Origin of the sequence: Pseudomonas sp. 34 E 7, from assembly GCF_900005715.1 — a bacterium.
GTDB classification, from domain to species: Bacteria; Pseudomonadota; Gammaproteobacteria; order Pseudomonadales; family Pseudomonadaceae; genus Aquipseudomonas; species Aquipseudomonas orientalis_A.
In genome coordinates this window covers 59,567-117,237 of the sequence record NZ_CVTX01000188.1, presented here as the reverse complement: position 1 = coordinate 117,237, position 57,671 = coordinate 59,567, and the positions used below count along the sequence as shown (strand labels likewise).

The window sequence follows — 57,671 nt, the reverse complement described above, 5'->3', positions numbered from 1 at the left end:
CTGTCGGTGGTAGCGGTAGAGTGCCGGTTTGTGTTGTTTGACCCACTCCAGCAGCACCCGCGCGTATTCCGCCGCCAGTACGGCGGCGGCCGGAGTCAATGCCATCAAATAGACGGTGCGTTTGCTCGAGGCCAGGGTCAGCAGGGTGAACTGCGCCACCAGCCACACGCTGAAAAACAGGCGGTAGCGGTTGCGCACCAGGCTTTTGCGAAAGTGCCACAGGCCCAGGTACACCAGGATGTTCCATGGCAGGAAGGCCTCAGGCAGTTTAACGAGGTAGTAATAGAACGGCTCGTAATGCCCGGCTTCCACAAACGAGCCGCTGAAGCGCCCGACACTGTTGGTCCACAGCACGTCACCGACAGCCTGCATACCGCCGCGCTGAAACAGAAACCCCAGCCAGATCAGCAGCGGCACCAACGCCAACAGCGTGAACAGCGCCGGCTTGAGCCAGTCGCCGATACGCAGGCGCTTATCCATCAGGCTGGTGCACGCCAGGTAGACAAAAATCACAATCCCCGGCATCGCCAGGCCCAGCACACCTTTGCTCAGCGTGGCGATGACCATCCCCGCCGTGAACAGTGCCCACGCCCAGGCGCTGGAACCCTGGCGCTCGGACTCGGGGCGCATTGCCTGATAGAACCCCAACAACGCTGCAGTCACGCCCAGGGCGAGCAACGAATCCTCACCCACTCCTCGCACATTGCCCCAATAGCTGGCCATGGTCGCCAGGATCAACGCGGCGCTGAATGCCAGCGTTTTGGGCCGCCCGAACCGGCGCAACATCCCGTAAAGCAGCATCACGCTGAACAACCCGGCAAACGCCGACGCCAGGCGCACGGCCCCAGTGCTCGCGCCAAACAGACGAATCGCCCCGGCGTCCAGCCAAAGACTCAGTGGCGGTTTCTCCAGGAAAGGCTCACGAAACAGACGCGGCACCACCCAGTCATTGTCCAGGTGCATGGCCATGGCAATCCCAGAGACGCGCGCCTCGGTGGAGCCTTGCAGTTCATGGTTGCCAAGGGCGAAGAAAAACAGCAAGCCAACGAGCAGGAGCAGCAGGGGAACGGGACGCGTCATTGAGTGGCTACCGGGCAGGGGACCGCTCGGGGGAGCGGGCATGGCTGCCGGCTAGTATAGGGAAGGGTTTCTTAACGGTTCGTGAACGAGTGTAGGGTTTTTGTGTGGTCAGGTGAGAGGCTTTGGGGAGGAAGGTTATGATCCAACAGGAAGTTCAAGCCGCATTCCTTTGCTCGAACTCCACAGCTGCCTTTACCGCAACGGTCGGGATCTCATAGAGCATGGCGACGCGCCTGGTATCACGTCCTTCTGCCTCATAGGCACTGAAGATGGCGGCGGTATCGACGCCGGTCGCTGCCAGTACGGGCTTACCAAAATTTCTGGCAGGGTCCAGCACTACCGCTTTGCTATGTTTGACCGGGTACCAGCGTTGCGCCGAACCCTTGCCGGAGTAATCGATCCCTTCATACAGCGAAGGTTTAATGATTTGTTTGAACGCGTATTGTTTTTTGAGCAGGTCCAGCAGTGTCTCGTCACCCGTTTCATCCAGAACAGTGGCGAAAATGCTACGACCGTCTGTTTGGAACCGTTTGCAGGTGAACGGATAGGGCTGACCGAACAGCTCGCTAGCCTGGCGTGACGCATTGCGGATGGCCTGCAAGCTCAGCCCGTGCTGGCGAAATGCATGTACGAAGCGAATTTCGAGCAGGTCATGGAAACCAAGAATGCAATCGTCCAAGTTTGACAGTTCCGATTGCCAGAGCCCGGCATGCTGAACGCCATTAGAGCTGTAGCCGAACAGCCAACGACGTATATCTGCGGTAGGGATGCCGGTGTATAGCGACGCCTCGCCAGGCGTGTAGAGGCCCACCCCTACAAGGGGGCTTGGCGAAACAGTCGTTTGCATGGATGGCCTCCTTGTCGTTGAGTTGAGTGGTGAAGTCTGGGGGCTCAGGTGTTCTCGTTCAACCTTGGGCAGACGAGCTGTGATCTGAAGCGTATCCGTACAATTCATTCCACGCCAGTTCACCTGATGCACGCCAACTTGTAGGAGCTTTCCGGTGCTTACTCAAAGGCAAGTCGGCTTGATCGGCGTTCTGTTCCTACGCGCTAATCCGCGCCGTTAGCAGCAAATAATCTCTTGGCCTGCGCAAAGCACTTCTCTGCAATGGCCGAGCGCGGTTCGGTCTTGCGCATCACCATGCCCAGTGGCGCGAGCACGCTGGCGTCCGGCAGGTTGATGAAGGCTAGGTTTTCGATCGGGCTTTCCAGGCCGCTGTCCAGCGGCATGATTGCGCAGCAGAAGCCTTCGTGGATCGCCTGGAACAGTTGATAGGTTGAGTCGCTTTCGAGCATGGGCTGGGGGGCGAGGCCGCGGCTGCGGAAGCTCAGGTCAATGGACTTTCGATAGTGCATGCCCGTGCTGATCATCCCCAGGGGCAATTGCGCGGCGTCCTCCCAGCTCATTTCGCTGCCTTCGAAGTGGAAGTGACGGGTGTCGTACAGCAGGCCGACACGGGTCTCGCCCAGCTCGAAAAAATCCAGGTAGTTGGCGTTAACGTGGTCCAGGTAACACACACCCAGATCCAGTTGATTGGTGCCCAGCGCTTCGATGATGTTGTCCGAACTCATCGACGTCAGGCTGAACTTGAGCTCGGGAAAGGTGTGGGACAGGCTCTGGATATAGCTGATCGGGTTGAACCCGCTGAGCGGCACCAGGCCCAGGCGCAAGTTACCCACCAACTGACCGCGACACGCGGCCGCCTCGGCGAACAACCCGTCATGGGCGGCGAGCAAGGTCCTGGCCCACGCCAGCACACGCTCACCGGCCTCGGTAAAACCTTCGAAACGCTGGCCCCGGGTGACCAACTCCAGGCCCAACTCCTCCTCCAGATTGCGCAGGCGCATCGACAACGTCGGCTGGGTGATATGGCAGCGCGCAGCCGCCTGGCCGAAGTGACGGGTCTGCTCCAGCGCAATCAGGAATTTGAGTTGTTTTATGTCCATCAAGGTGCCTGCCAGGGAAGAAGTGAAAGGTCTGTCAGAGTGGAATCACCGATTCCTCAGAACTGGCCAACGCACTCGATAACCGGCCGCCAGACAATGCTGGATAGCCCGATCAGCCTTGACGATTAGACAGGCATTTTTCAGTTCAGTACACAGTCGATGGCTTGAAGGACGGGCAGCAGCCCTGCCGTGCGCAGGATGGCATGGGGTTGAAACCGGGTCGATCAGCCGCCCGTCATGTTCATGAAGCGCACCACCTGCACCTCATCGTCGAGGGTGAAGTTGTGTCGATACGGCTTGAGTTTCATCGACTCGACAATCGCACGCTCCAGGCGTTTCGGTTCGCCCGGATAGCGCCGCAGCACCGCCTTGAGGTCGACCGAATGCTCGTTGCCCAGGCACAGCAGCAGCCGGCCTTCCACCGTCAGGCGCACACGGTTGCAGGTCGCGCAGAAGTTGTGACTGTGGGGCGAAATAAAGCCCAGGCGAATATGCGGCGCCTCGGCCAGACGCCAGTAACGCGAAGGCCCCTGGGTCGATTCCGCAGAGTCGATCAGCGTGTAACGTTCGGCGATACGCTCGCGCACCTGCGCACTGGAATAAAACGCCTCGGCACGGCTGTGTTCGCTGATCACCCCCAGTGGCATTTCTTCGATAAAGGATATATCCAGACCACGGTCAATGGCGAAGGCCACCAGGTCGTTGACCTCATGGTCGTTGCGACCTTTCATCACCACGCAATTGAGCTTGGTGTGCTCAAACCCCGCAGCATTCGCGGCATCGATACCGGCGATCACCTTGGCCAAGTCACCGGTGCGCGTCAGTTCACGAAAGCGCGTGGGGTCCAGGCTGTCGAGGCTGATATTCAAGCGCTTGAGCCCCGCATCGAACAACGGAGCGGCCAGCTTGCCCAGTTGCGAACCGTTGGTGGTCATGCACAACTCGCGCAGACCGGGGAGCGCGGCGATGCGTCGGCACAGCTCCACCACGCCCTGACGAACCAAGGGCTCGCCGCCGGTCAGACGGATCTTGCGCGTGCCCAGCGCGACGAAACTGTGTGCCAGTTGATACAGCTCTTCCAGCGACAGAATCTGCTGGCGCGGCAGGAACTCCATGTCCTCGGCCATGCAATACACACAGCGGAAATCGCAACGGTCAGTGACGGACATCCTGAGGTAGTCGACCCGGCGCGAAAAGCTATCCATCAGGATTTGATCGGTCATGAGAAACCTCGGCGGCGGCGTCGGGCGCATAACCCTGGCGCTTTAATGGGCGCGTTATCTACGCGAGGCTAAAGTTGTTTTGAGCGTACGTCTAATCAGTATTAGCAACTGGGTGATCGACGGGGTCTATGGGTTGTGGCTGATGGTTTTGTAGGGGGGCGCGGTAGTGGGTGATGAAGGGCTTGGTCAGTCAAGGTTCGATTCCGTCCTGCGACGAGGGCGCCTCGCTCGCCGCAGGTACGGAGTGATCGTGCGGTCGGTTTCTATGGGGTCTCGCCAGGTGTCTGCTTAGTGAATACCTGAGTTTCCAGCATCCGCTCCAGCAACAACTCACTCAGCACGACCAGTTGCTGAGCCGCCAGCAGCTTGTGGCGGTGTGAGCCTTCCAGTTCAAAGGCCAGATCGGTGGTCATGACGTTCAGGGAGGCGAGGGTTTCACTGGCTTGGACCAGCAGGGTTTCGGCGGGGATGCCGGGGGAGAGGGTGAACAGGGTTGTTGGGGGATTGGGGGTGATCTTTTTCATGACTGAAACTCCTTGATTAGTGGAGTCGCCAGACATCGCTGCTAAACGAAAAGGGTGGCGACTGTACGCGGGTTAGCAGACCAGGAATCAAGGAACCCAGCGCACCCGAAGGTGCCCCACGCACAGCCGCCATAACGCAATCCAGCGGATGCTGAAAGCATCGCTTGAATGGAGGGTGGCATTGCAGGCCTTGATATTAACCGAGCTGCTAAACCCGGTCGCTGATTTTGCAGCGACTGGGGGAGGTTAGCGGGGTGGGGGATGAAGGGGGAGTTCATGGATGGCGCGAGTTTTTGTGGGAGAATTCTGAAGGTTTGCCAGTTGAGCTTTTGAGCCCCAGAAGCAACAAAACCCGTATTAGGCGGGTTTTGTTGATGCTTCGAATTGGTGGGCCGGGGTAATTTGAAACCGGTCGGTATCTATCTGTTTTTACTGGTAAATAATTTTTTGCTCAACTTGCTTGGAATACCAGTTGGAACGCTGCGTGGCCTGGATTCCGATGGACGGTGATCTTTGAGCTCAGCCAAGCGACTCATCAAAGTAGTCGCTGTCGAGCCTTGGCACCTTGTAAAGCTGCGAGCTGACTCCGACCTCGTGATCCAACATTAGATTGACCAAGCGTTTACCGTCGACCAGTACAAGCCCTTCGACCGAGCGCGCGAAGTCAACGGCCTGGGCGGTGAAGCCGGAAGTGGTGATGAATACACCGCGTTTAGCTTTCTGCCCTGCCAGGGCGCCATAAAACGCTTGCAGGTCGGGGCGGCCGACGGTGCTCTGCCAGCGTTTGGCCTGCACGTAGACCTTTTCCAGGCCCAGTGCGTCCAGCGAGATCACGCCGTCAATGCCGCCGTCGCCACTACCACCGACTTGCTGCAGCGCCTGACGGTTCGCGCCGTAGCCGAGGCTGTGCAGGACGTCGAGCACGATGTGCTCGAAGCGCGTCGGGCTCGCTTGCAGCAGGCTGTCCAGTAGGTCGCCCGCAACGCTGGTACGCAGTTCGAGTATGGCTTGGTTCAGCCGTTCCTGCGGGCTGCTAGTGGCGAGGTCGGTCTGGGCAATCGGCGTTGACGTGTCGTTGCTTTCATCCAGCGAGGCGGCGTCCGGCGCTGTCTTCAGCTTCACGCTCATGAAGTTCACAGCTAGATGCTCGACCTGTTCTGGGCTCAACGGGGCCGGGTTGGCCTTGGCGAAGGCGCGGCCGGTGTCGGTCAGCTGCCAGTAGCCACGCTTGGCGCTGCTGGAATAGCCGGCGCGCTTGAGCCGATCATGTGCCCAGCCTGAACGGTTCTTGTAGGTGGCCTGGCCACTGGCGATGGTCTCCTGCCGCTGTGCCTCGCTTAGGCCTAGCGTGACGGCGGCCGCTTCGTGAGCCTCGCCCGCCGTGGCACCATCCGGATGGAAGGCGAGAAAACGTAGGATGGGCTCGATGAACTGGTCATAGGTTGGGACGGACATGGTTCGTTTTCTTCTGATGTGAGGCTTAGCTCAATTTGGCAGCCTGGCGACCGCGTTTGGCCTTGGGCATGGCGGCGCGTTGAGCCTTGATGCGCTCAAGCAGCACACTGGCCGGTTCGTCGTTCGGGTCTTGCGGCACCAGTTCGCCGCGGAAGGCTTTAGCCAGAATGCTCTGGGCCAAATGGTCGACGCGGCTTTTAGCCAAGACAACTTTCGCTTCCACTTGCTCGGCAAAGGCGAAGAGTTGTGCAGTCCGGTAGACTATTTCAGCCTGCTCTTCAATTGGGGGGCTTGGGATAAGACACTTTTTGATGTGCTCTGAGCCGACGTTGCCCTGACTCACTTGACCAGTTTCACCAGAGAAAAATTGCTCGCGAAACCCTGCAGTTTGCAGGCACAGCAACAAAAAACGGCCATCTACCTTGTCCCTCTGCGGCCGTAATTTACCTACCCTTTGATTTACAAGAATCCCGGCAGGAGCACTGCATGCATTGCCATAGTCTCTTTTGTATTTTGTGCCTGTCATCGATAGCAGGATGTCACCCTCTAAGGTCATAAAACGCTGGTATTCAGAGCCGACCTCATAGGAAACAAATGCTGGGGAGTTATCCAAGTCTACTTTTCCGTTTCTGACATTTCCAATCTTGGCGACCTGAATATCCCCAGTTTTTGAAAACCAATCACTTTTGAAGGCGAATCCGTTTTGAAAGTCAGCGAGCGAATCTAGGGGGACCTCGGGATAGGCGCTATGATCTAGCTGATCAGCAGAAGCTATCTTCAAGCGCCATTCTTCTGTTAATTGCCCGGAAACTGCAGCGGCGAGGACGGATTGGCGGAAGCGTTTGAGCAGCGCGGGGATGCCGTCGATACGGGCTTTCAGGGTATCGACCTGGGCCAGTAGTTCTTCGAGCTTGGCGGCGATGCGGGTTTGTTCTGCGAGCGGTGGAAGACCGATTTCATGTGCTTTTATGACCGCTTGCGAAATATTCGGCTGAGCTCCACCTTTACCTTTCTCAATGAAAGCCGCCTTTTCATTTTGAAGAAGCCTATACAGGTATTCTTTTCCAATAAGACCGTCGACTGGCACGCCAACGGCACAAGCTTGGTTGGTAGACGCATCGATGCCGAGGATGGCCGTTTTACCGATAGTTGCCCCATACATGGCGATGGCCACGGAACCTGCGGGGAAAATCTTCGCACTTGAGGATTTGATAGCTTCTTCTGTAATGCTTTCCTCAGTCGTCTTTATGTAACGGCTATTGAGTTCTCCGCTTTTTATCCATGGAATCTTTCCGCCGTAAAATTTTGGCTCGCTGCGAGACGGAGTTCCTCCTGCTCCCCAATCGGCAACGGTTCCTAAAGTTGTGCGTGCCCATCCACTTGGCAGCTCACTCATTGCCATTCTCCTCAACTATAGCCAAGCCCATCACCTCAGCCATCAACTGCTTCTGCGCCACCACTTCATCCCCCGCCCCCAGCGCCTTCATCAGCTCTTCCAGCTCACGCAGCGCCTCGGTCAATTCAGCCATCGCCTCACCGGCCAGTATTTCTGGAGCGGGCAGGTTGGCGGCATCCAGGCTGCTGTCGTCCTTTAGCCAACTGATATCCAGCGAGTCACTACGCTCGTTGCGGATGTAATCGCGGGTAAAGCTGCGGAAGCGGCTGGCTTCACCAATACCCTCGACGTTCTCCGCGCGAAGGCTTCCGCCGTTGAGATCATCGCCATAGGCCTCCTCAAACGGCTTGAGGTGGGCAGGGCCGAAGGGTGTACGCTTGCCAAAACTAGGCATATTGCTGCGCAGGTCATAGATCCACACGCGCTTAGTGCAACCTTCCTCCTGCCGCGGGTTTTCCACGGTGCCCTTCTGAAAGAACAGTACGTTGGTCTTCACCCCCTGTGCGTAGAAGATGCCAGTAGGCAGGCGCAGGATGGTGTGCAGGTTGCACTTGTCCATCAGGTCGCGGCGCACGTCAGTGCCGACCCCGGCCTCGAACAGCACGTTGTCCGGCAGCACCACGGCGGCGCGGCCGCCCGGCTTGAGGCCACGGTAGATGTGTTGGAGAAAGGCCAACTGCTTGTTACTGGTGCGGTAGGTGAGGTCATCACGAGTCGGGCCACCGCCACCCTTGGCCGTGCCGAATGGTGGGTTGGAGAGGATGACGTCGACCTTGGGTAAGTTGGCCCCGGTCTGACCTAGGGCGTTGCCCAAGTGCACCACGCCTTCTTCGTCGCCTTCCATGCCATGCAGCAGCGTGTTCATTAGCGCCAGACGGCGAGTGCCGGGCACCAGTTCTACGCCAACAAAGGCGCGATTGCGCTGGAATGCCTGGGCTTTGGCGTCGAGGTCGTAGTAATCGTCGGTTTGACTTTTGATATAGGCGTCAGCAGCGATCAAAAAGCCCGCAGTACCGGCGGCCGGGTCTTGTATGGTCTCGCCCGGCTGCGGCTTGATGCAGCGGATGATACTGTCGATCAGCGGCCGAGGGGTGAAGTACTGGCCGGCCCCGGATTTGGTCTCGCTGGCGTTTTTTTCCAACAGGCCTTCATAAAGATCACCGAGGCCGTCTTGGCGGGCGCTGAACCAGTCGATGCCGTCGAGGCTTTTGATCAACTGCTCGAGGTGGCGCGGTTCCTTGAGGCGAGTCTGAGCGTCGGCGTAGATGGCGGCGATCAGAGGGTCAGGGTTTTTGCCAAGGTCCAGCAGCATCTGCCGGTAGTGATCGAGCAGGTTAACGCCGGACTTGCCAGCCAGGTCTGGCCAGCGCGCGCCTTCGGGCAGCTTGTGGCCGAAGCTGTCGTTGTTCTGCACCTGTTCGTATTCCATCTTGATGAACAGCAGAAGCACGAGTTCGGTGACGTAGTCGCTGTAGTTGATGCCATCGTCGCGCAGGACGTCGCAGAGGTTCCAGAGTTTCTGGACGATATCGGAGTTGGTCATGGGGTACCTGTGGCGAAGTGTGTAAAGCGCCAGATTGCGCTGGCGCAAAGAAGTGGTTGTCTGGGCTCAGTCGTCTGAGGAATATTGTTCGGCTTTTAGCGCTCGGCCGGCCGCAGTCAGGCGATAGCGTTGCTTGCTGCTGTTGGGCTTGTCTGGAATGGTCATCTCGACCACGCCAAGCGCCAGCAGCGGAGCCAAAACCTGCTCGCGGAACTTGCTGCGGTTGCTGCGCCCGACGAAGGTCATTAGCTCTGGCGCAGTGTGATCGCCTGTCATCTTGCACAGCAGCGTTATCTGCTCTTGCTGCAAAGACAGGCGAGTTTCGGCTTGTTCTTCTTCGACAGCGGACTCAGTCCCTACTTGGTCCCTACTTGGTCCCGACTTAGTCCCGACTTGGTCCCCACTTGGGCCCGAAAGAGGCCCTTTTTCAACGGCGCGCTGAATCACCACCTTGAACTGATTACTCTGCCGGTCGTCCTCCAGCCGGATCATTGGCCAAGCATCGATAGCGCGCGGGATGCCGGTGCCCAAACCGCGATAGGGGAGAATGTGCACAGCATGTGAGGTGAGCGTCGGGTTACGACGGTTGGACAGGCCGAATCGAATTTTTTCGGTATCGAGCACGTCAGGCAGGTGCCCGGGGCTGATCAGTTCGATGCGATCGGCGAAGATCATGATCCGGATGGAGGCGCTGACAAAGTAGTCGCGGTGGATCAGGGCATTGACCAGCAGTTCTTCAAACACCTCCTCCGGCACTTCCAGCTGGCCGAGGGTATTGAAGCCCTGCTGGCGCTGCACGTGGTGTAGGTTGCGCTTTATGAAGGCAAGGCTGCGTCGGTACTGCTCCTGCAGATTGCCGTCGATATCTTCGCTGTCTAGATAGTGGCGGTCATGCAGAACCGTGCCCGGAAACGCCACGGCCTTGATATCGAACGCCGGGCACAGACGTTGTGGCGCCTGGCCGAAGAGCAGCAAACCGGCCAAATTGGGTGTGTCGCCACTGGCGAGGCCAAGATTTTCCAGGATGCGGGTGGTTTCCAAACCTGTCTGTTCGGGGCTCTGCCGAAAGCGTCTTTGGAAGTACTCGCCAAGCGCTTTGGCGTCGATATCCGCCACGCTGCTGCCCGCGACCGGTACCGCATCGGCGCACACCAGCCCGGCCTGCTGGAACAAACGCTGCAGTTCTTCACGGGCCGTGACCCGACGCTTGTCGGCGCCGTTCTTTACCCAGATGCGACCCTGGTTGTCGACATAGGGTTTATTCAGCCCTTGTTCGACTGTCACCACCATGACCAGCCCGTGCTCGGTCTGAAGGTTGCTGGACAGTGGGTTGATGGCTGGGCGGACATTCTGCGAGGCCGCATTGGAGAGCAACTGATTGAGCCGCGCAACGTCGGCGCTGCTCAACCCGCTAACCGTGCCGGAGTCGTCTACGCCAATCAGCAGATATCCACCGGATGTATTGGCGAACGCCACCAACTCGGCTGCCAAGGCATCGATATTGCTGAAATCGCGCTTGAATTGATGGCGACTGTCTTCACCACGGGCTAGGATCTGATGAAGCTCAGCAGGGGTCATGAGGCGTCTCTAGGTATCGCGGCCGATAAGTCGTATAGCAGGGGCATTATCCCTTATGAACGAGCACGCTGGCCAATCCGACGTTCCAGATCGGTTTCATCCCGTTTGTGCCCAAAGGTTGTCATTCAGGGCATCCAGCACCACGCCCAGGTTGCCGCCGAGCATTTTGTCCAGCCGAGTGCTGCCGCCATCGCTCTTGAACGCTTCACCAATCTGCTTCTTGTCAATAACGACCTCGTGAACCAGCTGCTTAGCCAGGCGGTCCAGCCACTTACGCTGAACTTGAGTCCAAGGCTGCAGGGTGTAAATCGTCTCCATCGCCTTGGTTACGCGCTGCTCGAATGGCAGCAAAGCCTCTCCGAGGGCAGCGCGGCGGATGAAGCCGACGATACTGGCAGCGATTTCCTGGTTCGTCTGGTTGCGCCAAGCGCTTTGCAGGTTCACCTCGCTGTAGCCATGCCCGTCGAGCAGTAGGCGCACTTCGCGCAGTTGTTCACGAGTCAGGTCTTGCGGGCGGTTGACCACTACACCGAGGGCCACCGACTGGTTCAACTGATTTTTGATGAAGTCGTTGAAGCTTTCCAGATAGTCCGCGGGCTTTTGGTAATCGCCGTAGTTCTGCTCACGCACCATCAGTTCGTCCGTGTGAGTGGAGATCACCGGGTAGTTCAGCGATCCCAGCAGGGCATTAACTGTGGCGAGCTGATTGAGCAGTTGGGCATGCTGTTGGATGAACTGGGCAGCTTGCTGTGGGCCGAGCTGGTGCAGGTGCTGATGCAGTTTGTCCGGGGCTACGCCCCAGGTGTTCTCCAGTTCGGCGAGCTTGGCCTTTAGGGTTGGCTTTTGCTCGGCCTTATGGCTGGCCTTGCGCAGAATACGCATGATCCGCTGGCTGAGCTGGTCCAGGACGTCGTGGGCATGGCTAGTGTCTGGCTGGTTACCAGGAGCATCGAGGCTGGCTGGGTTGGTTAGCTCGCTGACCAGCTGTTCGAGGCTGATGCTTGGGTCTTTCACTAGCGGCTTCATTGTATCTACTGGTTCGAGGGCAGCGTACAGGTCAACTGGGTCGTAGATCTTGAATACCGTCTTGCCGATTTCATCGCAGCGGCGAGTCGCGCGGCCCTTCATCTGTTCGTAGAGGATACGCGAACGCACCCGGCGCATGAACACCAAGTGGCAAATGCGCGGTACGTCGATACCGGTGGTCAACAGGTCGACCGTGATGGCAATGCTCGGGTAGCGCTCGTTCTTGTACTGGCGGATCAGTTGTTTGACCTTGTCACTTTGCCCGGTGATGATCTGTACAGCCGCCTGGTTGTAATCCTCGCCGTGAACGTCCTTGAAGGTTTCGTCGAGGAGGTTTTTGACCCGCTCGGCATGGGCCTGGTTAACGCAGAAGATCATCGTTTTTTCGTCGCCCGACGGGTCGAGTTCTTGTGCAAGTTGTTCGCAGATGACCTTGTCGAAGCCGGGCGTAATCACGCGGCGATTGAAGGACTCGATTTCGAAGTCGAGTTCGTCCTCAAGCTCGGCGACATCCACTTCGCCGGTGCTCGTATCGATGACGCTGACGCTCTCGCCCTTGGCAAAGTGGATGCCGTTTTGGCTCAGCAGGGTCTGGTAGCGGATGGGGGGTTCGTGATCGATCAGCCAGTCGTCAGCCACGGCCTCACGGTAGCTGTAGGTGTATATCGGAGCACCGAAGACTTCGCTGGTGTGCTTGGCTGGCGTAGCGGTGAGCCCGATGCGGCAGGCGTCGAAGTAGTCGAGCACGCGACGATACTGCGACAGATACTGGTTGAAGTCGCGCACTGCCAGCTCGCCTTCAGTCATTTCCTGATCGAGGGTGTAACCGCGGTGGGCTTCGTCGACGATGATGCAGTCGAAGGCATCGATGGGCGGCGGAGTGTCCGACTGGAAGATGCGCTTGACCATGGCCTGCACAGTGGCGACCTGGACCCGTGTTTCAGCTTCGGCAGCCATGTCGCCTAGTTCTTTGACGTCGTATATCTGCGCCAGCGTGTGGTTCTGTTCCAGCGTCGCCTCGTTGAAGGCTTCGATGGCCTGTTCCCCCAAGGCGCTGCGATCGACCAGGAAAAGAATACGGCGAAAGCGCTCGGCCTTCAGCAGGCGGTACATCAAGCCAATGATAGTGCGCGTTTTTCCGGTTCCTGTCGCCATGGCCAGCAGACAGTTGCGGCGATTGGCGGCTAGCGCCTGCTCGACGGCGCGGATGGCGTTTTCCTGATAGTCACGCAGTTTGAGATAGGCGAAGCCTTCCTGATGTAGCTTCGCCTCGGCGTCTTCACGGCTGCGCTTGAGCAGGTCGAGTAGGCCGCCCGGCGTGTGAAAGTCCTGCAGCGGCCGGCGCAGGTTGGCCGGGCTGCGCAAGTCGCGAAACCAAGTGCCGGACAGCTCGGCGAGCTGCTTAATGAAGGGACGGCCATTGCAGGCGAAGGAAAACGGGACCTTGAAGTAGCCCCCCTGGCCATCCGCCCAGCCCACGCTCTGCCCGGCCGGTTGCAGATCGCCGGTAACGATCAACTGGCGTGAATAGCGCTCTGCTTGGGGGATACGGTCCGCTATGTTGACGCGCTTGCGCTTGGCTTCGACGATAGCGACTGGGATTAGGCCGGCGAACAGCACGTAATCAGCGTTTTCTTTCGGCTTGCTGGTTGGCCATTCGGCAATGGCCTTGTTCTTGCCCTTCTCGGGCCGAGCGCCCTTGCTGTAGGTAAGATCGAGCGAATCGGCTTCCCAGCCGGCATCGTTTAACTGTTGATCGATGAGAATACGGGTGAGGTCTTCGTTGAGGTCAAACTGGCTGCTTGCCTGTTGAGTTTTGCGTGTGACCTGCTGGACGGCTTGGGGCTGATCTTCAAGCTGTTGCTGCAGTACTTTCAGTCGCGCCTCAAAATCGACTCGGGCCTTCGATAGTTCTGCCTCGCGTTCAAGGGCAATCTGCTCGTAGATGCGGGCTTCCTCGTTCATCTGCCCAACAAGACTGGCTTGCTCTTGCTTTTCTTGCACCAGTAACTCGGCTAATTGGTGGTTGCTCTCCAATTGCTGGCGACTGTCGCCCAGTTCTGCGCGAAGTTTTTCGATCTGCCCGTGCAGCTCACGCAGAGGCTCACTCGGATCGGCCGGAACCATGAAAGGCCCAGGCTTGAAGGTGCTACCGCCCGTGCCAAATGACTGGTGATACCAGATCGCCAAGGCGCGAGCGACCCTCAGCCCGTCCAACGCCTCACGATGCTGGGTGCGGAATTCGTGGGTAGCCTTATTGCCTTCGATGCGCAGCGTATGGAATAGGTTACGGATGTTGCCGTCGAGCTGGATTTCACGGCTCAGGCGGAACAGCAGGTCAGATTGGGACGTGGTGGCGTCGAACTCAATGCCCGCTCTTACCGCCAGATCCTGGGCGAGCGCTTCGCCCAACTGGCGCAGTTTGATCAGCGTCGTGTTGGGGTCACTGGAAAATACTCGCTCGGCCGCATTGGCAAGTTGGAAAAAAACCGGATCGTGTTCTTTGAAAAAGGCGAAGTTGCTGTTCTCTGCCATGTTCCATCCCTTGAGTTCGTCACCAGCCATCCCGAGAGTGGTGGCGCTATAAAGGCATAATGCCAGACGAAGCGGGGTGCGTGTATCACTGTGTGTCGTCGATCCAGCGTTATCAGCTATCGGTCCACCGAGTGGTGGCCGCTTCGGCGGGGCGGGGCGCCTGGTTTCATTTGGCATATTGCGCTGCACTTTGGGTCGATACCTTGCGCGAGCAGTGCGGGAGCTTCGACACCCTCTTTCGTGCATTCGCTAGTGACGGCTAGGCGAGGTCTCGAAGCCCATGTTTATGCGCTTTTTGAGCAATGGTTCGCGGCAGTTGAAAGTCGACAGCGCCGAGCCGTTGCTGCGTGCGCGGTGCTGCAAACCGTCGCCGTTGGTGAGGGCGTAATCCTTGGACTCCGGTTTGACTCCTTTGAATTGTCGGCCAGAGCGGCGGACGGCTGGAGCAGGCATGAGATCTATCTCAGGGCCGGTCTTGGTATTTCGAGATTAGTCACGGAGGGGATTGGATACTCGAATGGTCAGGATTCGGAGTATGCCAAAAAGCTCAGAAGTGCCGAAATTCTCGTATTTGCTGGGTCGCAGGCACAAAAAAAGACGTCCGTGGACGTCTTTAGATGTTGAAGTGGTGGAGCCGGGGGGATTAAATAGTCGTATATAACTATCTGTTTTAACTCACTTTATTAATTGGCGTCTGCGAAGGTGCTCCCATAAGTGCCCCCGCTAACGCATTTCCGATGAGCGGCTATTTAAGGAGTTGAACTGGCGTCCTTAATTTATCGGTTTTCGGCAAGACGAGAGCCCGTCAACCACCGAGGGAATGGTCTTAGTCGTGGGCTGCATGATATCGGGTATCTGGCGATCTGGTCGCCAGGTAGCTGTTAGGTGATCCTGTTGGGTTATTTAAGCGGTAACGCACCATGGGCTCATTTAGGGCGATCTGAGCTGAGGTGCGGTATGAGACACTCAATGGTTACCTGTCACAACTGTGGCAAAGCGATGGTTCCGAGAACGATATACAGCCGTAGTTTCTGGGGCTATTCGCCTTCGTCAAATCATTGTCCGTTTTGTCTGAGTGAAAACTGGCATGGCGGAGACCTAAGGTTAGGTGCTCGTCTATTTGCGTTGGCTGGCCTGGCGTCGGGTGTTCTGGCATGTATCCTGATGGGCGCTTTACTGTTCAAAGTTCAGTGGTGGCTTGGCGTTGAGGGGCGGTGGCCTCTATTGACCCTCGGAACCTGCGCTGTGTCGGTTGGTGGGGGATATCGTTTTTACAACTGGTTCGTGGATTGCTGAAAGCAGGATTTTATCTTACATGGTAGGCAGCGGACGGCTACAACCAGCCACCCCGCGTCTTGGCAGCATTTACGTTGACAGGTTGAGTCCACAGCCAACAGGCGTCATACGATAACCTACCCGGAGATTCGATCGAAGGTAAGCGCGCTCGCTGTGTCGTTACTCAGCAAGCTAGAATGCCCGTGTGATGATGCTTTGGAGAAATGGCTTTGTTGATATTCGTACGAATGGCCGATGGTGACCCGACTTCGGTTCAGCTCATAGAGAGCAAAGTCAGGCTACGGGGGCGGCGTGAGTGGTTGTCCGTGCATCCCAAGATCCGCGTTTGCCGATTTTCTGATGGGCGTGTGGATATCAATATCGCTGATGATATCGACTCCACAACTGAAGAAATAGTTGAGCAGTTTCTGGCACATCTGGCCGATGAGGAAATTCAACAGAGTGGCGGCATCGAGTATACAGATGATGAAGCCGTTCAGTCTGATGAGTTTGTTTACCCCTATGACCCCGAAAGTATTCGTATTGATACCAAACCGTTCAATATAAGTTTGGTTCATGAGATGATAGAAGAAGGCGACATAAACTTGTCGCCAGACTTTCAACGAAAGTTTGTCTGGACAGATATTGGAGCACGATCTCGCTTGATCGAGTCGATAATGTTACGAATTCCGTTGCCGGTTTTTTATATGGCCCAAGATCGTAATGGGGTTTTGCAGGTGGTTGATGGGCTGCAAAGATTGACTGTTATTCAGCAGTTTTTAAATAATGAGCTGCGACTTAAAGATCTTGAGTATCTAAAAAACGAAGAGGGTAAGTATTTCAGGCACGAAGATCCCAATATGTGTATTGATCAGCGTTATCGTAAGCGAGTAATGCAGACTCAGATTTTAGTTAATATCATCGATCCGCAGACACCTGTGGATGTTAAATTTGATATATTCAAACGTATCAATCAGGGGGGGAGGCCTTTAAATGCGCAGGAAATCAGAAATTGCATGTCTTCTCCTGGAACGCGAAATTTAATCCAGGAACTTTGTGGTTCTGATGAGTTTTTAGAGGCGACTTGCCATAGTATAGGAAGCGTGAGAATGCAAGACCAAGAATTGGTTCTGCGCTTTCTTGCATTTCGCTTAACAGAATATAACTATCTTGAAGAATATTCTGGAAGTATGGATCGATTTCTCGATAAAGCAATTGACACCTTGAATGAAGCTTCCGAGGATACTCTTGAAGCTCTCAGGGAGAGCTTTATAAGCGCAATGATTAACGCAACTCATTTGTTTGGTAGCTATGCATTCAGGAAGTGCCTGCCAGAGCATTTAGAACCTGATGCCAGGCGGCGATTAATTAATAGCTCTCTGTTTACGACATGGTCACTAACTCTTGCAAATTATAGTACGGATGAGGTGCTGAATGTTCCGGACGGAATGTTTGCGTATTATCTTGCCGAGGAGCTTGAAAGTGACTCAGATCTTTTTGATTCTGTGACATCGGGTACAAATGATCGCAGGAGAATTTTTTACGCGCTCAGCGTTTTTGAAACCATGTGTAAGGAGCACATATGATCGGTAGCTTGGGAGTAAAAAACTTTAAATGCTTTAAATCTGTCGAAATACCTTTCAAGCCTATCACGGTAGTTTGCGGCGGCAATGGCGTTGGTAAATCCAGCATGATTCAGACGCTTCTCTTGATGAGGCAAGCCGCCGATCAACTGCGCAAGCTAGACGACGCTGGCGTCTTAGCAGAAGAGTCAGACGTAGAGTTTCCGATAAAGCTAAATGGTCCGTATCATTTGGCGCTTGGGAATAGCCTACGACTTACTAACGACGAATTAGAGTCTGCCGAGCTTGAAATTAAGATCAGCCCGGAAGTAAATGAGGCACCAGCAGTAGCGCTAAGATTTGTCTCGGATATAGTTAACGCAAAGGTCACAATTCAAGCACATTACCAAGGTGGTCGCTCTACCGAGATTTTCAACAAGACGGGGCTTTTGCCTATTTTTTCTGATCAGTTTCATTATCTCATTGCGGAGCGCAACGGTCCTCGTGATTTAAGTGATGTCTCGGATGAAAGTTATATTACTACCGGTCTAACTGGGGAACATACTGCTGATGCTATTGCTCGCGCAGAAGCGCAAAATCACGTAGTAGATGAAAAGTTGTGTGTTGTTAGCGGTTCAAATCTATTTAAGGTGCAACTGGAAGGTTGGATGAGGTTGCTGGTTCCAAATATTCAACTTGTCACTCACCCCTATCCAGAGATTAATCGTGTCCGGTTGAGCATTGAGAAGACAGGTACACCTGTGAACTCTCTTTCTCCAACCAGCACTGGATTTGGGATAAGTTATGTATTGCCGATAATAGTTAGCGGTCTGTTGTGTCCACCAGGCGCAATGCTCATCGTAGAAAACCCGGAGGCGCACCTGCATCCAGCCGCACAGTCTGCAGTAGGCCAGTTTTTGGCGGTAGTGGCAAGTACAGGAGTGCAGGTTGTCATCGAGACGCACTCCGAAAATGTGATCAATGGTGTTCGCCTTGCTGCCATAAACGATTTGATAAACTCCAATGATGTTGGCTTGATATTTTTTTCTTCCTTGGATGGTGATACGCAGCCGAAGATTGAGTCGATTCTGGTGGATGCGTTAGCGGAATTAAGCGCTTGGCCCCGCGGTTTCTTTGATCAGCAAGGAACTGACCTTGCAGCGCTAATGGCTGCACGGAGAGCTAAAAGAGCTTCTATGGAAGCAAATAAATGACTCGGCTTGTACACCACCAAACAGATAGATATCTCAGACTGGAAACACTCCAACAAGAAAAATTTGAAGAGCTTTCCGAGCGACTGATAAAGCTATACACAGATATAGTGGAGTCTGGAGAGGTTGTACGAAAGGAAGAGTCGCTTTACGAAGTGGAAATATTTCCAGGTGTTGCCCTTTGTGATTTGATTTACGGTGCCGCTGAAAGCCATCTCTCTCGTGACTGCCTCTTCGCATTCAGATCGATGATTGACCAATCTCCGATTCTTAATCATCAGAACCTTGCTGACGCGTCAATAATTGGAACAATTGGGCTAATTTCCAGTCGAGCGGAATGTGAACTAGAAAAAAAAGAGGATTGGGTGAATTTTGTTCGTCTGGATTTGACACGAAACGAAAAAGTAGTTGAAGATTTTTATGCGGATTTTTCAATAGCTTTTCCAAGGCTAAAATTCAGCAATAAGTTTCCTGGATGCATGAATACTTTTGACGGTGGGCATAGCGCTTACTCTGGAATTATCACACGCTGCCTTGCCTCTTTAAATGATAACTGGGGTGATGCGATAGGTGGTGATTTGCCTGCATTACTGAGAACATTCTCAACTCAAAGTCGATGCCCTACCACCTTGGAAGGTGATGGCGACCGTAAAGCTATTCTTACTTTTTCCTTCCCGTTGGGTTCAGAGCGTTTTGAGTCTGTATTGTGCGAGCCTCATATGAAGCTCGAAAGCTCCGACGCGCCGGGTGATACCGAATATTATTACCATAGGATTTACTTTTGCCCGCGTGGCCATAACAGTTTTGCTGACAAAGTTCTGGTCGGTCACGCAGGTAGACACCTTTGAACCGAGCCATAATGGTGCTGGAGCGTTCGCCCTCATTTAGATGATTTAGTTGTAAAAGGCGTCTTTTATTGTATGTACTTAAGTCGTTTTTCGGCATTTTGCTCTGGTGATTACATCTTATCAGTCGATATGTTTGGCAGTCCGTTGATGCTCACTATTAGCCGCTTTCCGCCCGTCAGAACGACGAAAGCCGGCCAATAGCTGCCATTTGTCTCCGGCAGCAATCGGCCCAGAGTGTGTAAAAACGCTTCGCCAAAATTGAAGTGTCCGCGTCTACGTTAAATCTGAAATTTATCGGCACGTCTGCAGATGTGGATTTCGCGTAGAAACGCGATTTCCAGTCCAGTTTTGAGCACCTGACGTGCTCAAAAACGTTTTTACACAGCCTCGGCCAAAAGCGGACGTAGGCAAGCGAAAGCTACCGACCAGGAGCTACTAACAATGATGGAGGCTTTTTGCCTAGAAAACCGAGGGTGCATACTCGCTTTCCGCTATATCGATGTTCATAGTTGAACCCGGAACCCACAACTGAAGTCCCGCTATTTCTAGGGCATCTCGACCTCGTCCTCCAGGTATCCGGCGGCGCTTTCAAACTATGTATGACCAGGCAAGAGTTAGACAGCTCTCAGATTCTTCGTCCGCTAGATTAACGATGTCTTAGTTCTTCGTAGCGTGTGTGTGTACCGCGCAAGGTTGGGCAAGCCCAACGCCTGTTAATCGCGCGTGAATCGTATTGCTTGGTAGAGCGCAGGTCCGAGGCATGCTGCCACACCCCAGCGGTCGGCACTGCCACCTTCAGGCGTCTCGAAAGCTTTTCGGGGGCGTTGCGTCGATCCCGATCACTCGAATAATGTGACTGCGATCCAGTGTTTCCAATTCGAGAGCCCGTGCTTGTAAGAGCCTAATCAGTGCCTGGAAGTTAAGTTCCTTCTTGGTTGTCGGGTGTCGCCATTTCCTGTCCTTGCAGCACTATTACCAGAAAACCCGTAGTTGAGTTGTAGGTGCGCATGTACTGACCTACCTTGCCTAAGCAAGAGGATCATCACGAAGGGGTAGTTCTCAGGCAGGTTTCGCCTGCAATCAGTTGCTGGTAGAGACTCGTTGCAGCACACTCAGTCTACTGGCCCCACCTAAAGGAGATAAGGTTACATGAAGGATCAACCCAGCCCTATCCCCCTTGTTATCCTTGATGTTCAGGATGCCATTGATCGCCCGAATTGGGATGGCAAAAATAATCCTGAGTATGTAGCGGTGATCCAGCGCCTTCTCGACCACTGGCGATCAAACGGCTGGCCAGTTCTTCACGTGAAGCACGATGAACAGACTCCTACATCCAGCTATTACGTCCATGGCCCGTGGAATGGCATCAAGAAAGACGTTGCCCCGATAAAGGGAGAGACCATCATCATCAAACATGAAAATTGCGCCTTCATCGGCACCGAATTGGATGCCATTCTTAAAGGGATGCAGGTAAAGCGTTTGGTACTGACAGGCGTTGTAATTCATAACAGCATAGACGCCACTGTCCGTGCGGGAAAAGCACTCGGATACAGCATCATCATTCCCTCAGATGCCACGACAGCCGTGCCCGTCGTCGGGGCGCATGGAAAGTCCTGGGACGCCACAACCGTTCATGAACTGACCTTGGCAATACTCGGTGATGAGTATGCCGATGTCATGTCATCGGACGAAGTGGTCGCACAGCTCACCCTATGAAGTTATGTAGGCATCCACAGATGCGGCAGCAGTTGACCTACTTCACTCGCCCGCTGCGTCGGCAGCACAGCGCTTGCCTCAGTCCGTGGAAGCAACGTAAAAAATCAAATTTGACTACTAGAGTACGGACGCCATGCAATCACAGGTAATACACATTCCTCGGGTCACCGATAAGACCATCCTGAGTTTCTTTGGGAGAGTTTGTGCGCTAAGCGGTGTCGACACAGTCAAGATCAGCACCATCGGATTCGGAACCCTTGGTACGGAAGACCTGAGCAATCCAAGTGACGAGTTGAAGCAGCTTCTCTCCAAGAATTCTGCGCTTATATATTCAGCCGGAATAACGATTGAAGGCTTGTTCATCACTTACAGCAGAAACGGAGAAGATGGTAGCCCGAACAATGCGATATTCAGCAAAATCACTCTGTCGCATGACCCAAACTCTTACCAACATAAGCAACTGCCTGATATTGGCCTTATCTTGGAAGTGGTTGAGCTGATCAACAAAAAGCTCAAAGCGTTTAGCCCAAGTACTGAGCTGGGCAACCACGCTGCTCAAGCAAAGCTTGAAACACTTCATAACAGCACTCTTGAGCGGCTCGAACTGCTTAACGAAGAGCTGATCTCGAAAACACATGAATACCGCAGTGCCTTGGATCAGGAGTTTAGCGAGCACCGATCACGGCTAGACGCTGAGCATTCCTCCAAAGCCACGAAGTTGGAGGAGATCCACGCCCAGAAAATCGCCGAGATCGCCGACGAACGGGACAGCCTGCAGAAACAGAAGCAAGAGCTGGATGACAAGAGCAACACCCACGCCAGGCGAGAAATTCGGCGAGACATTCTTCGTGAGATAAAAGCACGCCAGAGCGTGTTTACCCTCACTGAAGGGACAAATAAACTGCGCAAACCTATTGCTGCAGGAATGTCCCTGCTGATCATATTTTTCGTCACCATGACAATCTCTACTACCTGGGAGCTTTATCGTCAGTTTCAGGCCCTTGATTCTCAACACCTAATCATTACAACTGTGAAACAGATAGCGTTCACGGCGGGCACAGTGGGTTCGATCCTATTCGCGATCCGCTGGATGAATCGCTGGTTCGAGCTGCACATGCACTCAGAGTTTTCGCTGAAGCAATTTGAATTGGATATGGAGAGAGCAAGCTGGTTAGTCGAAACCAATCTGGAATGGAAAGAGGTCAAAGGCTCTGGAATGCCAACCGAACTGTTGAAGTCTCTCTCTAAAAATCTTTTTGACACTCAGCAGGAGTCGGTCGAAAACCTTGTGCATCCAGCCGATCAGTTGGCCTCGGCACTGGTTGGGAGTGCATCTGCAATTCGGCTGCAAACTGGCGATTCGATGCTCGAAATCGATCCGAAAAAATTGGCGAAAACCAAACCTGTTCTTTCGAGCGCTGAAAAAAGCTGAACCTACTCGTAGGAAAACGATCGTGGCTGATGGGTTTGAAGATCTTCTAACAGAGGCTGGGTATCGCCTTATTGATCCAAACGGTAAGTGGCCGATAACTTGGGTCATCGGGGACAATTGGGTGGTCCTGAGCGAGTATTGGAAGTGGACAGTCGGCCCTGATGAGCCTGCTACCGAGGAACAAATTCGTGAGCTACTGGCACGTTCTGGCGGGACTTACGATTTGCAGGACTACTGATAGGAAATCTATGGATATCATCGCAATTCTGCAGCAGGCGTTGGACGCTTCTAACAAACTTCGTGATTTGGCCAAAAAAGTTGGCGACGCTGATTTCAAGATGATCGTCGCGGATCTGCACTCGGCTCTTGGGGACGCAAAGCTTGAATCTGGCGAACTCAAAATGAAGCTGGCTGCAGCTCAGGAACAGATCGTCCTTCTCCAAGCACAGGTCAAGCAGAAGGCTGTGGGGCAGCCTACATATACAAACGAAGGTGTCTACAGCTTTGAAGGTGAGACGGGACGATTTTGCACCTCCTGTTGGGACGTCGGCGAGCGGCGGGTGCGTCTTTCAAATGTGTCATCCGACTTTCATTTTGCAGGAAAGTGGATGTGCCCCAAATGTAATGCGTACTACGGTGCTGAAGACTAAGTCGATTGTTTAGGAAAGCGCGGCGGATCTGCCGCCTAGGTACACCAAAAGCCCAGCACTCGCGCTGGGCCGAGGCCTTAGAGCGATGCCCTTTTCGCGTCTACCTCTAGAGTTACCCTAGACGCTAATCCAGGCGTCACCACGGACGATCAGAACATGTTCAAGACGTTATTCGCAGCTACAGCCACTTTGTTACTCGTTGCGTGCGTGGCGACGCCTCAGGAACAACTGCTTATCACCACTGAGAAGCGGGAGTTCCTCTACGACTACGATGTGGCAGGGGCGAGCAAAGCACAGTTGTTCGCTCGTGCGAATGACTTCCTCGCAGTATCCTTTCAGAACAGCAAGCTCATCTCTCGGGTTGAGGACAAGGAACGAGGCGCGGTGATCGCTAAGGCCGTTTCGAGCTGGATGCTGAGCACGGATGGTTTGATTGTTACCGGCGTGCCTTGCTACTCGAACTACGACATATACTTCATCGCAAAGGATGGCCGGGCCCGGCTCCAACTCGAGCTGGTTGCTGGTGCACCCCATCCGTCCAGTTGCGGCTGGACCCTTCCCCCCAAGCGCGATTACCCGCAGATCGTTGATCAGTTCAACGATATCGACGCCAGCTTAGGAAAATCGCTCCGAGGAGAGGGGAAACTCGACAAGCTGAACGACTTTTAACGTCTCTCTAGACCAGGCCCGTGATAGGTGGTTAGAACCGGCGCCACTTATTTAAAGGAAAAAAGCATGAAACAGGCTAACGCGCAGATTTTCTCTCGAACACTTGCGGGGGGGCTGGTTCAGTTTCGTAATGCGGTGGATGGCAACAACCAGAATGGCGCGAACCTTTGCTATGTGACCGCCTTGGGGCTGATCACTGGTGCAACCCTCTGTGGTGGCCTGGAGCAGGCAAAAGGCAAAGAATTGCTGGCCACTCTGGATGAGACGCGGGCAGCTTTTGAGGCATCGTTTGGCGAAGCTCCCGGCTCCCCCGAGATCCATATCAACTGACAATGGAAAAGCGACCAGGATGGTCGCGGCATTTTGTCGGATAGTAGTTTGATGCGCTGGACCGGTACTTCACCGAAACTGCGCTGGACCAGATTCATTACTTCAGCGCTCAGCTTGATCCGGAGAAGCTGGGCGAGAGGATCGATGTGTACTTCGAGATGCGCAGTCGTGGCGCGCTTTCAGACGGCAAGGGCAATGCACTGCTAGAGCTCCGGATTGAGGCCAGGGACGTTTACAAAACCTTGCTCTATATGGGCGACCAGCCACGTGCCGAGCTGCAGGCCAGCCTTGGCGTTGGGGAGCTCACTACCCGGGGGCTGTTGAGCCAGATGGCGAAAGAGGGTTTGATCACCCTCGACGGACGCAAGCCGGTATCCCTGAACCTTTCGCGGCACTCAATCGAGTTCCTGTTCCCCTACCTTTGGTACGGGAGCTGGAGCACCTTTGGAATGCTAAGAAAAGTGCAGCTATCGGGCCGTGTTATGTCATGCACATGGGATTAGCGTCCGATTAAAGGAAATCGCGGTACCGCCCAAGCCCAGCCCATGCTGGGCTGGGGCCGTAAAGGGGGACGCACGTTGTGTACTCCAATTCAAGGAGAGAAATGTGAAGTACAGCATCGACTATCAGCAACTGCACGCAGGCCATCAGCGCCCTTCGGATGACGGAGATGTCGTCGGCGTAGAGTTTGAAAGTGAATCGGGTTTCGCTCTCATACCCAACGTTGGGGATTTCGTAAATGTCCCTGCCATGGAGGGGCATGTCAGCGTGAAAGATGTCGTTAAGACGCGTCTCTTCAGCTACACCCGCGTTGGAGAACAACTTTTCTGCGGCATCAATATCGTTGTTGAAGAACGTGACGACATAAACTGGGGCGTTCTGATCAAGGAGTGATTCGGCACGCCTTGCTTAGGCGGGGCCTGACGAGAGCCGATTCAGCGAGTCGGCTACCGACAGTCACAGTCACAATGGAAAACCCCGCTCAAGCCCAGCATCTGCTTGGCAGCGGCAGTAGAACCAACCCCCTCCGTATCTGCAAAGGAACCCCGTCGATGAGCAACGACCCGACTTCGCCAAATAGCTTCGAGCATTCCCGCCTGGCCGACCTGATCGCCATGCATCAGGCCATTGCAGCGCTGGGCCAGGTCACCGACCTGGCGGCCGGGCAGGCGCAGCAGGCGGCCTTGTATGCCCGCTTAGAGGCGCTGCACCCGACGCTGATCAGCGTCGAGGAGCGCGGTGCGTTCAATCTGCTGATTGGCTCCATGGCCGTCGTGCGCGCCGAGACCCTGGGCGCCAGATCCCCATCCCCTCATATGTGAAAGCCAGTAACGGAATGTCCGTTGCATCCACAAGCCCGCAAGTGTGGGCTAAGCGCATAAAGAGGGATGCTTTTCGCATCCCAGAATTGGACAGGAAAGCTCATGACCAACATCCGTGTTCGTAGTATCAGAGGCCACTATCGCGATAACGATGGTTCGCTTACCCAGGGCTCGTTGGTATTTATCGACCTTTCTGGCAAGGGAATCTGCACCGAGGATGGTAAGCAACTTCGAGCACGCCGCCTTAAGTCTTCATCCTCCACTGAATGCGACGAACTGTACGGTCCCGAAATAGGGTTTGATTTTTTGCCTGACAAAGGCGAGTGCGAGCGGGTGGGTATCCCGGTTGATCCGGCTGAGTGATGGGAAATCAGACAAGGAACCTATTCCATGAGTGCCCCTGGAAAAAAACGTCCAACTCCGTTACCGGAATCGATGACCATCCTCCTCACCGGCCCCGATTTGGCTTATCTCGATGCCTACCGCCAGGCTGAACATGATGTGTCTTATCCCCCGGCTGAGGTTCGGCATGGGGGAGCGTGGACTGCGTACAAAGCTGATTGTAAAAGACGCAGTGATGACGCATTACGCGGCCTGTTGGTAGCCTTGCTCCATCAGGCTGAAAATGGCCGTCCAACTAAACCCGAGTAGCTCGGAAAATAGCATCGCGCAAGCCCAGCCCTCGCGCTGGGCCGAGGCGGTAGAGAGGTGCTGTTTGCGTGCCTATAGAACGTCAGAGGTCGTTATGAGTGTCAATGCAGGGAAGGTGGAGCTTACTCTTATTTACGGTCAGCCAGGCGAGTTGGGGCGAACATCAGAGCCTCAGAAATATTCAGTCGTGATGCAGCGCATGCATAGCTGTTACTCGTTTACAGTCACGCCTTCGGAAGTCGGTGTTGCTTTACTCAAGGCACCTGGTCTTTCCCGCGCTCGTATCAGGCTGAACGATGGCACAGTGATCGAGGGTGCCGTGCGCTGTGTTCAACACAACTATTTTGAGTTGGTCGAAGACAAGCGGCCAGTGTAGGCCTCGTTGCCCTGACCGAGGACGGATCGACCGTGCACCGCGCAGGAGGGCTCGATCTGTGACGCGACGAGCGCCTTTCGGCCTCAAAAGATCGAGCAACGAAAAGTTGACGGAAAACGTATTACCACAACAACTGCTGCAGGAGAACGTATTATGGAGTTAGTTACGTTGGCTCAGATAGACCTGAACAGAATAGGGACTGCAAGTTTTTCATCCCGAAAAAACTTATCAAAGATCATGGAAATTGCCGATGGCCAGACCGAAACATTGAAGCAAGCAGTGATGGCCTTAGCTGCGGAAAATGGTGAATCCACAGATCGACTTCAATTGCTGCACCTAGTGAACGCTAGACCTTACGGATCTGTTGCGGGATGCATCGCGTTTGACATTCAAGATCCCATGACTCAATACAGCGATGTCTATTCGAATTGCCTTGCGTATCCAGCATTAAAAATTGGAGAGCGTTACTTTAAGCTTCAAGAAATTGAAGTCGAATAGGAAAACGGAGCTAATCCATGAGTAATGACCTAGCAGGCAGCATCCGCTTCGGTACAACCCCAGATATTCCGCGCAAGACAATTGAGGTACTGCGGCTGAGCGACAACCTCAACATGATGGCCCTGCAGCACCTGAACTTCATCGAATCAGCACCAACGGAAACCCGGCTGGCCTATGCCCACGGTCGGGCTGACGGGCACATTGAAGGGTTGGATGATGAGGGTGCGCTCACGGGGCAGCAGGGCGCTGTACTGCAAAACGCTTTCCAAAGCGCCCATGATACGCGGCTTGCCCAGCTGCAAGGCCGAGATATCTAGGAAAGAGGAGCAACACTGTATGGGAATGCCGAGCGAACCGCATCATGACGTATATGTTTTGAGCCTTGCACGGAAGTGTCCATTTCCAGAATGGCTTTTGCTGGAGCTACCAAATGGGAAATGGGGAGCATTCTGGCATGCAGGGCTAGAGGGAGCTTGGTCTACGGCTGTTTGGGAAGGTGATTATTCAGCATGCGCCTTGGTCCATGCTGATCGATTCGAGGTGCTTCGCTATATGGAGAAGCATCAGTCCCCCTAAGGTAGGAAAAATCGCGTTACCGCCCAAGCCCAGCCAAATGCTGGGCTGAGCCTGTAGAAGGATGTTGATTTTCGCGTCTGCAAAGTCAGGCAAAATCAGCAGCGCATTATTCTCGGCGATATCGAGTGGGTGGAACCCGTCTAATGAACAAAAATGAACGTATGTCATCTGAAGATTACATTAGGAGCAAATTGCTCGGATACGGCGTCAGCCTAGACCTAGCCACCCGAGCTCAGGATAAGGGATTAAACCTCCAGACAATTCGAAGCCTTAAAGTGCAGGATCTGGTCAGTAATTACGGATTTACTCATGAAGAGGTCAAGGAGATTAGAGTCTGCATAAAGCGCAGAGCCATACCACAAGAAATAATAGAGTTGCTTTTGAGGCGCTCTAACTACCTATGTTGTCTCTGCAAAGGCGACAAAGGTAGGTCTTATATAATCCACCATATAGTTCCATATGCTGAGACGCAAGATAACTCTTACGATAATCTCATTGTTTTGTGCCCAAATGACCATGATCTTGCGCATGGCGCTGGGCTAACAATGAAGATAACCGCTGTAAATCTAAGAAAAAGCAAGCTTGCTTGGGAAGTGGAAGTACAAGAGGCCAATGCGAGAAGAGCGGCGCAACTGATCGAGGTTAATGAGCATACGGTTGATTTTATTAATATTAGACGCATGGAGCAATTAAGTTTACAGGTCTTGGGTGAGATTCCGGAAACGAGATACACTCGGTCATTGCAGGATGCTAAAATCCTGAATAATAGAAGATCATTCGACCAGAAGTATGTTAGGGATAATTACTCTGGCAGAAACTATCTCTTTGATTATATTACGCATTACGAGGCCGAACACTATAAGGAAATTCTTGAGAAAGTAGCGACTAGAGTTCAGTTTGTTGATCTGCAAGAAGAGTCCAAGGGCGGATTTTGTCGTTTGAAAAAAACTGAGGGGGAAATAGCGTTCTTTATTGGCGGCGTTACCTCTAAAAGTGTGCTAATGCCCATTGCTGAGTCAGCTAGCGCAGTTACAGCAACGTATCGTCGCAAAGACCTTTTGATTGAATGGTTAATTGATCCTAATTATCTGATGTCTTGTTCAGCAATCCTTAGGCTCGGACGGAAATACCGATTTATAATTTATTTCAGAGTTATGAGTGTTGAACCTACGAATAACGATGGTTCGTATGTTAGGGGTAGTCCGTTATTGATGGCGCAGCCTTCCTGCTATGTTGATAAAACTCCTGCAATAAAGTACGCAATGTCCCCTGAAAGCGAAGACGATTGGTGGCCTGCGTAACGCAAAATACGGACCGATTACTTTCTGACCGCCGGTAAAGCCGAAGGCTGAAGGAAAACGCTCAGCTGCACCCTCAATCCCTGGCCTAATAAACTGGGGCCAAGTGAGTATAAGGGCGCCCATTTAGCGTCCTAGCATGGGAGAGAACAACGTGACGGACTACTTCAGTGATCGCGAGAGCGGGCCTGTTCCTCGTATAGATCAGGAGATATCGCCGGTTGCTTGGGCCGGTATTGTGGCTGTGGTTCAGGCATATATAGCCAATGGTGGTTTTGGCTTCCGCTTTCCGGTGAATTGTCCCGATGGAGCCGCTCCTTATGGTACTGATGAGAAAGCCCTAGGGGCCAATGTCAGGGCCTTGATGCCAGGCTTAGAATGGCCGCTTCAAACTACTCAGACAGATCCTGATTTTAGCTTTGGGTCCCCAATTCCAATGGCACCAGCAACACTGCTAATTCTCGATTTCGTAGAGTATGTGCATGCAGTGGTAGCGAAGCCTTTCGTAGTCAAACGTCACGATTATCACAACCATAATCACCTGGGTTTTAATCAGAGTGAAGGCCAGTTTGAGTTCATGGCAGACGTTAACAGTGTATTTGCACGATGCGGAGTAGCCTACGAGTTGCAATCCAATGGGCGAGTCGTACGTCTATTGCCTCTGATTTTGCGTGAGACGCTTAGTAGAGCAGTCTTCCGAACAGGCGATAAGATCTTGGACAATGGTCTCGAAGAGTCTCGGGCGAAGTTTTCCTCACCAGATCCGATCATTCGTCGGGAAGCACTTGAGCGTTTATGGGATGCATTTGAACGGCTGAAATCGCTTGCTGATGCAGATAAAAAGAGATCGATCTCGATGATTTTGGACGCTACTGCTAGCGAACCCGCCTTCCGTACGATGCTTGATTTCGAAGCGAAACAACTGACCGATATAGGCAACAATTTCCTCATTCGCCATTACGAAAAGCGTCAAGTGCCGGTTATCCATACAGACCATGTTGATTACCTGTTTCACCGGCTGTTTGCGTTTATTCAACTCCTACTCAGACGGGGTTGGATCAACGGCATCGAACGATAGGAAAAATCGCTGCACACCACCGGCCCTGGATTGGGCTTTTAGCAGTACCAGGGCGCTCTGATCGCTCCCACGATGATTGACAGGAGAATCTCATGGTTGAAGTTTTGCTAGGACTCATTGCTGGTCTCTTGGGGGTGATATGCATCCTTGAGTTTGGAATCCTATTCAACGTATCCCAAGTAAAGACCGGAATTTCGTCGCTCATTCAGACCACTGCAGTTCTTCACGACATAAGTGCCGACCAAAGTCAAAGGTTCCAATCGACTACTGCTCACCTGGAGCAATTAGTTGAGGCGTCTGTAAACATTGATCGGAGCATTGCGGACATCAAAGATGTTACTGACGTTATTTATCGGTACAAATTACCAAATGCGGCTGAGAGAGCGTTTCTGGACCAGATGGAGATAGATAACGAGGTTTCTAACGGCATTCTGAACTCTGATGGGCGTCAGACATAGAAGGGCGACTTAATTATAATTTCGCCATAGCGCAAATAGTGCATGACCGTCACTTTGAATCGCCCCTGATTTCATAGACGCGTTCAATTGTCTGACTTTTGCCAATTAGCCAGTTCTGAATGACGGAAGCGGGTCGGAAGTCGCCTGACCCGACCGGCGGCTTTTGGCCGATTTCTGCCTGTCGTAACTTGCAGAAGTCGGCCAGTTGCAGCTAGGCAGGGATACAGGCCCGCTCGCTATCATCTGCTTTTAACATGTTGATCTTGTTCCGCTCAGAGTAAAGGCTGCCGTCGTCATCTATTGTGCATCCTTTGCACGTTATTTTTTTGCGACTGACATGTCGTCATCCGTCGATCATCTGACGCGAGATAGGATGACAGCGTTAGCCAGTCCACCCACTTCGTTAGATTTCCGACGGTAGAACGGTCTGAAATCGAATTCCGGGGGCTCAGCGATCGGTCACCATTTTGGCTCTTACAGCGAAGAGAGCCTTGGCCATGAGTAAAGAAGCACAGACGATAGTCACCCTGCTGGATCAGCAGTACGAGCAGTTGCTTGCGGACGCGAGATGCCTGGCCGCAAGCTATATAGATGCGTCCATGAAGATATACAAAAAGACTGGGGTTAAATCTGTCGTGGCTGCCGTTTCAATCAAGCAAACGAGCCCGAATGCGTACTCGATCTACTGGTGTAAACTGGTGCCACTGCAAGGGCAAAAAAACAAGTTCGCGCCCCTGACTATTCCCAAAGGCAACGGTAAACACAAATACCCAGCCTCCTCATTTGAGTTTGTTAAATCCCCTTACCGTGTCCTCGTTTTACAGGTTGAGGAGCGTCTGGCTGAGATTCGCAGCATCGCCAGTGAGAATCGTCAGCTGCGTCGGACGTTGGTCGCCTATGAGAAAAAGCTGTCTAGATATCAAGCGCTTGATCATGGCGACCTCTGCTCGGAGGCGTAGAGGCTGAGCATACTATAAGCAGTGCAAAACGGATCTGAACCGACTTCAATACCCGAAAGCCCTGTGCAGCTTGGTCTGACGGGGCTTTCTCGTATCAGCAGTGAACTCCGGCGAGACATGTTGCTGCGCTTGGTCGGGACAGACGTCGGGTGTGGGCTATAAGCAGTGTAATGCGCTAAATCTACTCGCTGTCAGCTAGCAGGCCCGTGCACGCGGGGGGGCGCAGGCCGTATTTGCTATTAGCAGTGACGCTTACGACCAAGTCAGTCGGCCAACTGTGATCGGTATTAGTAGTGAAAGTCTTCACTTTCATAAAATAATCTTTGGTAGGTGCCGGCCTATCTGGTACCCGTGTCGCGTAGCGGGTTGTGACTGTAACGCGCTATCCCTCACGGCCTCGCTGCTGTTCGAATGAAATGCGGTTCATTACGCACATGGGGATGGGGTAGCCCTGGATGTGTGTCTTGAAGGCCTCGTTGCCTGCGATCACCATGATGCAGGATAGGCTTCTGAGGAAGCGCATTCCTCGTCCCGAGTAATTGCGCGGGATGATCTCCCATGATTCGTCGTTGTAGTAACAACCAACGATTTCTGACCAGTGCGATTGGATGCCCGCGCCCATGATGCCTACCGGGGTCAGGCAGAAAACTTCTACCTGGGTTTCCTGCCCAAGAGGTACAGCATAAATCCGACCGTTTGGTGCAATAGGTGGGAAGTACTGCCCGTTACCAAGGTGACGAAATTCCATGGTGCTGCTCCGATTAGATGAGGTCGCTAGACACTCTCCGGAAGCTTTCGGAAAACCCAAGATGAGATGCTGCCTGCGAGTCGGCGCATGGGTTTTAGTGTACTCGGCAAGCTAACTTGTCACATGGAGGGCGTGCATGTCGCTGATCTAAACGCTTCGGCGCTCCGGTCACTTTCGCTATGGTGCGGAATTTGACAGCCCTTCCGAAGTCATCTGATGACCTCATGGGCTTGGGGGAAATACGCGTAGCGCAGCGGTAGATTGCCTTGCCGATAGATTTGGGTAAGCGCCCGCTGCCAGGGGGGCAGCGGGCAGTTTGTTGCAGGTATCTGGCCGTTCCGCTGAAGGCTCAATCGTCGCCGTGCTTCTTGTCCAGGTACGCTGCGACCATATAGCCTATTACACCTGCGATAGTCAGCGCACTGATGACGGCAAACACGGCATATACAAGCAATTCAAAACGATCCATACCCTGACTCCGTTAATTCGAGCTCTGCCAAGGTTAAGGGCGTCTGATCTAATCCCAAATCTGCTGTGTGATGGCTTAGCGACTGGTACCGGCGGCTTCGTTCCCCAGGTTGGCTCGGGCACCGACGTACGCATCAGTTTCCCAGATACGCTTATTCCCGAGCTCGTAGGCGACGTTATTCCGGGCCTCCAGATCCTCATCGTTGGGAGCTTTGCCCCTAAGAATCGGGGCGTGGTGACCAGACAATCGCCGGTAGAGCTCGCAGGCATATGCCGCACGACAATCATCAATGTTTAGTCCGTGAGAAAGTAAAAGCTCTTGAGCTGCAGGTAGGCTCTTTAATTTCCATGTACGCCAAGCTGCTGGCGTCGCGTGACTGCTGCCCTGAAGTTTTTGAAATGCCGCGGCCTTCTCCAAAATTACAATTTGCTCAGGGGCAGAAATATTAACGATCCGATGCTCATGCTTATCTTTGCTGAACACATAAAAGATGTTTTCTTCTTTGGCGTCCTTGTGAGCATCTTCTGCGTCGAAGAAAAAAGCCTCAAGCAATGACATGCCGAGGTATCGAACTAGACTGATTAATGTTGCTAGCTGCTCTGAGTAGAGAGCCTGAATATCCACCATCGCGGCTTCAAACTTAGTTCGGTCAAGACTGCGCGGCACAGTAATACGTGCGTGGCTTGGGAAACCAAGACGGCTATCGACGTTAGCCGCTGCGCCCTTCCAACGGCCATCAGTTGCGAAGCCCATCACTGAATATACAGTCTCAAGCAGGGCCGACACGCTTTGCAGCGGAAGATTCCCTTGGTATGCCTGGATGTAGAGCTCTTCCCCGTACTCCCTCACCAGTTTTTTATTGACGAGTTCCAGGATATCCACCTCGTGGGACTCCCTGGCATAAACACTAAACTGCGCCCATTGCTGGTCGTGGATCATGGCCTCGTGCTGACTGAGTAGCCCGCGCCGGACTGCCTCCCCGAGTATTGCCGAGCCGGCCTTGGTCAAGTCCCGATCAAAATGTGATTGGAAACTCTGCTTCATGGTCATTCCTCCATTCAGCTCAGGTGCTGAGCTGCTAAAGGAAATGTTGAGCGAGAAAAAATATTCTGGGCTTCGTTTTCGGTCGCATTTAGCGCCTGAAATTGACGAGCGCATCCATCCCGTAAACGGTGGTTTATGGCACACCTATTCCAGATGATCTTTTGGGCTTGGGATTTACCACTTTCCTGTCACTTTTCCCGTACCGAAATCAGTGTGAGAAAAACGTATGGGAAAGCGGATTGGGTACGCCCGAGTTTCGACTGATGATCAGAATCTCGACCTGCAGCGAGATGCACTTGCCCTGGCTGGGTGCTCAACAGTCTACGAGGAGACCATGAGCGGCAAGTCGGCGGACAGGCCGGAGCTGGGGCATTGCCTCAAAGCTCTGCGTAAAGGTGACACTCTAGTTGTCTGGCGACTGGACCGCCTCGGTCGTTCTTTGCCTGACTTGGTTGGGATTGTCAGTAGCTTGGAGCGGGAAGGGGTGGCCTTCGAATCCATAACCGAACGAATCGAAACCACCAGCGCTGCCGGCAAGCTGATCTTTCACGTGTTCGCTGCCCTGGCGGAGTTCGAGCGCAACCTCACTCGAGAGCGAACTCGTGCAGGACTGGCTGCGGCTCGTGCCCGTGGGAGAAAAGGTGGACGCAAGCCTGCGCTGGATGATCGTCAGGTGCGTGAGATACGAGCTCTTCTCAGAGATCCTGAGATACAGGTGGCCGATGTTGCCCGACGGTATGGCGTTTCTCGAACAACGCTTTACCGCTACGTCGGTTCGCCGAAATCATCTGCGATCGTTTAAGTGGTGGTGGTATTTTCCGCTGAAGTTGCCCAGATAATTTTGGGCGCTATGACCTAGCAGGCAAGTGAAGGATGGCTCCGGCGTACTACGCGTGCCGGACTACCACTGAATAAATAGGGAGTTTTCATGTCGATGCTTTTTTCTGTGAAGGGATGCGTTGGTAACTTGCTATTGGTTGCGCTGTTTGGTTGCTCCAGTACCCCGAAGGTCACGCTGCCAGAACCTAAAGATGTTCCTCGCGAGAAATGGTCCGATGCCATGCTGGTTCTGGAAGCCATGCGCATCGATGGTCAGCGCGATATTCCATTGCTCATCACCTGCCCGAATGGATGTATGCATACTATCCTAGACGGAATTGGCCTAAGGACTTCCGACCTGCCGCGATTTACAACAAGAACGGCAATCTCTGTTTCATTGGGAAGTAGTTTTTAGCTGAACTACCCAGTTGGCGGTAAGCCTGCCAATTATGAAGGGCTTTATCTACGCGATCATTGACAGAATCTACCTAGGAAAGGCCGGGTAAAATGCTCGAAGTAACAGGTGCCGATATTACCAATCTGGGCGATGCCGATTTGCGCACCCTTGTCGCCCGTCTTGCGCTGGCGGAGCTGCGAAAACAGGGCTGTCCCCTGTCGGCGGTCACCGCAGGCGGCAATCAGGACGCTGCGGATGGCGGACTCGATGTGCGCGTGCAGTGTCCCGCGCCGATTGCAAACCCCGACTTCGTGCCGCGGTCATGCACCGGCTTTCAGGTGAAGAAGCCGGACATGCCAGCAGGCGCCATCGAAGGCGAGATGCGGCCGAAGCCCAAGGGTGGCGTCGACGGGAAGCTGCGGCAGGTCATCTGCGAGCTCGCCGCAGAATCCGGCGCCTACATCATCGTCAGTTCGCAGGGGTCTGTTGCGGATAAGCCGCTTGCAGATCGGCGTTCGGCGATGCGCGCCGCGCTGCACGATCTTCCCGAAGCCAGTGATCTCCATACCGACTTCTACGACCGCGATCGCATCGCGACCTGGGTCAACGAATATCCGGGCATCGCCGCCTGGGTCCGCAACCGCGTCGGCCTCGGTCTGTCGGGCTGGAGCAGCATCGGGGGGTGGACCGGAACGCACGTTGCCGAGGATACTTCCTATCTATCCAACGACAAGGCTTGCCTGACCGATGAACGCTCGCGTGAACGCGAGCAACTGACGATCGCCGAAGGTATCAAGGGCCTTCGCGCCGCGCTTCGCACCCCGAAGCAATGTATCCGGTTGATCGGCATGTCCGGCTTGGGCAAGACGCGTTTGGTCCAGGCGCTGTTCGAGAGCGAGGTTGGTGAGGAGCCGCTCGATCCGAGCCTCGCAATCTATACCGACTATTCGGCCGAAACCCATCCCACCGCGCACGACATGGCACGACAGCTCGTTCTGCGCGGGCAACGAGCCATCCTTATAGTCGATAATTGCAATCCGGCCACTCACACCGAGCTCACTCGCATCTGCTCGGAAAGCACGAGCACCGTCAGCCTTCTCACCGTCGAATATGATGTTCGCGACGACGAGCCCGAGCGAACCGAAGTCTTCCGGCTGCAGTCCGCCTCGCCCGACCTGGTCGCAGAATGGCTCGAGCGATCCTTCCCGGACGTGTCCGAGATCGACCGGCGAACTATCGCTGACTTCAGCGATGGCAACTTCCGCGTGGCACGCGCGCTGGCAGAAACGCTCGGTAAGGGTGAGACACTGGGCAAGCTCAAGAGCCGCGAGCTGTTCGAGCGAATCTTCCAGCAGCGCAATCAGCCCGATCAGAATTTATTGAATGCGGCGGAAGAGTTGTCGTTGCTCTATTCGGTCAACGGCGAGGACACCTCATCCGATGGCGAACTCGCGCGCATCGGCGGCCTGCGATCGGTGAGCGCGGCGACGCTTTACGCCGCACTTGCGGAGCTTCGCCGACGCGGCATCGCACAAGTGCGCGGCCGCTGGAAGGCGATCCTCCCACACGCGATTGCGAACCCGCTTGCCACATTCGCGCTCCAACGGATACCGCCGTCGGACTTCGAACGGTTCAGCGCCTCGCTGACGCCACGCATGCAGAAGTCGCTCTCCCGCCGTCTGGGCTATCTTCATGATAGCCCAGAGGCTCAGGCTGCGGTCGCGCGCTGGCTGCGAAGCGATGGGCCGCTCGGGGACCTCGTGACGCGTGGCAAAGAAGGCCTCGAGATCCTGACCAATATCGCCCCAGTTGCGCCAGAGGCGGTGCTGGCGAAAATCGAACACGAACTGGATGGTCCCAACGGGGCAACATTGCTGTCGTCGAACGAGCCGACCCGGTGGCAATGGATCCGCCTCATCAAGACGCTCGGCTATGAGCAGCACATGTTCGAGACCGCCGCGACGCTGCTCGCCCGCTTCCTCGCCGCCGAGCCTGCCGACCAAAATCAAAACTCCGCCCGCGACGCGTTTGCCGAGCTCTTCCACCTGTATCTATCCGGGACCCAGACTCCACCCGAGCAACGGCGCGCGTTAGTGCGTCTGCTGGCGAAATCCGGTGATGCAGACAAGCGCCGCTGTGCATCCGTCGCGCTTGACGCGCTTCTGACCGCGCACAATTTCACCTCGTCGAGCAGCTTCGATTTCGGAGCACGGTCGCGCGACTGGGGATGGCGTCCGAAGCTGAACAAGGACGTGTGGGATTGGTACGACAGCGCTATCGATCTCGCCGTCGAGCTGTCGTCAGTCCTGAATGACGCGCGTATCACGCTTGCCGGCAGTGTGCGCGACCTTTGGCATTTTGGCGCCTGCCACGACGCCCTGGATCGCGCAGCGAGCACGTTCGTCAAGGTGAAGCCCTGGATCGAGGGCTGGATCGCATTCCGCACCTGCCTCCGCTTCGAAGGCAACGCGATGCCCGAGCCAGTGCGAAAGCGGCTCGAGGCGATCATCCAACGGCTCAAGCCGTCCGATCTCCTCCATCAGGCGCGCGCGGTCGTGCTCAATCGTAGCATTGGCGGCTGGGAAGTTGCGGACGGCGAGCCGGACGATGGGGATGTGATGAAGCCGTGGCACAGGGCCGCCCAAATGGCTCAGGATGTCGGCCGGCAATTGGCGCACGATTCCGAGACGCGCGCCGAATTCCTGACCGAACTGATGGTCGAACCCCATGCCCAGCGCGCGCTCGAGTGCGGGCGCGGCCTCGCCGAAGGTGCGAGCGACCTTGCCGAGATCTGGCGCGATTTGGTCGGTCATTTCGAGGCGGCGGAGTCTAAGAGCCGCAATGCGACTGTGCTCGGCGGGTTCATCTACGAAGCGCATCAGCGTGACACTGGCTTTGCCGAAACCAGCTTGGAAGCCGCGATCGAGAACCCGGCACTGGCCCGCTCGCTTCCTTATCTTCAGGCGCGGATTGGGATCGACGAGGCAGGAATCGCGCGGCTGCGACGCGCGATCGAGAAAGGGGCGCTTCAGTCCTTCGACTTCATGAGCATCGCCAACGGCACCGTTGGCGATTCACCGCCGGAGGCATTAGCTCTCCTGCTGCTCGATATTGCGGATCTGCCGGACGGGGTCGAGATCGCGCTCGATATCCTGCACATGCACTTCTATCGCGACCGCGAAGCCGGCCGGCAGCGCAATCCGACGTTGATCGCGCTCGGCCGCAACCTGCTTCGCCGCACCGATTTCAGCAAGAAGGGCACTTTGCGCGACTATGGCCTGCATACGATCATTCGGGTTTGCTGTACGGGGAGCGACGGTGAAGCGACGGCTCGCGATGTCTGTGCAAATATCCGCGGCGCGATGGAGGTCTGCTATCTTTCCCGTCATGATTTGAGCCATGTGCTGAAGGCGCTGTTTGAGACCCACCCCGCTGCGGGGCTCGATATGTTCCTTCTACCTGAGATGACATCGCGAAACCACCGGCTGTTCGATGCGGACTTCAGCTTCGGCACACCGGTCGAGAACATGGACCCGGCGGTCCTGCGCCAATGGGCGGACCAGGATGCGGCGACGCGCTATACGTTGCTCGGCCGTGCCATCTCGATGTTCAGGCGAAAGGTCGACGACGAGGAGGATAACGGTATCTCGCCGCTGTTTCTCGATATGCTCAATTATGCGCCGGATAAGCGCGCCTTTCTCGGCGATTTCTGGACTCGTCTCCATCCTCGGAGCTGGAGCGGCTCGCTTGCCGACATCCTTGCCCGTCGAAAGGCTCAGGTGTTGACGTTCCGCGAAAGCCCGTATGCCGATGTCCGGCAATGGGTGGATGCCATCCTCCCCGAGCTAGACCGGCGTATCGATCATGAGCGCAGCCGCGACCGCGAGGGCGAGGAAAGTTTTGAGTGACGTCGTTCAGAACTGGAGCAAGCTGTACAGGTCGCCGTCACCTCCGTCGCCGAACGCGCGCGTCATCGAATATTCCTGCGCCTTGAGCGTCGTCGCCTCTGCGCGAATGGCGTCGAGCGTCAGCAGGGCATGGTCGCCGCCAGCGATCGCGATCTCGAGTTCTGACTTCGTTTGCCGCATGCGCAATGACGACGGCTGCTCACGCCCATTCGGAAAAGCGGCTTTCACCACCGCTAGCCGCTTCGCCCTTTGTTACGACTGCGCATTCTCGGGCTGCGTCCATATTAGGATTTCCCTGGTCGTGAGGCGAAGGCGCTCAATAAAACGAAGGTGCTCAACACTAGTATTGAGCATCTTCGGGGGGAGGTGAGCACCTTCAGGGGGCGGTGGGCAGCTCCCATACCCATCCGCCTTGCATGCCCACCTTGCATGAGCGGATACCTAGCTGTTTCTGCGCTCTACGAATTGATGCCCAAGAGATGCATGACTCCTCAGCTAAAGACTGCAGCGCAGTGATCGAGACAGGGCCTGCTTGCAGCGTGGCTTCAAGAAAGCTACAAGCTTCTTGAGTCGCTGATACTGGTCTCGCTCCACCCGTTCGCTCGATATCCGCCAAAATAGTTTCAGCGCTTCCTTCGACGGCCTCTCCCCACCGGATGCAGGTTGTTTCCAGCTGCTCGCCTATCACGATGGGCTCCACGAAATACTCTATCCCCCCTATATCGATCGAAACGTTCGACTTGGCCCGGACAAGCACCCGAGCTTCAGAGTTATTAGCTTTCCCGGCCACCAGTACCGTGCGAGCAAGTGCTGAGAATGCCTGGCTGCCGATGACTCGATCAGCTACAGAGGACTGAGAGGCGCTTTTGCTGAGGTGAGATATACCGAGCACGGAGCAGCAATGCTGTTCTGCAAAATCCACCACCATCTGTAGTCCCTGCCGAACTTCGTTGGCTCGGTGCATGTCCCCACGAATGAGATTGATCAGTGGGTCGAAAATCAGCAATGAAACGCCGTCAATCCGTGCGGCTGCTTCATTCAAAAGGGTAAAGTTGGCTGCAGGATCAAACTGTCGCCTGTTCCCACGCTGATCACTGAGCCCCTCGATGATGTGCACGCGGGTTAGGTCGGCATCTGCAGCCGTAAGGCGAGGAATGATCGTGTCAGCTATACCATCCTCGCCGCTCCAGATTACGATGTTGCCTGCGACCTCACATTTGCTGCCGTCTGGCCAGTCACCACCTCTACTGAGCGTGGCGGCCAGCGATATCGCAAGCGTGGTTTTACCGCATCCACCTGCGCCGGCAAGAATGGATAGCTTTGCCCTTGGCAACCAGCCCGGCCATATCCACTGGATTTTTTCCACTGGAATATCTACTGCCGCTGTGAGTTCTACCATCCAGCCCGGCTGTTGAGGTGTTCGGCGCTGCATTACAGCGCCTCCCTTTGCCGAATCCAAGCCTGGATTTCACTGTTACGCCAGCCGACGCTGGAGCCGCACAAAAGGCGTTGGCGCGGGAAATGGCCCTCCGATATTTTGCGATAGATTGTTGAGCGTTTTAGGCCGACGATTGACTCGACATCGCGTAAACGAAGAATTTTGTCATCGTTGCCGACGTCGTCAAAGTTGCTAACGTGCATTGCCATAGGTTTGAGTCCTAGGTCCTGAAGCGTGAGGCAGCGCCCTCCGGCACTACTGCTAAAAAGGGTAAAAGACGGATATCGGCTGGCTATATAGCGAGCACGGGCATTTGCCACACGCATAGGTATATGCGCGTTTCCGAGATTAATGTTCGGTAGCGTCGGAGGTCGTTGTGGGCTACAGAAATTCTAGGGCCGTAAGGCCTCTAGGGGCAGAACGGACTGAGAGCGTTCATGCCAGATGCGCAAATCAACCGATGGCAGTTGATGCGGCCCGTTCAGCGAATGCGAACGAGGCGAAAGTTTTTAACGTCGTTACCAGGGCGACGTGGCGGACCGTTGCGGATCAATAGGGATCGCTAGGGACGGACGATTTTTAACATGCGAGTATGTTCGATAGCAACTCGCATGTTCCTCTCCTTGGTTGGGTAGGTACTGGCCCGACCAAGGACACAGTTGACAGAGCATTCAGCTCTTTATCGAGTCCAAATAGTCGGCCCAGATCTGCATCATTTCATGGCGCTCCGGCAAGAAGGTGGTTCGATCGTATGCACGTCCCAGCGGATTTTTTACCGTATGAGCAAGCTGATGCTCCAAGAGATCGGGACGAAACCCCAGCACCTCCGCACCTATGGTTCTCGCTGTCGCACGAAAGCCGTGCCCAGTCATTTCGTCGCCGCTGATGTCCATGCGGCGTAATGCGCTGAGTACGGCATTGTTGGACATCGGCCGGTCGCCTCCTCGGGCTGAGGGGAAGGCATATCTATGTCTGCCAGTGAGTGGTTTCAGCTCGCGCAGAACTGCGACTGCTTGTTGGCTGAGGGGAACCAAGTGATCTGGGCGATCCTGTTTGGTCGCAGTAAGGCCCTTCATTTTGTGGCCAGGAATCAACCACTCGCCCGCATCCAGATTGACCTCCGACCACTCCATGTGTCGCAGGTCGCCGGGCCTGCAGAACAGCAACGGGGCCAGTTTGAGTGCACAACAAACAGGCATCGTTCCGCTATAGCTATCCAGTGCTTTAAGCAGTGCGCCGAGTTTTTCAGGATCGGTCACGGCGGCAAAGTGCTTCACCCGCTTGGCTGGGAGCGTACGTGAGAGATTCCCGATTTGGTTGGGTGGGGTGATACCGGCTGCTTCGGCGAACTCGAAAATCTGTTTGTAGATCTGGGCAACACGACGCGCCGTCTCGCGAGCGCCGCGCTTGATGATGCGCTGGAGGTTTTCGACCAGCATGGGCGTGCTGATGCTGCTGATCGGGAGTTTTCCCAGCCAGGGGAACGCATTGAGCTCAAGGCGCTGCCGCACTGTGCGGGTGTATTCCGGATCCCAGGATGACTCGCGAATACTCAGCCACTGCGTGGCAACCGACTCAAAGGTGTGCTGGTGATCCAGCTGGCTGACCACCTTGGCCATGCGTCTTTGCAATGAAGGGTCTTGGCCGCTGGCGAGCTGGACACGAGCATCATCACGTTTTCGCCGCGCCTCCTGCAGGCCGACCTCTGGGTAAACGCCAAGAGCCAGGCGTTTTTCCTTTCCCAGAAAGCGGTACTTCAAGCGCCAGTAACGGCCTCCTTTGGGCTGCACCTCAAGGTACAAACCTTGTTCGTCGTACAGGCGGTACGGCTTGTCCTGGGGCTTGGCGTTGCGGCAGTTTGTGTCTTTCAGGGGCATTGGGGGCACATCCTCTCCGAGCGAGCAGATGAGCGTTTTATGCCCCCATATATGCCCCCGTCAACCGTGGGATGCCCTGGGATTAGGTGGGAAAACGCGGGCAAGAAAAAAGCCGTAAAGCTTTGATTTCTCTAGGCTTTACGGCTTTTCTGGGTCTTCCTGGGAAGACAAATTGGTGGAGCCGGGGGGATTTGAACCCCCGTCCGCCAGTACTCCGCTGTCGGTACTACATGCGTAGCCGTTTCTATTAAGTTAACCCTCAGCGACCCGAAGGGCAGGGTGCTTTGGGCGAGTTGTGTAAGTTTTAGCCGCTTCGTCCACAACGTACTGCACGGCGATTCTGTTCTATATGACAATCACTTTGGGTTTACAGACATCCCCTGGTGATTGCTGGACCCGAAGGTACCAGAAGCTCAGGGCTAAGGCTGCTTACGCAGCGAGAGCGAATTCCTGGCCGTAGTTTTCGTCATTGGCAACTATAAGAAGTTGCAACAGTGGATTTACGAGTTCTGTTACCAACTCGGCATGCACCTAAAGTTTCGCGACCGGCGTCGAATCCTAAACGGCCCCGTGCTTGTAACTCGTTGTTTCTAGTGAGTGACAAGCTTGTGCAGTGTACGCCAAACCTTCACGAAAGGCCAACCCGAAGGTCGGCCCTATCGCTTACTGACCGCCTTTCTCGCTGTTCTGCAGGTCTTGCAGGGCCTTGGAGGTGATTTCGATGCACTTCTTGTCATCACCGGCCGCGTGGGCTGCCTTGGCTTGGGCGACGGCGGTGTCGATTTCGCCGCTTTTGCCACTGGTGTCGGTGGACAGCAGGGCTTTACCGTTGTTGATTTTGTCCAGGTTGATCTGGCACAGGTCTTTATCACCGGCTGCAAAAGCAGGGGATGCCAGCATCGCAGCGGTAATGAACAAGCCAGCAAGAGCGGAACGCTTCATAGGGTATCTCCTTGCGCAAAGGGCTCGACGCTGCTGGCGTTGAGGGGCTGCCAGCGACATCACTGATGAGCCTCGTCTGTCGAGGCCTATGCAGATGACTACACCGGCGCGCAGGGGTTCTGTTTTATTTTGCAGGTTCAATGGGCGCGGGCCTGGGTGACGCGGTCGACGAGGTAGACCAGCCCGTGATAATCGATGCCGCCGTGCAGGCTCAGGCCGATCTCGCAGGTGCGGCTGGTGGAGATGCCTTCGCTGCAGTGTTGCACCGCGTCCTTGAGGCTGCGCAGTGAGTGGGCGTTGAGTTCCGGGGTGGTGAAGCCTTTGTCGCCGGCGAAGCCGCAGCAGTGAATGCCTTCGGGGATGACGACGGTCCTGGCGCAGCGTCGGGCGAGGTCGATCAGCGCCTGGCTTTCGCCCAGGTGCTGGGTGCTGCAGGTGACGTGGACGGCAATGGGCGCTTCCTGCGGCGTGAAGTCGAGGCGGTCCATGAGGTGGGTGCGGATGAAACGTACGGGGTCGTAGAGGTCCAGGCGTGTCTCGCCCAGGTCTTGCGTCAGGCGCAGGGTGCACGGGCTGGTGTCGCAGTAGATCGGGTCGAGGCCGCCACGGCTGGCGTGGAGCAGGGCGCCGATCAGTTCCTGGCGCTTGTGTTCGGCCTGTTCGGCATAACCCTTGGAGGCGAAGGGTTGGCCGCAGCACAGGTTGTCCTGGTGGTCGGGGAAGACCACTTGGTAACCGGCTTTTTCCAGCAGGCCACGGGTTTTGTCGTACAGCGACATTTGCTCTTTATCCCCCGCCGCCGGGCCCATGGCGCGTGAGACGCACGCCGCCAGGTAGACCACCCGGGGTCGCTCGTCGGTGACGGCCGGGCTGAAGCGAATGGCTTTTTCCGGTTGTGGCATGGCGTTGGTCCACTGCGGGACTTGCCCCTTGGACAGCCGGGCCACGGTGGCTGATAACTTCGCCAGGCGCGGGGCGCCCAGCAGCATGCGTGCGCCGTTGGCGACATGCAGGGTCAAACGCGCACCTTGCAGCGCGGTGGCGAAATGGGTGGCGAGCCATTCGGCGGTTTTCGTACGGTCGGCGTCGCGGCTGCGCAGCTTTTTCACCAGGTCGCCGGTATTGATGCCTACAGGGCAGCGTTGGGCGCAGAGCCCGGTCGCGGCGCAGGTGTCGATGCCTTGGTAGTGGAAGGCCGCTTCCAATTCGGTGGTGTCGACGCCGGTGCGTTGTTTGGCCTGGATGTCGCGCCAGATCACGATGCGTTGGCGCGGGCTCAAGGTCAGGCCTTTCGACGGGCATACCGGCTCGCAGAACCCGCATTCGATGCACTTATCCACAAGCTCATCGGCGGCGGGCAGGGGCTTGAGGTGTTTGAGGTGAATCTGCGGGTCGTCGCTGAGCACCACGTCCGGGTTGAGGATGCCGTTGGGGTCGAGCAGGCGCTTGAGCTGCCACATCAGTTGATAGGCATCGCTGCCCCATTCCAGTTCGACGAACGGCGCCATATTGCGACCGGTGCCGTGTTCGGCTTTCAACGAGCCACCGAACTCAACCGCCACCAGCTGTGCAACGTCGTCCATGAACGCTTGATAGCGTGCGACTTCTTCCGCGCTGTTGAAGCCTTGAGTGAAGACGAAGTGCAGATTGCCTTCCAGGGCGTGTCCGAAAAGGATGGCTTCGTTGTAGTGGTGTTTGTCGAACAGCTCGATCAAACGGTTGACGCCAATCGCCAGCTGCTCGACCGGGAAGGTGACGTCCTCGATGATCACGGTGGTGCCGGTTTTGCGTACGGCGCCTACGGCAGGGAAGGTGTCCTTGCGAATCGCCCAGAGCCGGGCGTTTTCCAGCGGGTCTTCGGTGAAGTCGACCTGCTTCTCCACCGCAAAAGAGGCGAGTGAGGCCATGATCAGCGCCAATTGTTCATGCAGTAACAAGGAAGTGGCGGCGCGGGATTCGATCAGCAGCGCGCAGGCATTTTCCGATAGTTGCTGTACGAACGCCGGCATGCCCGGTTTGTTCTGTACCGAGCGCAGGCTGCGCCGGTCCAGCAGCTCAACGGCCGACACCGGCTGGGTTTTCAGCACGGTGACCGCGTTGCAGCAGGTCTCGACGTCCGGGAATACGATGAGTGCCGAGGCTTTGTGTGGGTGATCGATCACTGTGTGGTAGGTCACGGCGCTGATAAACCCCAGCGTGCCCTCGGACCCCACCAGCAAATGGCTGAGGATATCCAGCGGGTCATCGAAATCCACCAGGGCATTCAGCGACAGGCCGGTGGTATTTTTCAGACGGTATTTGTGGCGAATTTTTGCCGCCAGTTCGGCGTTTGCCCGCGTCTCCCGGCCCAGTGTCGCCAGACGTTCCAGCAGCGCGCCATGGGTGTGGCGGAAGGCCTGGATGCTGGCGGGGTCTTCGGTGTCGAGGCGGCTGCCATCGGCCAGGACCAGACGAATGCCTGCCAGGGTGTGGTAGGTATTTTGCGCCGTCCCGCAGCACATGCCACTGGCGTTGTTGGCAACGATGCCGCCGATCTTGCAAGCGTTGATCGACGCCGGGTCCGGCCCGATCTTGCGCCCGAATGGCGCCAGCCAGGCGTTGGCCTGAGCGCCGATGACGCCGGGTTGCAGGCGGATCTGCAGGCCTTGCGCGCGAATTTCGCGGCCATTCCACTGATCACCCAGCACGATCAGCACCGAGTCGCTGATGGCCTGGCCGGACAAGCTGGTGCCCGCTGCGCGAAAGGTCACGGCGACGCGGTCGCGCTGGGCCAGTTGCAGCAGCGTGACGACTTCGTCTTCCGACTCCACGCGTATCACCAGCTGTGGGATCAATCGGTAAAAGCTGGCGTCGGTGCCGAAGGCGAGGGTGGAAAGTGGATCGTCAAAACGACGATCCTTCGGGATCAGTTGTGCGACGTCGCTCAGGAATGCGGCAGGCAGGCTCATCGGTCCTCCAGAAATAGCTGACGCCGGAACCGTTGTCCGGCGTCGATTCTTACCCTATTGCGTGCAGGTCTCAGTGCACCAGCATACCGGTGAACCAATATGCCTGTGCCAGGGTGATCAGCCCGACGATCGTGGCGAAGAACAGGCTGTGTTTAAGGGTAAAGCGGAACAGGTCGGACTCCTTGCCTACCAGGCCAGTCGCCGCACAGGCCACGGCGATCGATTGCGGCGAAATCATTTTGCCGGTCACGCCGCCACTGGTATTTGCCGCCACCAGCAAGGTGTCGTTGACGCCGATCTGGTGGGCGGTGGTGGCCTGCAACGAGCTGAACAGTGCATTGGACGAGGTGTCCGAGCCTGTCAGGAAAACGCCGAGCCAGCCGAGGAACGGTGAGAAAAACGGGAAGGCCGCGCCGGTGCCGGCCAGCACCAGGGCCATGGTCGAGGACATGCCCGAGTAGTTGGTGACAAAGGCGAAGGCCAACACCATGCCGATGGACAGGATCGGCCAGCGCAGCTCGTAGAAGGTCTCTTTTAAAGTGGTAAGACCAGTTTTAACGTCTATTTTCAAAACCGCCATCGAGATCAGCGCGGAGAAGAAAATCGCGGTGCCGGTTGCTGAAATCGGGTCCAGCTTGAATACCGCCGGTATGGCGGTGGGGTTGGTGACGATCGGCGCGACTTTGATTACCAGTTGATCCAGGTGCGGGATCGCAAAGTTGAACACCCAGCTGTACATCGAGCCGCCGGCGGCGAACATCGCCTTGAAGGGTTTGAGGGTCCAGATGGTCACCAGCACGGTGAGTATCAGGAAGGGCGACCAGGCCTTGAAAATCTGCCCCAGGCTGTACGGCGAAACAAGGGTGTTGCGCGGCAAACCGAAGCCACCGGCGCTGGCGGTAACCGCCGTGCTCGAGGTGGCGCCGGCAATCTGCGCGCCGGCGCTGCGTTTGGGTTGCCAGACTTTGAGGAATAAGGTCAGGGCGATCAGGCTGGCCAGTGCCGAGGTGATGTCGGGCAGTTCCGGGCCGATGAAGTTGGAGGTGAAGTACTGAGTGACGGCAAAGCTCAGGCCCGCCACCAGGGCTGCGGGCCAGGTCTCGCGAACGCCGCGCAGGCCGTCCATCATGAACACCAGCCAGAACGGCACGAACAGTGACAGCAGGGGCAGTTGGCGACCGGTCATGGCGCCGATCTTGAAGGCGTCGATGCCGGTGACCTGGCCCGCCACAATGATCGGGATACCCAGCGCACCAAAGGCGACCGGGGCGGTGTTGGCAATCAGGCACAGGCCGGCGGCGTAGAGCGGGTTGAAACCCAGGCCGACCAGCAGCGCGGCGGTAATTGCCACGGGCGCACCGAAACCGGCCGCCCCTTCGAGGAAGGCGCCGAAGCAGAAGCCGATCAGCAGTACCTGCAGGCGCTGGTCGTCGGTAATCGACAGGACTGAGCTGCGGATCACTTCGAACTGGCCGCTCTTGACCGTCAATTTGTAGAGAAATACCGCCGCCACGATGATCCATGCAATCGGCCACAAGCCATAGGCGAAGCCGTAGCCGGCGGCGGCCAGGGCCATGTCCACCGGCATCTGGAAGGCGAAAATCGCCACCAGGATCGACAGCGCCAGCGTGATGCTGCCGGCCACGTGCCCCTTGAGGCGGAATACAGCCAGGGCCAGGAAGAAAAATACGATAGGTATAACGGCGGCCAGTGCGGATACACCGAGACTGCCAAGAGGGCTGTAGAGCTGTTGCCAGGTTTGCATATGGGGTGGCCCCTGATTGTTGTTGTTTGTACGCTCTGGATAATTGGTAATACCAATTTACAGTCGCTGTGGGCTAGATTAAGAGGCTTGGCAGGGGTGTGTCAATTTGCCGCCCAGGAAACTTTGGTCGTACGAGTAGGTGTGCGGCGTTCTGATCGGGATAATCCGAGGCGTTCTGATAGGTGCCGGGAGCGCGGCGATAGGCCAGAATAGAGAGCCCGGCGCGTGGTCGGGATGGTGGAGAGCGGGTTATGGGGTTTGATCAGGTGCGTCAGCGCCGTTTGTCTGACGATATTGTCGAGCAGCTCGAGGGCATGATCCTTGAGGGCACGTTGAAGTCGGGCGAGCGCTTGCCGGCCGAGCGCGCATTGGCTGAACAATTTGGTGTGTCGCGCCCGTCGCTGCGAGAAGCGATTCAGAAGCTGGCTGCCAAAGGGTTGTTGGTCAGTCGTCAGGGCGGTGGCAACTATGTGGTGGAATCCCTGGGGTCAACCTTCAGTGACCCTTTGTTGCATCTGCTGGAAAACAATCCTGAAGCGCAGCGGGACTTGCTGGAATTTCGCCAGACGCTTGAGGCTTCCTGTGCTTATTACGCGGCATTGCGGGCAACGGAAGTGGACCGTGAGCGGCTGACGGCGGCGTTCGAGGCGTTGCAGGATTGCTACGCGCGCGTCGATGAGGTGAGTCGAGTGGAGGAGGGCGCTGCAGATGCGCGGTTTCACCTGGCCATTGCCGAGGCCAGTCATAACGCCGTGCTGCTGCACACCATTCGCGGGCTGTTCGATCTGCTCAAGCGTAACGTGGTGACTAACATTGGCGGCATGTATCAACAGCGCACCGAGACCCGCGACATGCTGATCAGCCAGCATCGCGATTTGTACCTGGCAATTATTGAAGGGCGGGCCGAGCAGGCGCGGGATATCTCAACGCGTCACCTGCTGTATGTGCAGGAAGTGCTGGAGGAGGTTCGTCAGGAGGTTCAGCGCGTGGCTCGGGCGGAGCGACGTAAAGGCATGTAGCCTCGGGCGAGTCGCCCGAAGCTGCATCGTCACAAGGTTAGTCTTCCTTGCCTTTGTTACGCACCGCGCGATGCAATTCGCGATTGGAGTCGCGCTCGCGTTCGGTGTCGCGTTTGTCGTATTCCTTCTTGCCCTTGCCCAGCGCAATTTCGCACTTGACCAGGTGCTTGCTCCAGTACCAGGACAAGCAGATGCAGGCGTAGCCTTTCTGTTGCACTGCCGCAGCGAGTTTTTCCAGCTCGCGGGCATTGAGCAGCAGCTTGCGCGTGCGCACCGGGTCGGCAATTACATGAGTGCTCGCGGTGGTCAGCGGGGTGATATGACTGCCCAGCAGCCACGCCTCGCCATCCTTGAGCAGCACATAGCTGTCGACCAGCTGCAGCTTGCTGGCACGCAGACTTTTTACTTCCCAGCCGGCCAGGACCAGACCAGCCTCGAACCGATGTTCGATGAAGTAATCGTGTCGCGCCTTTTTATTTTGCGCGATGGTCCCTGTTGGGTGTTTCTTTTGTTTAGCCATAGGGGCGGCATTATAGGGAGTTGCGAGCGTGTCGGCTACGGTCAACCTGCGTGCTTGAGCGTGTTGGACGAATCCCGGACAATGCGGGCAGTTCTCTGGTTTTTTTCTCTCGCGGATCTGGCTGTTGTTTCGCGATGTTTGCCCGCTCAGCTGTGGAAATAACGCTCACATGACGACGCATATTCAACGCTCGGCCCTGCTGCCGTATCCCGCACAGGCGCTCTATGACCTGGTCAACGACGTCGCGCGTTACCCGGAATTCCTGCCGTGGTGCTCCACTGCCGAGGTTTTGGAGGGCGATGACGGGTACATGGTTGCCAGCGTCGGCGTAGCCAAGGGTGGGCTTAGCCAGCATTTTGTTACGCGCAATGTGCTGGTGCCTGGAAAATCCATCGAGATGAATCTGCAGGAAGGCCCGTTCACCCAGTTGCATGGGGTCTGGGTATTCAAGGCGCTGACGGACAAGGCCTGCAAGATCAGCCTGGATCTGTCGTTCGATTACGCGGGGCCGATCGTCCGCGCGACATTGGGGCCTTTGTTCAATCAGGCGGCGAATACGCTGGTGGATGCGTTCTGCCAGCGGGCCAAGCAACTGCATGGTTGAGATTGAAGTGGTGCATGCCGCCGTTGATCGCCAGGTTTTATTGCAGGTGAAGGTTCCGGCGGGCACGAGCCTGAGGGCGGCGGTGCAAATGTCGGGAATGGCTGAGCAGTTTCCGCAATGGATGCTGGCTGACTGCCCGCTGGGGATCTTCGGCAAGGTGGTTTCGGACCCTGATGCGCGTGTTGTGCAGCCAGGTGATCGAATTGAGATCTACCGGCCGTTGCTGGCAGATCCCAAGGAAATACGCAGGCAGCGTGCGGCCAGGGCGGCGAAGATCAGGCAGCAAAACTCATAAATCCTTCAGACAACAAAAAGCCCGGCATGCCGGGCTTTTTGTTGAGTGTTGCTTTGTTACTGCGGGCTGGTGTCCAGAGGCTGTGGCGTCGGGACAGGCACGGTTTCCACGCCATCGACGTCTTTCTGGATCTGGTCCAGCAAGGAGCCTGGCTTGGCCGGCACCTCGGATTTCGGCTTCTCGGCTTCCTGCGCAGGGGCGGTCACGCTGGTGCCGCTGTCCTTGCCCAACAGCGCTTCATCGCGGCTTACGCCAGGCATGAAGTCGCCGGACAGGCTGACAAGCTGGTCATTGCCATTGAAAATGACACTGACGCGCTCCTGTTGGCGCTCACCGCCGCCAGGCTGGAGGCTATAGAGATAATCCCAGCGATCGGCATGGAAGGTGTCGGTCAGCAGGGGATTGCCCATGATAAACCTTACTTGCCGTCGGGTCATTCCCGGACGTAACTGGTCTATCATGTCCTGCGTGACGACATTGCCCTGCTGGATGTCGATTTTGTAAACCCCGGGGAATGAACAACCGGCGAGTGCGAGCAGTCCCACAAAGGTGAAACTGGTTAGCAAGAGCTTGGTGTTTTGCATCGGTGGGCGACTTCCACTATCTTGGCTGGGACAACGTAAACGCCGATCATACCCGTATTAAGAGAAGCTGCGAAGCAGCATCCGCGAGAAAGCTAACCATGGTTGAAAATAGCGAACTACGCAAAGCCGGTCTCAAAGTGACTCTGCCCCGAGTCAAGATTCTACAAATGCTCGATTCTGCTGAGCAACGCCACATGAGTGCCGAGGACGTTTACAAGGCGCTGATGGAGTCTAATGAAGACGTCGGCCTGGCCACGGTTTACCGTGTCCTGACCCAGTTTGAAGCCGCAGGGCTGGTGGTTCGTCATAATTTCGACGGCGGTCATGCAGTGTTTGAATTGGCCGACGGCGGGCATCACGACCACATGGTTGACCTGGATACCAATGAGGTTATCGAGTTCACCAGCCCTGAGATCGAAGCGCTGCAGCATAAGATCGCTGAGGAGCATGGCTTCGATTTGGTTGACCATAATCTGGTGCTGTACATCCGTAAGAAAAAGTAAAAAACGACGCAGATTTGCTCTGCGCAACGATCGAAGGCGACCCCAGGGTCGCCTTCGTGCTTTATATAAGAGGGAAAATGCTCGCTCAGGCCTTCGCTGCTACGACCATCTTCTTCGCGTGCGCCAGGGACTCCTTGGTCAAATCAATACCGCCGAGCATCCGCGCCACTTCTTCCACGCGCTCCGACTTGTTCAGCTTGGACACGGCCGTGCGCGTCGCATCGCTGCCCCGCACCTTGTGCACGAACAAATGCTGATGCCCCTGGGCCGCCACTTGCGGCAAGTGGGTCACCGTCAGCACCTGGCCACGATCGCCCAGGCGGCGCAACAACTGGCCAACAATCTCGGCAGTCGGCCCGCCAATGCCCACGTCCACTTCATCGAATACCAGAGTCGGTACGCGCGAGGTTTGCGCCGTGATGACCTGGATCGCCAGGCTGATCCGTGACAGCTCGCCGCCGGAGGCGACTTTGGCCAAGGCTTTGAGCGGTTGCCCCGGGTTGGCGCTGACCAGCAGCTCCACCTGTTCCAGTCCGTGGGGTTGCAGTTCATGGCTGGAATTGGCGTGCAGCTCGATAGTGAAGCGGCCGCCGGGCATGCCCAGGCGCTGGATTTCCTGTTCCACGGCACCGGCCAGACGGGTAGCGGCCTGTTGGCGAAGGTCGCTCAGCTCACGAGCCTTTTCCTGATAATGGCGGGCGAAGGAGGCGAGTTCTTCGCCGAGGCGCTCAATGGACTCGTCGTTCGCGTTCAGGGTCTCGATTTCATCCAGCAGCTTTTGTTGCATTGCCGCCACTTCGGTTGGCTGGATTCGATGTTTGCGCGCCAGGGTGTAGATGGTGTCCAGGCGCTCTTCTATTACCTGCAGGCGCGCCGGGTCGGCATCGAAATGATCGAGGAAGCGGTTCAGCTCGCCGACCGCTTCCTCCACCTGGATCTGCGCGCTGGTCAGCAGGGTAGTGGCTTCACTCAGTGAGCCGGATGCGTTAGTCACGCTGGACAGGCGATTGAGGCTCGCGGTCAGTGCGTTAAGCACATTGCCGGAATCACTTTCGCTGCATTGCTCGATCACCTGGCGACAGATGCCCAGCAATGTCTCGGCGTTGGTCAGGTTCTTGTGTTCCTGTTCAAGCTGTTCCAGTTCGGACTCGCCCAGGCCCAGGCTTTCAAGCTCTTCGAGTTGATAGCTGAGCAGTTGGTGGCGAGCGCGTTGCTCGTCGCCGGAATTGGAAAGGCGTTCCAGTTCCTGGCGCGTCTGGCGCCAGCGTTGGGCGGCCAGGTGGACCTGGCGGGCAAGTTCGGTGGCGCCGGCGTACTCATCCAGCAGCCGGCGATGGGTATCGGTTTTCAGCAGGGACTGGTGCTCATGCTGGCTGTGGATATCAATCAACAGCTCACCCAGGGCTTTCAAATCGCCAAGGGGGCAGGGCGTGCCGTTGATATAGCCACGTGAGCGTCCTTCGGCGGTGATCACCCGGCGCAGGATGCACGGGCCTTCGTTATTGAGGTCGCGCTCGGCCAGCCAGGCCTCGGCCTCGGGAATATCCGCCAGATCGAATGTGGCCAGGATGTCGGCCTTGTCGGCGCCGGGGCGCACCACGCCACTGTCGGCGCGGTCCCCGAGCGTCAGGCCCAGGGCGTCGAGCATGATCGACTTGCCGGCGCCGGTCTCGCCTGTGATTACGCTCATGCCGCGATCCAGTTCGAGATCCAGATGTTCAACGATGGCGTAGTTATGTACAGACAGGTGCACGAGCATGACGGCCGCTCCCAGGCTTTAGGTCTGGTTATTTATACAGTGTTTTGTTTGAGGCTGACAATCCTGACGCTTAGCTCGATTTGCTTGATCGGGTGCTTTTTTTAGCTCAATAAGGAATGTAGGGGCAGGAAATGATCCGAGACATGCGAAAGACTTTTGGTAACGTCCGCGCCCTTGAACCTGAAAATTGTGGCCCCATATACCGGAACAGAAGCGCGAGTTGAGTTCGCGCATGATTTTGAAAGGAGAAAGCTATGGCTGACGAACAGACGCAGGATACGCAAACGCCAGACGCCAATTCGGCTGCCGGTGATGAGCTCGGTACTCGTGTGCAAGTGCTCGAAGAGCAATTGGCCGCAGCGCAGGATCAGTCGTTGCGTGTTGCCGCCGATCTGCAGAACGTCCGCCGCCGTGCCGAGCAGGACGTAGAAAAGGCTCACAAATTCGCCTTGGAAAAATTCGCCAACGACCTGCTGCCGATTATTGACAGCCTGGAGCGTGGCCTTGAATTGTCCAATCCGGATGACGAAAACATCCGCCCGATGCGCGAGGGGATCGAACTGACCCTGAAAATGTTCCAGGACACCCTGAAGCGTTATCAGTTGGAAGCCATCGATCCACTCGGCGGTGAGCCGTTCAACGCCGAGCACCACCAGGCGATGGCGATGCAGGAAAGCCACGACCTGGAGCCCAACAGCGTATTGAAGGTATTCCAGAAGGGCTATCTGCTCAACGGTCGCTTGTTGCGCCCGGCGATGGTGGTGGTGAGCAAGGCTCCCGCACCCGTTTCGCCTTCTATTGATGAGCAGGCTTGAAATCCGCCGCAAGGCCCCCATTTATAAGTCAAGCGATTAAGTGCTACCGCAGTTAGCCACAACTGCTGCGGCAACCAAATTCAAGTTTCGGGAGAGTCAAACATGGGCAAGATTATCGGTATCGACCTGGGGACCACCAACTCGTGCGTCTCGGTCATGGAAAACGGCAAGGCCAAAGTTATCGAAAACGCTGAAGGCGCGCGTACCACGCCGTCGATCATCGCTTACGCCAACGATGGCGAGATCCTGGTTGGTCAGTCGGCCAAGCGTCAGGCCGTTACCAACCCGCACAACACCCTGTACGCGGTGAAGCGTCTGATCGGTCGTAAGTTCGACGAAGAAGTCGTACAGAAAGACATCAAGATGGTGCCTTACAAAATCGCCAAGGCCGACAACGGTGACGCCTGGGTTGAAGTGAACGGCAACAAGATGTCCGCGCCGCAGATCTCGGCTGAAGTCTTGAAAAAGATGAAGAAGACTGCCGAAGACTACCTCGGTGAAACCGTGACCGAAGCGGTCATCACTGTTCCGGCCTACTTCAACGACAGCCAGCGCCAGGCAACCAAAGACGCCGGCCGCATCGCGGGTCTTGACGTAAAACGTATCATTAACGAACCTACCGCAGCGGCCCTGGCCTACGGTATGGACAAGGCCAAAGGCGACCACACTGTGATCGTTTATGACCTGGGCGGTGGTACTTTCGACGTCTCCGTCATCGAGATCGCGGAAGTTGACGGCGAGCACCAGTTCGAAGTGTTGGCCACCAACGGCGACACGTTCCTGGGTGGTGAAGACTTCGACATTCGTCTGATCGACTACCTCGTTGACGAATTCAAGAAAGAAAGCGGCATGAACCTCAAGGGTGACCCGCTGGCGATGCAGCGCCTGAAAGAAGCCGCTGAGAAAGCCAAGATCGAACTGTCGTCGAGCATGTCCACCGACGTGAACCTGCCGTACATCACTGCAGACGCTACCGGTCCTAAGCACTTGAACGTGAAGATCTCGCGCGCCAAGTTGGAAGCACTGGTTGAAGACCTGGTTCAACGCACCATCGAGCCATGCCGCATTGCACTGAAAGACGCCGGTATCGACGTTGGCGCGATCAACGACGTGATCCTGGTCGGTGGCCAGACCCGTATGCCGCTGGTGCAGCAGAAAGTCACCGAGTTCTTCGGTAAAGAAGCACGTAAAGACGTGAACCCGGACGAAGCGGTTGCCATGGGTGCTGCTATCCAGGGCGCGGTATTGGCCGGTGACGTGAAAGACGTGCTGCTGCTGGACGTCAGCCCGCTGACTCTGGGTATCGAAACCATGGGTGGCGTGATGACCGCGCTGATCGAGAAAAACACTACGATTCCTACCAAGAAATCCCAGGTGTTCTCGACTGCCGACGACAACCAGGGCGCCGTGACCATTCACGTGCTGCAAGGCGAGCGCAAGCAAGCTGCGCAGAACAAATCCCTGGGCAAGTTTGACCTGGCCGAGATTCCACCAGCACCCCGTGGCGTGCCTCAGATCGAAGTGACCTTCGACATCGACGCCAACGGTATCCTGCACGTTGGCGCGAAAGACAAGGCGACCGGCAAAGAGCAGAAGATCACCATCAAGGCCAACTCCGGCCTGTCTGATGAAGAAATTCAACAGATGATTCGTGATGCTGAAGCCAACGCTGATGCGGACGCCAAGTTTGCCGAGTTGGCGGGTGCCCGTAACCAGGGTGACGCGCTGGTTCACTCGACGCGCAAAATGGTCGCTGATGCTGGCGACAAGGTGACTGCCGAAGAGAAAACTGCAATCGAAGCCGCTGTAGTTGCCCTGGAAGCCGCTATCAAGGGCGACGACAAGGCCGCTATCGAAGCCAAGGTTGAGGAGCTGTCGAAGGTGTCCGCGCCAGTGGCCCAGAAAATGTACGCCGAACAAGGCCAACCGGCTGAAGGTGCTGCGCAGCAAGCAGAGCCTGAAGCCAAGCACGACGATGTTGTCGATGCCGAGTTCGAAGAAGTCAAAGACCAGAAGTAACTTGGTCGCCCGGTTGACCGCTCACAAGCGGTGACTGGTAGGATGTCGCCGCGCGGGAGCTTGCTCCCGCGTTGGCGTGTCTGGGGTATGCGAATTTTTACAGTATGCGACAGCGTTCGGGTGCTGGCGGTGTGGCCGGGAATGCTCCTGCTTTCCGAGCAGTAAATACCGCGTTTTTAGTCGGGTGGCCGGCTAAAAAGTAGTAATGACCAGGATCGTTGAATTGACGTGAGTTGGGTCCGGGCCTGCATTGGGGCTCAACGAGTTTGGCGAGGCTCAGGAGGGTCTGGCCGAACGTCCTTAAGAGTGCAAAGACTTATGGCAAAGCGTGACTATTACGAAGTATTGGGTGTGGAGCGCGGGGCTAGCGAGGCGGACCTGAAAAAGGCTTACCGTCGCCTGGCGATGAAGCACCACCCGGACCGTAATCCGGATAGCAAAGAATCCGAAGAAATGTTCAAAGAGGCCAATGAGGCCTACGAATGTCTGTCTGATCCCAACAAGCGTGCAGCCTACGACCAGTATGGGCATGCCGGCGTCGACCCGAGCATGGGTGGCGGCGGTGCCGGTTTTGGTGGCCAGAACTTCTCCGATATTTTCGGTGACGTGTTCAGTGATTTCTTTGGCGGTGGTCGTGGTGGCCAGCGTGGCGGGGCCCAGCGTGGCAGCGACCTGCGCTATACCCTGGAGCTGAACCTGGAAGAAGCCGTGCGCGGCACCAGCGTCAACATCCGTGTACCGACGCTGGTCAACTGCAAACCGTGCGACGGCTCGGGTGCCAAGAAGGGCTCTTCGCCCATCACCTGCCCGACCTGCGGCGGTATCGGCCAGGTGCGGATGCAGCAGGGCTTCTTCTCGGTGCAGCAAACCTGCCCGCGTTGCCATGGCCAGGGCAAGATCATTTCCGACCCGTGCGATTCCTGCCATGGCGAAGGTCGCGTCGAAGAGTACAAGACGCTGTCGGTGAAAGTGCCGGCGGGCGTGGATACCGGCGACCGCATTCGTCTGTCGGGTGAAGGGGAAGCCGGTACTCAGGGTGGGCCTACGGGCGACCTGTACGTGGTGATCAATGTGCGCGAGCACTCGATCTTCCAGCGTGATGGCAAGCATCTGTTCTGTGAAGTGCCGATCAGCTTTGTCGACGCGGCCCTGGGTGGTGAGTTGGAAATTCCGACGCTGGACGGTCGGGTCAAACTCAAGATTCCAGAGGGTACGCAGACCGGCAAGCAGTTCCGTATCCGTGGCAAAGGCGTTGCGCCGGTGCGCGGTGGTGGGGCCGGCGACCTGATGTGTCGCGTAGCGGTAGAAACGCCGGTCAACCTGAATCGCCGTCAGCGTGAGCTGCTTGAAGAGTTCCGCAGTTCGTTGGAAGGTGATGACTCTCACTCGCCGAAAACCACGGGCTTTTTCGATGGTGTGAAGCGCTTCTTCGGCGACCTGTAAGGAATTGAGTATGCGACGTATAGCCGTAATGGGCGCTGCCGGGCGCATGGGCAAGACGCTGGTCGAAGCCGTGCAGCAGCGCTCTCCGGCGTCCGGGCTGACCGCGGCGATCGTGCGTCCGGGCAGCACGTTGATCGGTGCGGATGCCGGTGAGTTGGCCTCACTGGGCCGTATCGGCGTTTCGTTGTCCGGTCATCTGGCGCAGGTGGCCGACGAGTTCGACGTGTTGATCGATTTCACGCTGCCGGAGGTGATGCTGGAAAACCTGGCGTTCTGTCGCAAGGCAGGCAAGGCGATGGTGATCGGTACCACCGGTTTGACGGTGGAGCAGAAGCAGTTGCTGGCTCAGGCGGGCAAGGATATCCCGATCGTCTTTGCAGCGAACTTCAGCGTAGGCGTGAATCTGTCCCTCAAGCTGCTGGATATGGCCGCTCGCGTATTGGGTGATGAGGCGGATATCGAGATTATCGAAACCCATCATCGTCACAAGATCGATGCGCCGTCCGGGACTGCCTTGCGGATGGGCGAGGCCATCGCCG

At 56.0% G+C, this 57,671-nt stretch carries 50 protein-coding genes, 1 other RNA gene and 1 pseudogene (2 of these 52 running past the window's edge); 29 read left to right on the top strand and 23 right to left on the bottom strand.

The window, feature by feature from the left end:
* The 10 genes from BFP96_RS26625 to hsdR all read right to left on the bottom strand — a co-directional run.
* Positions 1-1,080, bottom strand: the 5' portion of a protein-coding gene (locus BFP96_RS26625) for an ArnT family glycosyltransferase (RefSeq protein WP_065937342.1). 360 nt of this gene lie to the left of the window's left edge; the window shows 1,080 of its 1,440 coding nt (coding positions 1-1,080); the start codon lies at positions 1,078-1,080; its stop codon lies beyond the left edge, outside the window.
* Between the two features lie 154 nt (positions 1,081-1,234).
* Complete coding sequence (locus tag BFP96_RS26620; RefSeq protein ID WP_065937341.1) at positions 1,235-1,927, bottom strand: MerR family transcriptional regulator; 693 nt, start codon at positions 1,925-1,927, stop codon at positions 1,235-1,237.
* Positions 1,928-2,130: 203 nt separating this feature from the next.
* A complete protein-coding gene (locus BFP96_RS26615) occupies positions 2,131-3,027 on the bottom strand; it encodes a LysR family transcriptional regulator (RefSeq protein WP_065937340.1) in 897 nt (298 codons plus the stop codon).
* 224 nt (positions 3,028-3,251) lie between these two features.
* Entirely contained in the window at positions 3,252-4,250 is a 999-nt protein-coding gene (moaA, locus tag BFP96_RS26610; protein ID WP_065937353.1) for a GTP 3',8-cyclase MoaA, read from the bottom strand.
* A 263-nt stretch (positions 4,251-4,513) separates the two neighbouring features.
* On the bottom strand, positions 4,514-4,774 hold the full coding sequence (locus BFP96_RS26605) for a DUF6124 family protein (protein ID WP_065937339.1): 261 nt from the start codon (positions 4,772-4,774) through the stop codon (positions 4,514-4,516).
* 519 nt (positions 4,775-5,293) lie between these two features.
* The gene (locus tag BFP96_RS26600; RefSeq protein WP_065937338.1) at positions 5,294-6,229 is read right to left on the bottom strand and encodes a restriction endonuclease; all 936 of its coding nucleotides are present in this window, start codon (positions 6,227-6,229) and stop codon (positions 5,294-5,296) included.
* Positions 6,230-6,254: 25 nt separating this feature from the next.
* The gene (locus BFP96_RS26595) at positions 6,255-7,625 is read right to left on the bottom strand and encodes a restriction endonuclease subunit S (RefSeq protein WP_218188752.1); all 1,371 of its coding nucleotides are present in this window, start codon (positions 7,623-7,625) and stop codon (positions 6,255-6,257) included.
* A complete protein-coding gene (locus BFP96_RS26590; RefSeq protein ID WP_065937336.1) occupies positions 7,618-9,168 on the bottom strand; it encodes a class I SAM-dependent DNA methyltransferase in 1,551 nt (516 codons plus the stop codon). Before BFP96_RS26590 ends, BFP96_RS26595 begins: the two co-directional genes overlap by 8 nt.
* A gap of 66 nt (positions 9,169-9,234) precedes the next feature.
* Positions 9,235-10,746: an RNA-binding domain-containing protein gene (locus tag BFP96_RS26585; RefSeq protein WP_065937335.1), complete on the bottom strand. Its 1,512-nt coding sequence runs from the start codon at positions 10,744-10,746 to the stop codon at positions 9,235-9,237.
* A 96-nt stretch (positions 10,747-10,842) separates the two neighbouring features.
* Positions 10,843-14,307, bottom strand: a complete 3,465-nt coding sequence (gene hsdR / locus BFP96_RS26580) for a type I restriction-modification system endonuclease (RefSeq protein WP_065937334.1) — start codon at positions 14,305-14,307, stop codon at positions 10,843-10,845.
* Positions 14,308-15,806: 1,499 nt separating this feature from the next.
* On the opposite strand from hsdR, the gene BFP96_RS26570 reads away from it, so the two are divergent.
* The 18 genes and pseudogenes from BFP96_RS26570 to mobI all read left to right on the top strand — a co-directional run bounded on the left by BFP96_RS26570 (position 15,807) and on the right by mobI (position 31,216).
* Positions 15,807-17,168: a DUF262 domain-containing protein gene (locus BFP96_RS26570; RefSeq protein WP_065937332.1), complete on the top strand. Its 1,362-nt coding sequence runs from the start codon at positions 15,807-15,809 to the stop codon at positions 17,166-17,168.
* Positions 17,165-18,358 carry an AAA family ATPase gene (locus BFP96_RS26565; protein ID WP_065937331.1) on the top strand — a complete coding sequence of 398 codons (1,194 nt, stop codon included), beginning with the start codon at positions 17,165-17,167 and terminating at the stop codon, positions 18,356-18,358. Before BFP96_RS26570 ends, BFP96_RS26565 begins: the two co-directional genes overlap by 4 nt.
* Positions 18,355-19,203, top strand: a complete 849-nt coding sequence (locus BFP96_RS30705; RefSeq protein ID WP_139113454.1) for a hypothetical protein — start codon at positions 18,355-18,357, stop codon at positions 19,201-19,203. The genes BFP96_RS26565 and BFP96_RS30705 overlap by 4 nt, the downstream gene beginning before the upstream one ends.
* A gap of 1,149 nt (positions 19,204-20,352) precedes the next feature.
* Positions 20,353-20,919 carry an isochorismatase family protein gene (locus tag BFP96_RS26560; protein ID WP_065937330.1) on the top strand — a complete coding sequence of 189 codons (567 nt, stop codon included), beginning with the start codon at positions 20,353-20,355 and terminating at the stop codon, positions 20,917-20,919.
* Positions 20,920-21,052: 133 nt separating this feature from the next.
* Positions 21,053-22,351: a hypothetical protein gene (locus BFP96_RS26555; protein WP_065937329.1), complete on the top strand. Its 1,299-nt coding sequence runs from the start codon at positions 21,053-21,055 to the stop codon at positions 22,349-22,351.
* Between the two features lie 248 nt (positions 22,352-22,599).
* The gene (locus BFP96_RS26545) at positions 22,600-23,001 is read left to right on the top strand and encodes a hypothetical protein (protein ID WP_004577405.1); all 402 of its coding nucleotides are present in this window, start codon (positions 22,600-22,602) and stop codon (positions 22,999-23,001) included.
* 156 nt (positions 23,002-23,157) lie between these two features.
* Positions 23,158-23,670, top strand: a complete 513-nt coding sequence (locus tag BFP96_RS29765) for a DUF4468 domain-containing protein (protein WP_083216697.1) — start codon at positions 23,158-23,160, stop codon at positions 23,668-23,670.
* A 66-nt stretch (positions 23,671-23,736) separates the two neighbouring features.
* A complete protein-coding gene (locus BFP96_RS26535) occupies positions 23,737-24,000 on the top strand; it encodes a hypothetical protein (protein WP_065937327.1) in 264 nt (87 codons plus the stop codon).
* 6 nt (positions 24,001-24,006) lie between these two features.
* Positions 24,007-24,425: pseudogene (locus BFP96_RS26530) on the top strand (Fic family protein); the annotation flags it as partial.
* A gap of 181 nt (positions 24,426-24,606) precedes the next feature.
* Complete coding sequence (locus tag BFP96_RS26525) at positions 24,607-24,894, top strand: hypothetical protein (RefSeq protein WP_065937326.1); 288 nt, start codon at positions 24,607-24,609, stop codon at positions 24,892-24,894.
* Positions 24,895-25,052: 158 nt separating this feature from the next.
* A complete protein-coding gene (locus tag BFP96_RS26520) occupies positions 25,053-25,322 on the top strand; it encodes a hypothetical protein (RefSeq protein WP_065937325.1) in 270 nt (89 codons plus the stop codon).
* Positions 25,323-25,424: 102 nt separating this feature from the next.
* Positions 25,425-25,685 (top strand): hypothetical protein, encoded by a 261-nt coding sequence (locus tag BFP96_RS26515; RefSeq protein ID WP_065937324.1) that lies wholly within the window; start codon positions 25,425-25,427, stop codon positions 25,683-25,685.
* Positions 25,686-26,502: 817 nt separating this feature from the next.
* Positions 26,503-26,847, top strand: a complete 345-nt coding sequence (locus BFP96_RS26510) for a hypothetical protein (RefSeq protein ID WP_065937323.1) — start codon at positions 26,503-26,505, stop codon at positions 26,845-26,847.
* A gap of 17 nt (positions 26,848-26,864) precedes the next feature.
* On the top strand, positions 26,865-27,164 hold the full coding sequence (locus tag BFP96_RS26505) for a hypothetical protein (RefSeq protein ID WP_065937322.1): 300 nt from the start codon (positions 26,865-26,867) through the stop codon (positions 27,162-27,164).
* Positions 27,165-27,566: 402 nt separating this feature from the next.
* Positions 27,567-28,724 carry an HNH endonuclease signature motif containing protein gene (locus tag BFP96_RS26495; protein WP_083216696.1) on the top strand — a complete coding sequence of 386 codons (1,158 nt, stop codon included), beginning with the start codon at positions 27,567-27,569 and terminating at the stop codon, positions 28,722-28,724.
* Between the two features lie 151 nt (positions 28,725-28,875).
* The gene (locus BFP96_RS26490) at positions 28,876-29,799 is read left to right on the top strand and encodes an AbiJ-NTD4 domain-containing protein (RefSeq protein WP_065937351.1); all 924 of its coding nucleotides are present in this window, start codon (positions 28,876-28,878) and stop codon (positions 29,797-29,799) included.
* A gap of 92 nt (positions 29,800-29,891) precedes the next feature.
* Positions 29,892-30,257 (top strand): hypothetical protein, encoded by a 366-nt coding sequence (locus tag BFP96_RS26485; RefSeq protein WP_065937319.1) that lies wholly within the window; start codon positions 29,892-29,894, stop codon positions 30,255-30,257.
* A 497-nt stretch (positions 30,258-30,754) separates the two neighbouring features.
* On the top strand, positions 30,755-31,216 hold the full coding sequence (gene mobI, locus BFP96_RS26480; RefSeq protein ID WP_065937318.1) for a conjugative transfer protein MobI(A/C): 462 nt from the start codon (positions 30,755-30,757) through the stop codon (positions 31,214-31,216).
* Between the two features lie 382 nt (positions 31,217-31,598).
* Here mobI and BFP96_RS26475 read toward each other — a convergent pair whose 3' ends face one another.
* Positions 31,599-31,964 carry a hypothetical protein gene (locus BFP96_RS26475; RefSeq protein ID WP_065937317.1) on the bottom strand — a complete coding sequence of 122 codons (366 nt, stop codon included), beginning with the start codon at positions 31,962-31,964 and terminating at the stop codon, positions 31,599-31,601.
* A gap of 544 nt (positions 31,965-32,508) precedes the next feature.
* On the bottom strand, positions 32,509-33,477 hold the full coding sequence (locus tag BFP96_RS26470) for an integrase (protein WP_065937316.1): 969 nt from the start codon (positions 33,475-33,477) through the stop codon (positions 32,509-32,511).
* A 226-nt stretch (positions 33,478-33,703) separates the two neighbouring features.
* On the opposite strand from BFP96_RS26470, the gene BFP96_RS26465 reads away from it, so the two are divergent.
* The 3 genes from BFP96_RS26465 to BFP96_RS26460 all read left to right on the top strand — a co-directional run bounded on the left by BFP96_RS26465 (position 33,704) and on the right by BFP96_RS26460 (position 38,601).
* A complete protein-coding gene (locus BFP96_RS26465; RefSeq protein WP_065937315.1) occupies positions 33,704-34,279 on the top strand; it encodes a recombinase family protein in 576 nt (191 codons plus the stop codon).
* Positions 34,280-34,405: 126 nt separating this feature from the next.
* Positions 34,406-34,711 (top strand): hypothetical protein, encoded by a 306-nt coding sequence (locus BFP96_RS29760; RefSeq protein ID WP_170876041.1) that lies wholly within the window; start codon positions 34,406-34,408, stop codon positions 34,709-34,711.
* A gap of 92 nt (positions 34,712-34,803) precedes the next feature.
* Complete coding sequence (locus tag BFP96_RS26460; protein WP_065937314.1) at positions 34,804-38,601, top strand: hypothetical protein; 3,798 nt, start codon at positions 34,804-34,806, stop codon at positions 38,599-38,601.
* A 6-nt stretch (positions 38,602-38,607) separates the two neighbouring features.
* Here the strand turns inward: BFP96_RS26460 and BFP96_RS26455 are convergent, their stop codons facing one another.
* The 8 genes from BFP96_RS26455 to BFP96_RS26420 all read right to left on the bottom strand — a co-directional run bounded on the left by BFP96_RS26455 (position 38,608) and on the right by BFP96_RS26420 (position 47,571).
* On the bottom strand, positions 38,608-38,829 hold the full coding sequence (locus tag BFP96_RS26455; RefSeq protein WP_139113453.1) for a hypothetical protein: 222 nt from the start codon (positions 38,827-38,829) through the stop codon (positions 38,608-38,610).
* 148 nt (positions 38,830-38,977) lie between these two features.
* Positions 38,978-40,033: an AAA family ATPase gene (locus BFP96_RS26450; RefSeq protein ID WP_065937312.1), complete on the bottom strand. Its 1,056-nt coding sequence runs from the start codon at positions 40,031-40,033 to the stop codon at positions 38,978-38,980.
* A complete protein-coding gene (locus tag BFP96_RS26445; protein WP_065937311.1) occupies positions 40,033-40,248 on the bottom strand; it encodes a helix-turn-helix transcriptional regulator in 216 nt (71 codons plus the stop codon). Before BFP96_RS26445 ends, BFP96_RS26450 begins: the two co-directional genes overlap by 1 nt.
* 462 nt (positions 40,249-40,710) lie before the next feature.
* Positions 40,711-41,916 carry a tyrosine-type recombinase/integrase gene (locus BFP96_RS26440; protein ID WP_065937310.1) on the bottom strand — a complete coding sequence of 402 codons (1,206 nt, stop codon included), beginning with the start codon at positions 41,914-41,916 and terminating at the stop codon, positions 40,711-40,713.
* Between the two features lie 173 nt (positions 41,917-42,089).
* Positions 42,090-42,486, bottom strand: a transfer-messenger RNA (tmRNA) gene (gene ssrA / locus BFP96_RS26435).
* Positions 42,487-42,579: 93 nt separating this feature from the next.
* On the bottom strand, positions 42,580-42,858 hold the full coding sequence (locus BFP96_RS26430) for a hypothetical protein (RefSeq protein WP_065883919.1): 279 nt from the start codon (positions 42,856-42,858) through the stop codon (positions 42,580-42,582).
* Positions 42,859-42,995: 137 nt separating this feature from the next.
* Positions 42,996-45,806, bottom strand: a complete 2,811-nt coding sequence (locus BFP96_RS26425; RefSeq protein ID WP_065937309.1) for an FAD-binding and (Fe-S)-binding domain-containing protein — start codon at positions 45,804-45,806, stop codon at positions 42,996-42,998.
* A gap of 70 nt (positions 45,807-45,876) precedes the next feature.
* Positions 45,877-47,571, bottom strand: a complete 1,695-nt coding sequence (locus BFP96_RS26420; protein ID WP_065932680.1) for a lactate permease LctP family transporter — start codon at positions 47,569-47,571, stop codon at positions 45,877-45,879.
* A gap of 251 nt (positions 47,572-47,822) precedes the next feature.
* Here BFP96_RS26420 and BFP96_RS26415 point away from each other — a divergent pair, with 251 nt between their 5' ends.
* Positions 47,823-48,590, top strand: a complete 768-nt coding sequence (locus BFP96_RS26415) for a GntR family transcriptional regulator (RefSeq protein ID WP_065897594.1) — start codon at positions 47,823-47,825, stop codon at positions 48,588-48,590.
* Positions 48,591-48,627: 37 nt separating this feature from the next.
* Here the strand turns inward: BFP96_RS26415 and smpB are convergent, their stop codons facing one another.
* Positions 48,628-49,110: an SsrA-binding protein SmpB gene (gene smpB / locus BFP96_RS26410; RefSeq protein WP_003235073.1), complete on the bottom strand. Its 483-nt coding sequence runs from the start codon at positions 49,108-49,110 to the stop codon at positions 48,628-48,630.
* 169 nt (positions 49,111-49,279) lie between these two features.
* Here smpB and BFP96_RS26405 point away from each other — a divergent pair, with 169 nt between their 5' ends.
* A complete protein-coding gene (locus tag BFP96_RS26405; RefSeq protein ID WP_065883925.1) occupies positions 49,280-49,714 on the top strand; it encodes a type II toxin-antitoxin system RatA family toxin in 435 nt (144 codons plus the stop codon).
* Entirely contained in the window at positions 49,707-50,009 is a 303-nt protein-coding gene (locus BFP96_RS26400; RefSeq protein ID WP_065937308.1) for an RnfH family protein, read from the top strand. Before BFP96_RS26405 ends, BFP96_RS26400 begins: the two co-directional genes overlap by 8 nt.
* A 56-nt stretch (positions 50,010-50,065) precedes the next feature.
* On the opposite strand, the gene BFP96_RS26395 is transcribed toward BFP96_RS26400, so the two are convergent.
* The gene (locus tag BFP96_RS26395; protein ID WP_057725005.1) at positions 50,066-50,593 is read right to left on the bottom strand and encodes an outer membrane protein assembly factor BamE; all 528 of its coding nucleotides are present in this window, start codon (positions 50,591-50,593) and stop codon (positions 50,066-50,068) included.
* A 98-nt stretch (positions 50,594-50,691) separates the two neighbouring features.
* Between BFP96_RS26395 and fur the strand changes: the two genes are divergently transcribed.
* A complete protein-coding gene (fur, locus tag BFP96_RS26390) occupies positions 50,692-51,096 on the top strand; it encodes a ferric iron uptake transcriptional regulator (RefSeq protein WP_003194220.1) in 405 nt (134 codons plus the stop codon).
* An 85-nt stretch (positions 51,097-51,181) separates the two neighbouring features.
* On the opposite strand, the gene recN is transcribed toward fur, so the two are convergent.
* Positions 51,182-52,855: a DNA repair protein RecN gene (gene recN / locus BFP96_RS26385; protein ID WP_065937307.1), complete on the bottom strand. Its 1,674-nt coding sequence runs from the start codon at positions 52,853-52,855 to the stop codon at positions 51,182-51,184.
* A 254-nt stretch (positions 52,856-53,109) separates the two neighbouring features.
* On the opposite strand from recN, the gene grpE reads away from it, so the two are divergent.
* The 4 genes from grpE to dapB form a co-directional block, all read left to right on the top strand.
* On the top strand, positions 53,110-53,670 hold the full coding sequence (gene grpE, locus BFP96_RS26380) for a nucleotide exchange factor GrpE (protein WP_065883931.1): 561 nt from the start codon (positions 53,110-53,112) through the stop codon (positions 53,668-53,670).
* Positions 53,671-53,772: 102 nt separating this feature from the next.
* A complete protein-coding gene (gene dnaK / locus BFP96_RS26375) occupies positions 53,773-55,689 on the top strand; it encodes a molecular chaperone DnaK (protein ID WP_065883933.1) in 1,917 nt (638 codons plus the stop codon).
* 318 nt (positions 55,690-56,007) lie between these two features.
* Entirely contained in the window at positions 56,008-57,132 is a 1,125-nt protein-coding gene (gene dnaJ / locus BFP96_RS26370) for a molecular chaperone DnaJ (RefSeq protein ID WP_065883934.1), read from the top strand.
* Positions 57,133-57,142: 10 nt separating this feature from the next.
* Positions 57,143-57,671 carry the 5' portion of a 4-hydroxy-tetrahydrodipicolinate reductase gene (gene dapB, locus BFP96_RS26365; RefSeq protein ID WP_057725010.1) on the top strand. 278 nt of this gene lie beyond the right edge of the window, so 529 of the gene's 807 nt are visible here — the first part of the coding sequence; its start codon is at positions 57,143-57,145; its stop codon lies off the right edge, out of view.

Coding starts and splice junctions, on each gene's coding strand:
- BFP96_RS26395 (WP_057725005.1), bottom strand. CDS start 50,593: ATGCAAAACACCAAGCTCTTGCTAACCAGTTTCACCTTTGTGGGACTG.
- BFP96_RS26470 (WP_065937316.1), bottom strand. CDS start 33,477: ATGAAGCAGAGTTTCCAATCACATTTTGATCGGGACTTGACCAAGGCC.
- BFP96_RS26405 (WP_065883925.1), top strand. CDS start 49,280: ATGACGACGCATATTCAACGCTCGGCCCTGCTGCCGTATCCCGCACAG.
- BFP96_RS26565 (WP_065937331.1), top strand. CDS start 17,165: ATGATCGGTAGCTTGGGAGTAAAAAACTTTAAATGCTTTAAATCTGTC.
- smpB (WP_003235073.1), bottom strand. CDS start 49,110: ATGGCTAAACAAAAGAAACACCCAACAGGGACCATCGCGCAAAATAAA.
- hsdR (WP_065937334.1), bottom strand. CDS start 14,307: ATGGCAGAGAACAGCAACTTCGCCTTTTTCAAAGAACACGATCCGGTT.
- BFP96_RS26605 (WP_065937339.1), bottom strand. CDS start 4,774: ATGAAAAAGATCACCCCCAATCCCCCAACAACCCTGTTCACCCTCTCC.
- BFP96_RS26520 (WP_065937325.1), top strand. CDS start 25,053: ATGAGCAACGACCCGACTTCGCCAAATAGCTTCGAGCATTCCCGCCTG.
- BFP96_RS26535 (WP_065937327.1), top strand. CDS start 23,737: ATGAAACAGGCTAACGCGCAGATTTTCTCTCGAACACTTGCGGGGGGG.
- BFP96_RS26590 (WP_065937336.1), bottom strand. CDS start 9,168: ATGACCAACTCCGATATCGTCCAGAAACTCTGGAACCTCTGCGACGTC.
- grpE (WP_065883931.1), top strand. CDS start 53,110: ATGGCTGACGAACAGACGCAGGATACGCAAACGCCAGACGCCAATTCG.
- BFP96_RS26425 (WP_065937309.1), bottom strand. CDS start 45,806: ATGAGCCTGCCTGCCGCATTCCTGAGCGACGTCGCACAACTGATCCCG.
- BFP96_RS26460 (WP_065937314.1), top strand. CDS start 34,804: ATGCTCGAAGTAACAGGTGCCGATATTACCAATCTGGGCGATGCCGAT.
- BFP96_RS26515 (WP_065937324.1), top strand. CDS start 25,425: ATGACCAACATCCGTGTTCGTAGTATCAGAGGCCACTATCGCGATAAC.
- dnaJ (WP_065883934.1), top strand. CDS start 56,008: ATGGCAAAGCGTGACTATTACGAAGTATTGGGTGTGGAGCGCGGGGCT.
- BFP96_RS29765 (WP_083216697.1), top strand. CDS start 23,158: ATGTTCAAGACGTTATTCGCAGCTACAGCCACTTTGTTACTCGTTGCG.
- BFP96_RS26555 (WP_065937329.1), top strand. CDS start 21,053: ATGCAATCACAGGTAATACACATTCCTCGGGTCACCGATAAGACCATC.
- recN (WP_065937307.1), bottom strand. CDS start 52,855: ATGCTCGTGCACCTGTCTGTACATAACTACGCCATCGTTGAACATCTG.
- BFP96_RS26570 (WP_065937332.1), top strand. CDS start 15,807: ATGGCTTTGTTGATATTCGTACGAATGGCCGATGGTGACCCGACTTCG.
- fur (WP_003194220.1), top strand. CDS start 50,692: ATGGTTGAAAATAGCGAACTACGCAAAGCCGGTCTCAAAGTGACTCTG.
- mobI (WP_065937318.1), top strand. CDS start 30,755: ATGAGTAAAGAAGCACAGACGATAGTCACCCTGCTGGATCAGCAGTAC.
- BFP96_RS26450 (WP_065937312.1), bottom strand. CDS start 40,033: ATGCAGCGCCGAACACCTCAACAGCCGGGCTGGATGGTAGAACTCACA.
- BFP96_RS26440 (WP_065937310.1), bottom strand. CDS start 41,916: ATGCCCCTGAAAGACACAAACTGCCGCAACGCCAAGCCCCAGGACAAG.
- BFP96_RS26505 (WP_065937322.1), top strand. CDS start 26,865: ATGAGTAATGACCTAGCAGGCAGCATCCGCTTCGGTACAACCCCAGAT.
- BFP96_RS26445 (WP_065937311.1), bottom strand. CDS start 40,248: ATGGCAATGCACGTTAGCAACTTTGACGACGTCGGCAACGATGACAAA.
- moaA (WP_065937353.1), bottom strand. CDS start 4,250: ATGACCGATCAAATCCTGATGGATAGCTTTTCGCGCCGGGTCGACTAC.
- BFP96_RS26560 (WP_065937330.1), top strand. CDS start 20,353: ATGAAGGATCAACCCAGCCCTATCCCCCTTGTTATCCTTGATGTTCAG.
- BFP96_RS26475 (WP_065937317.1), bottom strand. CDS start 31,964: ATGGAATTTCGTCACCTTGGTAACGGGCAGTACTTCCCACCTATTGCA.
- BFP96_RS26600 (WP_065937338.1), bottom strand. CDS start 6,229: ATGTCCGTCCCAACCTATGACCAGTTCATCGAGCCCATCCTACGTTTT.
- BFP96_RS26510 (WP_065937323.1), top strand. CDS start 26,503: ATGGAGTTAGTTACGTTGGCTCAGATAGACCTGAACAGAATAGGGACT.
- BFP96_RS26465 (WP_065937315.1), top strand. CDS start 33,704: ATGGGAAAGCGGATTGGGTACGCCCGAGTTTCGACTGATGATCAGAAT.
- BFP96_RS26415 (WP_065897594.1), top strand. CDS start 47,823: ATGGGGTTTGATCAGGTGCGTCAGCGCCGTTTGTCTGACGATATTGTC.
- BFP96_RS26485 (WP_065937319.1), top strand. CDS start 29,892: ATGGTTGAAGTTTTGCTAGGACTCATTGCTGGTCTCTTGGGGGTGATA.
- BFP96_RS26595 (WP_218188752.1), bottom strand. CDS start 7,625: ATGAGTGAGCTGCCAAGTGGATGGGCACGCACAACTTTAGGAACCGTT.
- BFP96_RS26545 (WP_004577405.1), top strand. CDS start 22,600: ATGGATATCATCGCAATTCTGCAGCAGGCGTTGGACGCTTCTAACAAA.
- BFP96_RS26400 (WP_065937308.1), top strand. CDS start 49,707: ATGGTTGAGATTGAAGTGGTGCATGCCGCCGTTGATCGCCAGGTTTTA.
- BFP96_RS26495 (WP_083216696.1), top strand. CDS start 27,567: ATGAACAAAAATGAACGTATGTCATCTGAAGATTACATTAGGAGCAAA.
- BFP96_RS26420 (WP_065932680.1), bottom strand. CDS start 47,571: ATGCAAACCTGGCAACAGCTCTACAGCCCTCTTGGCAGTCTCGGTGTA.
- dnaK (WP_065883933.1), top strand. CDS start 53,773: ATGGGCAAGATTATCGGTATCGACCTGGGGACCACCAACTCGTGCGTC.
- BFP96_RS30705 (WP_139113454.1), top strand. CDS start 18,355: ATGACTCGGCTTGTACACCACCAAACAGATAGATATCTCAGACTGGAA.
- BFP96_RS26430 (WP_065883919.1), bottom strand. CDS start 42,858: ATGAAGCGTTCCGCTCTTGCTGGCTTGTTCATTACCGCTGCGATGCTG.
- BFP96_RS26620 (WP_065937341.1), bottom strand. CDS start 1,927: ATGCAAACGACTGTTTCGCCAAGCCCCCTTGTAGGGGTGGGCCTCTAC.
- BFP96_RS29760 (WP_170876041.1), top strand. CDS start 34,406: ATGTCGATGCTTTTTTCTGTGAAGGGATGCGTTGGTAACTTGCTATTG.
- BFP96_RS26615 (WP_065937340.1), bottom strand. CDS start 3,027: ATGGACATAAAACAACTCAAATTCCTGATTGCGCTGGAGCAGACCCGT.
- BFP96_RS26585 (WP_065937335.1), bottom strand. CDS start 10,746: ATGACCCCTGCTGAGCTTCATCAGATCCTAGCCCGTGGTGAAGACAGT.